This window comes from Streptomyces malaysiensis subsp. malaysiensis (assembly GCF_040653035.1).
Classification (GTDB): Bacteria; Actinomycetota; Actinomycetes; order Streptomycetales; family Streptomycetaceae; genus Streptomyces; species Streptomyces malaysiensis.
Genome location: NZ_JBEZNG010000049.1, coordinates 1 through 49,966 on the forward strand (window position 1 = coordinate 1; position 49,966 = coordinate 49,966).

Annotated in this window: 50 protein-coding genes, 1 rRNA gene, 1 pseudogene and 2 riboswitches; of the genes and pseudogenes, 22 read left to right on the forward strand and 30 right to left on the reverse strand. The window is 70.9% G+C overall.

Annotation, left to right across the window (positions count from 1 at the left end; genetic code table 11):
• Positions 1-699 precede the first annotated feature (699 nt).
• The 11 genes from AB0E24_RS44270 to AB0E24_RS44320 all read left to right on the forward strand — a co-directional run bounded on the left by AB0E24_RS44270 (position 700) and on the right by AB0E24_RS44320 (position 12,233).
• On the forward strand, positions 700-1,731 hold the full coding sequence (locus AB0E24_RS44270) for a 2,5-dihydroxypyridine 5,6-dioxygenase NicX family protein (protein ID WP_069873780.1): 1,032 nt from the start codon (positions 700-702) through the stop codon (positions 1,729-1,731).
• A gap of 31 nt (positions 1,732-1,762) precedes the next feature.
• On the forward strand, positions 1,763-3,034 hold the full coding sequence (locus AB0E24_RS44275; protein WP_069873778.1) for an FAD-dependent oxidoreductase: 1,272 nt from the start codon (positions 1,763-1,765) through the stop codon (positions 3,032-3,034).
• Positions 3,035-3,170: 136 nt separating this feature from the next.
• The gene (locus AB0E24_RS44280) at positions 3,171-4,574 is read left to right on the forward strand and encodes an MFS transporter (RefSeq protein ID WP_079256497.1); all 1,404 of its coding nucleotides are present in this window, start codon (positions 3,171-3,173) and stop codon (positions 4,572-4,574) included.
• Positions 4,575-4,631: 57 nt separating this feature from the next.
• Positions 4,632-5,480 (forward strand): FAD binding domain-containing protein, encoded by an 849-nt coding sequence (locus tag AB0E24_RS44285; RefSeq protein ID WP_099012693.1) that lies wholly within the window; start codon positions 4,632-4,634, stop codon positions 5,478-5,480.
• Positions 5,477-7,849: a xanthine dehydrogenase family protein molybdopterin-binding subunit gene (locus AB0E24_RS44290; RefSeq protein ID WP_359385571.1), complete on the forward strand. Its 2,373-nt coding sequence runs from the start codon at positions 5,477-5,479 to the stop codon at positions 7,847-7,849. The genes AB0E24_RS44285 and AB0E24_RS44290 overlap by 4 nt, the downstream gene beginning before the upstream one ends.
• Positions 7,846-8,385 (forward strand): (2Fe-2S)-binding protein, encoded by a 540-nt coding sequence (locus tag AB0E24_RS44295; protein WP_359385573.1) that lies wholly within the window; start codon positions 7,846-7,848, stop codon positions 8,383-8,385. The genes AB0E24_RS44290 and AB0E24_RS44295 overlap by 4 nt, the downstream gene beginning before the upstream one ends.
• The gene (locus AB0E24_RS44300) at positions 8,376-9,017 is read left to right on the forward strand and encodes an SRPBCC family protein (RefSeq protein WP_069873766.1); all 642 of its coding nucleotides are present in this window, start codon (positions 8,376-8,378) and stop codon (positions 9,015-9,017) included. Before AB0E24_RS44295 ends, AB0E24_RS44300 begins: the two co-directional genes overlap by 10 nt.
• Positions 9,014-9,721 carry an isochorismatase family protein gene (locus AB0E24_RS44305; protein WP_069873764.1) on the forward strand — a complete coding sequence of 236 codons (708 nt, stop codon included), beginning with the start codon at positions 9,014-9,016 and terminating at the stop codon, positions 9,719-9,721. Before AB0E24_RS44300 ends, AB0E24_RS44305 begins: the two co-directional genes overlap by 4 nt.
• Positions 9,718-10,608 carry an alpha/beta fold hydrolase gene (locus tag AB0E24_RS44310; protein WP_069873761.1) on the forward strand — a complete coding sequence of 297 codons (891 nt, stop codon included), beginning with the start codon at positions 9,718-9,720 and terminating at the stop codon, positions 10,606-10,608. The genes AB0E24_RS44305 and AB0E24_RS44310 overlap by 4 nt, the downstream gene beginning before the upstream one ends.
• Positions 10,609-10,691: 83 nt before the next feature.
• The gene (locus AB0E24_RS44315) at positions 10,692-11,489 is read left to right on the forward strand and encodes a maleate cis-trans isomerase family protein (protein ID WP_069873759.1); all 798 of its coding nucleotides are present in this window, start codon (positions 10,692-10,694) and stop codon (positions 11,487-11,489) included.
• Between the two features lie 264 nt (positions 11,490-11,753).
• Positions 11,754-12,233, forward strand: a complete 480-nt coding sequence (locus tag AB0E24_RS44320) for a MarR family winged helix-turn-helix transcriptional regulator (RefSeq protein WP_069873754.1) — start codon at positions 11,754-11,756, stop codon at positions 12,231-12,233.
• 70 nt (positions 12,234-12,303) lie between these two features.
• On the opposite strand, the gene AB0E24_RS44325 is transcribed toward AB0E24_RS44320, so the two are convergent.
• Positions 12,304-12,744: a VOC family protein gene (locus AB0E24_RS44325; RefSeq protein WP_359385577.1), complete on the reverse strand. Its 441-nt coding sequence runs from the start codon at positions 12,742-12,744 to the stop codon at positions 12,304-12,306.
• A gap of 149 nt (positions 12,745-12,893) precedes the next feature.
• Positions 12,894-13,157 carry a helix-turn-helix domain-containing protein gene (locus AB0E24_RS44330; RefSeq protein ID WP_335755886.1) on the reverse strand — a complete coding sequence of 88 codons (264 nt, stop codon included), beginning with the start codon at positions 13,155-13,157 and terminating at the stop codon, positions 12,894-12,896.
• Here AB0E24_RS44330 and AB0E24_RS44335 point away from each other — a divergent pair.
• A pseudogene (locus AB0E24_RS44335) lies at positions 13,041-13,475 on the forward strand (SDR family oxidoreductase); the annotation flags it as partial. The gene AB0E24_RS44330 and the pseudogene AB0E24_RS44335 overlap by 117 nt on opposite strands.
• 71 nt (positions 13,476-13,546) lie before the next feature.
• Here AB0E24_RS44335 and AB0E24_RS44340 read toward each other — a convergent pair.
• Positions 13,547-14,011 (reverse strand): hypothetical protein, encoded by a 465-nt coding sequence (locus AB0E24_RS44340; RefSeq protein ID WP_069873752.1) that lies wholly within the window; start codon positions 14,009-14,011, stop codon positions 13,547-13,549.
• 26 nt (positions 14,012-14,037) lie between these two features.
• A complete protein-coding gene (locus tag AB0E24_RS44345; RefSeq protein WP_459117451.1) occupies positions 14,038-15,087 on the reverse strand; it encodes a helix-turn-helix transcriptional regulator in 1,050 nt (349 codons plus the stop codon).
• 94 nt (positions 15,088-15,181) lie between these two features.
• On the opposite strand from AB0E24_RS44345, the gene AB0E24_RS44350 reads away from it, so the two are divergent.
• Complete coding sequence (locus tag AB0E24_RS44350; protein ID WP_359385580.1) at positions 15,182-15,586, forward strand: DUF3224 domain-containing protein; 405 nt, start codon at positions 15,182-15,184, stop codon at positions 15,584-15,586.
• A gap of 18 nt (positions 15,587-15,604) precedes the next feature.
• Here the strand turns inward: AB0E24_RS44350 and ung are convergent, their stop codons facing one another.
• From ung to AB0E24_RS44380, 6 genes are all read right to left on the reverse strand, one after another.
• Entirely contained in the window at positions 15,605-16,285 is a 681-nt protein-coding gene (gene ung, locus AB0E24_RS44355; protein WP_069873746.1) for a uracil-DNA glycosylase, read from the reverse strand.
• Positions 16,286-16,433: 148 nt separating this feature from the next.
• Positions 16,434-17,195 (reverse strand): SDR family oxidoreductase, encoded by a 762-nt coding sequence (locus AB0E24_RS44360; protein WP_069873744.1) that lies wholly within the window; start codon positions 17,193-17,195, stop codon positions 16,434-16,436.
• A 19-nt stretch (positions 17,196-17,214) separates the two neighbouring features.
• Positions 17,215-17,976, reverse strand: coding sequence for a 3-oxoacyl-ACP reductase FabG (fabG, locus tag AB0E24_RS44365; RefSeq protein WP_069873742.1), 762 nt, complete (start codon positions 17,974-17,976; stop codon positions 17,215-17,217).
• 179 nt (positions 17,977-18,155) lie between these two features.
• Positions 18,156-18,551, reverse strand: coding sequence for a DUF3037 domain-containing protein (locus AB0E24_RS44370; RefSeq protein ID WP_069873740.1), 396 nt, complete (start codon positions 18,549-18,551; stop codon positions 18,156-18,158).
• Positions 18,548-19,372: a HipA family kinase gene (locus AB0E24_RS44375; RefSeq protein WP_069873737.1), complete on the reverse strand. Its 825-nt coding sequence runs from the start codon at positions 19,370-19,372 to the stop codon at positions 18,548-18,550. Before AB0E24_RS44375 ends, AB0E24_RS44370 begins: the two co-directional genes overlap by 4 nt.
• A 176-nt stretch (positions 19,373-19,548) precedes the next feature.
• Positions 19,549-21,168 (reverse strand): ATP-binding cassette domain-containing protein, encoded by a 1,620-nt coding sequence (locus AB0E24_RS44380; RefSeq protein ID WP_069873734.1) that lies wholly within the window; start codon positions 21,166-21,168, stop codon positions 19,549-19,551.
• Positions 21,169-21,313: 145 nt separating this feature from the next.
• On the opposite strand from AB0E24_RS44380, the gene AB0E24_RS44385 reads away from it, so the two are divergent.
• Complete coding sequence (locus AB0E24_RS44385) at positions 21,314-21,814, forward strand: Rieske (2Fe-2S) protein (protein WP_069873732.1); 501 nt, start codon at positions 21,314-21,316, stop codon at positions 21,812-21,814.
• Here the strand turns inward: AB0E24_RS44385 and AB0E24_RS44390 are convergent.
• Positions 21,780-22,484 (reverse strand): isochorismatase family protein, encoded by a 705-nt coding sequence (locus AB0E24_RS44390; RefSeq protein WP_359385585.1) that lies wholly within the window; start codon positions 22,482-22,484, stop codon positions 21,780-21,782. The genes AB0E24_RS44385 and AB0E24_RS44390 overlap by 35 nt on opposite strands.
• 57 nt (positions 22,485-22,541) lie before the next feature.
• On the opposite strand from AB0E24_RS44390, the gene AB0E24_RS44395 reads away from it, so the two are divergent.
• Positions 22,542-23,009, forward strand: coding sequence for a pyridoxamine 5'-phosphate oxidase family protein (locus tag AB0E24_RS44395; protein ID WP_069873728.1), 468 nt, complete (start codon positions 22,542-22,544; stop codon positions 23,007-23,009).
• A gap of 47 nt (positions 23,010-23,056) precedes the next feature.
• Here the strand turns inward: AB0E24_RS44395 and AB0E24_RS44400 are convergent, their stop codons facing one another.
• Complete coding sequence (locus AB0E24_RS44400; protein WP_079256511.1) at positions 23,057-23,965, reverse strand: LysR family transcriptional regulator; 909 nt, start codon at positions 23,963-23,965, stop codon at positions 23,057-23,059.
• Positions 23,966-24,038: 73 nt separating this feature from the next.
• Between AB0E24_RS44400 and AB0E24_RS44405 the strand changes: the two genes are divergently transcribed.
• The gene (locus AB0E24_RS44405; protein ID WP_232564316.1) at positions 24,039-25,058 is read left to right on the forward strand and encodes a DMT family transporter; all 1,020 of its coding nucleotides are present in this window, start codon (positions 24,039-24,041) and stop codon (positions 25,056-25,058) included.
• Here AB0E24_RS44405 and AB0E24_RS44410 read toward each other — a convergent pair.
• Positions 25,055-26,383, reverse strand: coding sequence for an aminotransferase class I/II-fold pyridoxal phosphate-dependent enzyme (locus tag AB0E24_RS44410; protein WP_359385588.1), 1,329 nt, complete (start codon positions 26,381-26,383; stop codon positions 25,055-25,057). The two genes, AB0E24_RS44405 and AB0E24_RS44410, sit on opposite strands and share 4 nt — an antisense overlap.
• A 36-nt stretch (positions 26,384-26,419) precedes the next feature.
• Between AB0E24_RS44410 and AB0E24_RS44415 the strand changes: the two genes are divergently transcribed.
• Positions 26,420-27,121, forward strand: a complete 702-nt coding sequence (locus tag AB0E24_RS44415) for a pyridoxamine 5'-phosphate oxidase family protein (protein ID WP_359385590.1) — start codon at positions 26,420-26,422, stop codon at positions 27,119-27,121.
• Between the two features lie 94 nt (positions 27,122-27,215).
• Here the strand turns inward: AB0E24_RS44415 and AB0E24_RS44420 are convergent, their stop codons facing one another.
• A complete protein-coding gene (locus AB0E24_RS44420) occupies positions 27,216-28,205 on the reverse strand; it encodes an EamA family transporter (protein ID WP_093706753.1) in 990 nt (329 codons plus the stop codon).
• A 31-nt stretch (positions 28,206-28,236) separates the two neighbouring features.
• Positions 28,237-28,758 (reverse strand): Clp protease N-terminal domain-containing protein, encoded by a 522-nt coding sequence (locus AB0E24_RS44425; RefSeq protein ID WP_079153757.1) that lies wholly within the window; start codon positions 28,756-28,758, stop codon positions 28,237-28,239.
• Positions 28,759-28,984: 226 nt separating this feature from the next.
• Between AB0E24_RS44425 and AB0E24_RS44430 the strand changes: the two genes are divergently transcribed.
• Positions 28,985-29,413, forward strand: a complete 429-nt coding sequence (locus tag AB0E24_RS44430; RefSeq protein ID WP_359385593.1) for a type II toxin-antitoxin system Rv0910 family toxin — start codon at positions 28,985-28,987, stop codon at positions 29,411-29,413.
• A gap of 54 nt (positions 29,414-29,467) precedes the next feature.
• Here the strand turns inward: AB0E24_RS44430 and AB0E24_RS44435 are convergent, their stop codons facing one another.
• Positions 29,468-30,151, reverse strand: a complete 684-nt coding sequence (locus AB0E24_RS44435; RefSeq protein ID WP_173963347.1) for a PadR family transcriptional regulator — start codon at positions 30,149-30,151, stop codon at positions 29,468-29,470.
• A gap of 164 nt (positions 30,152-30,315) precedes the next feature.
• On the opposite strand from AB0E24_RS44435, the gene AB0E24_RS44440 reads away from it, so the two are divergent.
• On the forward strand, positions 30,316-31,140 hold the full coding sequence (locus AB0E24_RS44440) for a PhzF family protein (protein WP_359385595.1): 825 nt from the start codon (positions 30,316-30,318) through the stop codon (positions 31,138-31,140).
• Positions 31,141-31,235: 95 nt separating this feature from the next.
• Here the strand turns inward: AB0E24_RS44440 and AB0E24_RS44445 are convergent, their stop codons facing one another.
• Together AB0E24_RS44445 and AB0E24_RS44450 are read right to left on the reverse strand one after the other, a co-directional pair.
• The gene (locus AB0E24_RS44445; RefSeq protein ID WP_217489759.1) at positions 31,236-31,976 is read right to left on the reverse strand and encodes a CPBP family intramembrane glutamic endopeptidase; all 741 of its coding nucleotides are present in this window, start codon (positions 31,974-31,976) and stop codon (positions 31,236-31,238) included.
• Positions 31,977-32,139: 163 nt separating this feature from the next.
• Positions 32,140-33,642 (reverse strand): glutamate-cysteine ligase family protein, encoded by a 1,503-nt coding sequence (locus AB0E24_RS44450; RefSeq protein ID WP_069873708.1) that lies wholly within the window; start codon positions 33,640-33,642, stop codon positions 32,140-32,142.
• A gap of 448 nt (positions 33,643-34,090) precedes the next feature.
• On the opposite strand from AB0E24_RS44450, the gene AB0E24_RS44455 reads away from it, so the two are divergent.
• On the forward strand, positions 34,091-34,678 hold the full coding sequence (locus AB0E24_RS44455) for a hypothetical protein (RefSeq protein WP_069873706.1): 588 nt from the start codon (positions 34,091-34,093) through the stop codon (positions 34,676-34,678).
• Positions 34,679-34,943: 265 nt separating this feature from the next.
• The gene (locus tag AB0E24_RS44460) at positions 34,944-35,150 is read left to right on the forward strand and encodes a DUF5999 family protein (protein WP_069873704.1); all 207 of its coding nucleotides are present in this window, start codon (positions 34,944-34,946) and stop codon (positions 35,148-35,150) included.
• Positions 35,151-35,274: 124 nt separating this feature from the next.
• Here AB0E24_RS44460 and gcvP read toward each other — a convergent pair whose 3' ends face one another.
• Positions 35,275-38,190, reverse strand: a complete 2,916-nt coding sequence (gene gcvP, locus AB0E24_RS44465) for an aminomethyl-transferring glycine dehydrogenase (protein ID WP_283887721.1) — start codon at positions 38,188-38,190, stop codon at positions 35,275-35,277.
• 65 nt (positions 38,191-38,255) lie between these two features.
• Positions 38,256-38,380: riboswitch (glycine riboswitch) on the reverse strand.
• 1 nt (position 38,381) lies between these two features.
• A riboswitch (glycine riboswitch) is annotated at positions 38,382-38,479 on the reverse strand.
• A 135-nt stretch (positions 38,480-38,614) separates the two neighbouring features.
• Between gcvP and AB0E24_RS44470 the strand changes: the two genes are divergently transcribed.
• Positions 38,615-38,932, forward strand: coding sequence for a PRC-barrel domain-containing protein (locus tag AB0E24_RS44470; RefSeq protein ID WP_069873699.1), 318 nt, complete (start codon positions 38,615-38,617; stop codon positions 38,930-38,932).
• On the opposite strand, the gene AB0E24_RS44475 is transcribed toward AB0E24_RS44470, so the two are convergent.
• The 11 genes from AB0E24_RS44475 to rrf form a co-directional block, all read right to left on the reverse strand.
• Positions 38,908-40,470 carry a DNA polymerase IV gene (locus AB0E24_RS44475; protein ID WP_359385599.1) on the reverse strand — a complete coding sequence of 521 codons (1,563 nt, stop codon included), beginning with the start codon at positions 40,468-40,470 and terminating at the stop codon, positions 38,908-38,910. The two genes, AB0E24_RS44470 and AB0E24_RS44475, sit on opposite strands and share 25 nt — an antisense overlap.
• A 148-nt stretch (positions 40,471-40,618) precedes the next feature.
• Complete coding sequence (locus tag AB0E24_RS44480) at positions 40,619-41,245, reverse strand: MerR family transcriptional regulator (protein ID WP_102933723.1); 627 nt, start codon at positions 41,243-41,245, stop codon at positions 40,619-40,621.
• Positions 41,246-41,412: 167 nt separating this feature from the next.
• A complete protein-coding gene (locus AB0E24_RS44485) occupies positions 41,413-41,886 on the reverse strand; it encodes a bifunctional nuclease family protein (RefSeq protein WP_014058684.1) in 474 nt (157 codons plus the stop codon).
• Between the two features lie 52 nt (positions 41,887-41,938).
• Positions 41,939-42,691 (reverse strand): transcriptional regulator FtsR, encoded by a 753-nt coding sequence (ftsR, locus tag AB0E24_RS44490; protein ID WP_359385602.1) that lies wholly within the window; start codon positions 42,689-42,691, stop codon positions 41,939-41,941.
• An 18-nt stretch (positions 42,692-42,709) separates the two neighbouring features.
• Positions 42,710-43,540 carry an FHA domain-containing protein gene (locus tag AB0E24_RS44495; protein WP_359385604.1) on the reverse strand — a complete coding sequence of 277 codons (831 nt, stop codon included), beginning with the start codon at positions 43,538-43,540 and terminating at the stop codon, positions 42,710-42,712.
• 130 nt (positions 43,541-43,670) lie between these two features.
• Positions 43,671-44,570 (reverse strand): DUF881 domain-containing protein, encoded by a 900-nt coding sequence (locus AB0E24_RS44500; RefSeq protein ID WP_232565075.1) that lies wholly within the window; start codon positions 44,568-44,570, stop codon positions 43,671-43,673.
• 572 nt (positions 44,571-45,142) lie between these two features.
• Positions 45,143-45,475 (reverse strand): small basic family protein, encoded by a 333-nt coding sequence (locus AB0E24_RS44505; protein WP_069873690.1) that lies wholly within the window; start codon positions 45,473-45,475, stop codon positions 45,143-45,145.
• Complete coding sequence (locus AB0E24_RS44510) at positions 45,472-46,392, reverse strand: DUF881 domain-containing protein (RefSeq protein ID WP_069873688.1); 921 nt, start codon at positions 46,390-46,392, stop codon at positions 45,472-45,474. The genes AB0E24_RS44505 and AB0E24_RS44510 overlap by 4 nt, the downstream gene beginning before the upstream one ends.
• Positions 46,393-46,508: 116 nt before the next feature.
• Entirely contained in the window at positions 46,509-49,004 is a 2,496-nt protein-coding gene (locus tag AB0E24_RS44515) for a mannose-1-phosphate guanyltransferase (RefSeq protein ID WP_069873686.1), read from the reverse strand.
• 113 nt (positions 49,005-49,117) lie between these two features.
• On the reverse strand, positions 49,118-49,726 hold the full coding sequence (clsA, locus tag AB0E24_RS44520) for a cardiolipin synthase ClsA (RefSeq protein ID WP_069873684.1): 609 nt from the start codon (positions 49,724-49,726) through the stop codon (positions 49,118-49,120).
• 149 nt (positions 49,727-49,875) lie between these two features.
• Positions 49,876-49,966: ribosomal RNA gene (gene rrf, locus AB0E24_RS44525) — 5S ribosomal RNA — on the reverse strand; the annotation flags it as partial.

Below are 49,966 nucleotides of genomic sequence, written 5' to 3' on the forward strand. Positions count from 1 at the left end.
GAGCCCTCGTAGCGGAGCTACTAGGGCTTTTCGGCAACGCGGCGAGGTGCGGTGCCAGGCCGCGCGACCCGGGCGGGCATAGTGCAAGGACCCCTGAGTGGCGCCGTGTCGGACGAGGCCGCGGGGCAGGCGCCCCGCGGCCTTTACGTATGCCCGCGAGGACACCGTGCGGACGCGGTAACGCGGCGCCGTATCGGCGCCCATGAGGGCAGGGCCGCGCGCACCGCGACAGACGGTGCGCCGCGGGAAGCGGGGATGACCATCGGAGCCCTCCTTGGAGACGGCGCGCCGCCGAGAACCAGCCATCGCGAGGCAGTTCAGGGCACGCGGTCCGGACGCGGACAGAAACAATCCGAGCACGTACGAACTCTCGGCGCAAGACCTCACGCCCGCCGCGATCATCTTTCGTTCATCTGCGTAAAGTCGGGAAAGACGGCCGACACCTGGGGAAAATGCGAGGTCAGCAAGGGTGTCCCAGCCGTGGGGACCACTCCGGCGGGCGGGCTGATCACAAAAAAGTTCAGCCGTACCCCTTGCCAGAACCAGATCGTACGCGTTCGGATTAATTGCATCGGCGGCGCCCGTGAGACCCACGTCTCCGCATGAAGACACCTGGCCGCATGGCTGGATCTATACCTCTATGGCTGCCCGGACCGTGCGATCGCCGTCTGCCACCTTCCCCCTCCCCAGGAGCGAGACATGCTCGACCTCACCTCCGTTGATCTGCTCGACGCGTTCACCCAGGAGCTGAAGCTGTGCAAGCTCAAGCCCGATGAGCACGTCGTCGTCCTGTCCGAGCCCACCAGCCGCGGCGACTACGTGGCGGCCGCCTTCGGCGCGGCCAAAGCCTGCGGCGCGCATGTCATCGCCGCCACGGTCCCCGGCGGCAATCCGTCGCCCTCGGACAGCACCCGCACCGGTGCCGGACCCGGTCTGAGCGCGGTGCTCGGCGACACCGCCGCGCAGGATCTGCTCAAGGCCGCCGACCTCGTCGTGGACCTCACACGAGAGGGCTTCATCCACGCCCCGCTCCAGCAGGAGATCATGCGGACCGGCACCCGCATCCTCTTCGTGTGCGACGCCCCCGACGTACTCATCCGCAATCTCCCCAAGCCGGAGGACAAGGCGGAGGTGCTCAAGGGCGTGAACCTGCTGAGGAGCGCGTCCGTCATGCGCGTGACCTCGGAATCAGGCACCGACCTCACCGTCGAACTACCGGGCTCCAAGCCGGAGTTCCAGGTGGGCTTCGCCGACGACCCGGGCCGCTGGGACCACTGGCCGAGCACCATGGTCCTGTGCTGGCCGCGGTTCTCCGAGGGCCGGATCGTGCTCTCCGAGGGCGACATCCTGCTGCCGTTCAAGGAGTACGTACGTCAGCCGGTCACTCTGGAGATCGCGGGCGGGAACATCGAGAAGGTGTCCGGTGGCGCCGAGGCCCACCTGCTGAACACCTTCTTCGACGACGCGGACGACGAATGGGGACGCAGCCTGTCGCATATGGGCTGGGGCCTGATGCGCACCGCCGACTGGTTCGCCACCGCCCTGTACGGCAAGGAAGAGCTGATGGGCATGGACGCGCGGGCGTTCGCCGGGAACTTCCTGTGGTCCACCGGACCCCACCCCGTACTCGAGCGCGAATCGTACGCACACGTCGACATCGCCATGCGCGGCTGCACCGTCTCCGTCGACGACCAGGAGGTCGTCACCGCGGGCCGGCTCGTCGACTTCTGATCCCGCCGCCGCACCCGCATCTGGAGAGAACATGGCATCCACCCAATCCCTCGACGTCGTCATCGTCGGCGGCGGGCTCGGCGGAATGACCGCCGCGCTGTCGCTGCGGCAGCGCGGCCATCACGTGACCGTGCTGGAGCAGGCACCGCGGTTCGGCGAGATCGGCGCGGGCATCCAGACGGCCCCCAACGCGAGCCGAGTCCTGCTCGGGCTGGGTCTGCGCAGGCAACTGGAGGCCATCCACACCGAGCCCCAGGACCAGGTGCGGCGCCGGTGGAAGGACGGCAGCATCATCGGACTGACCCAGCTCGGCGACTACTGCAAGCGGCAGTACAACGCGCCGTACTGGCACTACCACCGGGCCGATCTGCACGGTGTCCTCACCGATGCCTGCGTCGACCCGACCGGCCCCGGCCCGGTGGTCGAACTGCACACCTCGAGCCGGGTCGGCGAACTGGACCGCGGCAACCCCCGCCGCCCCGCGGCCGTGACCGAGGACGGCCGGCGCTTCGAAGCCGATGTGCTGATCGGCGCCGACGGCATCCGGTCCCGGGTCCGCGACCTCATGGGCCTCCCGGACACCCTGCTGTTCTCCGGCGAGATGGCCTTCCGGGCCCTCATCCCCGGCGACCTCATCGCCGCCGACCCGGCCACGCGCTTCTTGATGGACCGCTTCCAGAGCACCATCTGGTACGGCCCCGACCGGCATCTGGTCCACTACATGATCCGCGGCGGCGAGTACCTCAACGTCGTCGGCTGCGTCCCGTGCACCGACGACGTCGCCGAGAAATGGACCGGCTCGGCCACCGCGGAAGACCTGGTGAACGCCTACGAGGGCTGGGACGACCGGGCGGCGGCGATGCTGTCCAAGGCCAAGGAGGACGTGCTCTCCTTCGCCCTCTACCACCGCCGGCGCGACCCGGTCTGGATGGACGGCCGGGTGGCCCTCCTGGGCGACGCCTGCCACGCCATGCTGCCCTACCAGGCCCAGGGGGCCTCCCAGGCCATGGAGGACGCCGCCGTACTGGCCGAAGAACTGGGCCGTATCAACGCCGACGGCGTCGAGGGCGCGCTGCGTCGCTACGTGGACCGGCGGGCCAAGCACGCCGGCATGGTCCAGGACGCCTCGCTTCAGAACAAGACCTTCTACCACTACCCCGACGGCCCGCAGCAGGAGGCCAGGGACGCCCTGCTGCGGCGCGGCTTCGACGGCGAATCCGACGTCTCCTACCACTGGTTGTGGAGCGGCAGCCCGCTCGACGACCCGGACCTGGGCGCCTTCGACTACCGCTTCGCCCGCTGACCAGGCCCTCCCCTCTCCATCCCCCTCCCCAACCCCTCCCCCACTCGTCACTCGCCCCCTCCGGGGCCACTTCCGGCTCATCCACCTCGGTGTCGCCCCGCGCGGGCACATCCCTCGAACACCCCGTGGAGCGACAGTGAAAACAGGCGACCAGATCGTCCAGGACCTCCCATGGAGATGGGGGGTCCAGGGCAGGATCTTCATCATCGGCGGCCTCGGCTACCTCTTCGATGCCTATGACATCGCCCTCAACGGCTTCCTGATGCCGCTGTTGGGCGACCACTTCCACCTCTCCCTCTCCGAGCGGGGCCTGGTGGCCACCGCCAATCTGGTGGGCATGGCCGTGGGCGCGGTGACCTGGGGCGCGATAGCCGACCGCATCGGACGCAAGAAGTCCTTCAGCGTCACCTTGCTGATCTTCGCGGTGTTCTCGGTGGCCGGTGCCCTGGCCCCGAACTACGCGATCTTCCTTGCCCTGCGCTTCATCGCGGGTGTCGGACTGGGCGGTTGTGTTCCCGTCGACTACGCCCTGGTGGCGGAGTTCTCCCCGACGAAGTACCGCGGCCGTGTGCTGACCGCGCTGGACGCCTGGTGGCCGATCGGCGTGACCCTGTGCGGTCTGGTCTCGACGGCCATGCTGTCCATCGAAGGCAACTGGCGGTGGATGCTCAGCGTGATGAGCATCCCGGCGCTGCTGCTGTTCTGGGTGCGCAGGGGTGTGCCCGAGTCGCCCGTCTACCTCAGCAAGAAGGGCAGGGAGGCCGAGGCACGGGCCGTCATCGACGATCTGGTCGCCCGCACCGGTGCGCCCGTCGAGCCGTACGCCATTCCCGCCCCGGTGCCCGAGGCCGGGGGGAACGGCCCCCGCGCCGCGCTCGAACAGCTGCGTGCGGTCTGGAAGTTCAGCCCGCGCATCACCTCCGCCGCCTGGCTGCTCTTCGCCACCGTCATGCTGGTGTACTACGCGGCGCTGAGCTGGCTGCCGTCCATTCTCAAGGAGGAGGGCCTCGGCGACACGGCCGCCTTCATGAGCACCACGCTGATGAGCGCGGTCGGCATCGTCGGCGTCCTGACCTCCACGGCGCTGGTGGACGCGGTCGGCCGGAAGTGGCTCATAGGGGTCTCGGCCCCGATCGCCTCGCTCGCACTGGTGGTGTTCGCGCTGGTGATGCGGATGCCGACGGGTTCCATCGTGGCCATCGGCGTCTTCGGCTTCCTGATGCAGCTGACCATCCCCGCCATGTACGCCTATGTCTCCGAGCTGTACCCGACCACGCTGCGGGCCAGCGGTTTCGGCTGGGCGTCCTCGTTCAGCCGGGCACTGACCGGTTTCGCCCCGATGCTGTTCGGCTCGGTGATGTGGCCGCTGCTGGGACTGCCGCTGACGTTCGGGGTACTGGCCGTGGCCGTCCTGGCGGCCGTCATCTGGACGGCGTTCGCGGCGCCCGAGACCAAGGGACGCGACCTCGACGAGGACGACCCGGCCGCGGTGCCCGCCCATGTGTCCCCGGAACCGGCCGTCGGTCAGACGGTGCGCTGAAGGGTCAGCCCGACCCGACCGGGCCGCCGGGTCGGCCTTCGAAACGACAGGAGAAACATGAAGCCCGCTCCCTTCCGGTACCACCGAGCGCGCGACGTCGAGGGCGCCACGGCACTCCTGGCCGAACTGGCCGACGAGGCCAAGGTCATCGCCGGCGGTCAGAGTCTGGTCGCGATGATGAACTTCCGGCTGGCCCGGCCGGGGCACCTGGTCGACATCGCCGGTCTGCGCGAACTCGACCATCTCGGAGTCGAGTCCGACGGCGGGCTGCACATCGGCGCGCTCACCACCCATCACACGGTGGAGACCGCGCCCGCGGACCGGCTCGGGGCGGGTTTCGGGGTCATCCGCGATGCCATGCGGTGGATCGGCCATCTGCCGATCCGGACCCGCGGCACCGTGGGCGGCAGTATCGCGCACGCCGACTCGACCGCCGAGTGGTGCCTGCTTGCCGTGCTGCTCGACGCCGAGTTCGTGGCCCACAGCCCGCGCGGGCGGCGGCGCGTCCCGGCCGGTGAGTTCTTCTTCGGCTACTACACCACCGCCCTGGACCCCGACGAGATCCTCGTGGAGATCGTCTTCCCCCGCCCCGCGCCGCACGCGGCGCTCACCGAGTTCGCCGAGCGTCGCGGAGACTTCGCCATCGTCTCCGCGGCGGTCGATCTGGCGACCGACGGCCGGGACGTCCTCGGCGGCCGGGTGGCTCTGGGCGGTGTGGCCGCGATGCCGGTACGCGTGCCCGAGGCGGAGGCCGTGCTCGCGGCCGGCGGCTCGTTCCGGGACTGCGCGGAGGCGGCGGCCTCCGCCGTGGATCCACCGAGCGATGCCAACGGCAGCGGCGACTACCGCAAGCACCTCATCCGCAATCTGATCGAGCGAGCCTGTGAGGAGGCGATGTCACGATGACGTCCGCCAGGGCCGACCGGCTGGTCGGCAGGTCGGTGGCGCGCCGCGAGGATCCCCGGCTGCTGTCCGGGCGCGGCCGTTTCGTCGACGACATCGAGCTGCCCGGCATGCTGCACGCGCAGTTCGTCCGCTCCACGGTCGCTCATGGGACGATCACCGAGATCGATCTGACGCGGGTGCGTCAGGTCCCGGGTGTCGTCGCCGCGTTCACCGCGGCCGACCTCGAGCTGGGTGATATCACCGCCCGACTCGGCCGCCCGCTCTCGGAGTTCGTGCCGACCGCCATGCCGGTCCTCGCCCGCGACCGGGTCCGCTACGTCGGCGAACCCGTCGCCGTGGTGATCGCCCGCGACCCCTACCTCGCCGAGGACGGCCTGGAGGCCGCCAGGGTGACGTACGCGCCCCTCCCGCCCATCACCTGCGAGGAACAGGCCCTCGCCCCCGACGCTCCGCGGGTGCACGCGGAGGCCGCCGAGAACACCCTGGTCGATGTCAGTTTGTTCGCCACCGAGGGCATCGACGAGATCTTCGACCAGGCACCCTGCGTGGTCCACGTCGATGTGCGAACCGGCCGGCAGAACGCCCTGCCGCTGGAGACACGGGGCGCGGTGGCGCAGTGGGACGCCCGGGAGGAACAGCTCGTCCTGCACACCTGCACCCAGACCCCGCATCAGGTGCGGACCGTGGCCGCGCGCTGTCTGCGGCTGGACGAGCGGGCGGTGCGGGTGATCGTCCCGGACATGGGCGGCGGCTTCGGTCTCAAGTGTGTGGTCGGCCGCGAGGAGATCGCCGCCGCGGCGGCCGCGCTGCGGCTCGGGCGGCCCGTCAAGTGGATCGAGGACCGCAAGGACGCCCTGTCCGCCTCGTTCCTCGCCCGGGAACAGCACTACACCGCACGCGCCGCCTTCGACGCCGACGGCCGGATCCTCGGCCTCGACACGGATGTGGTGTGCGACATGGGCGCCTACTCCTGCTATCCGTTCACCGCCGGTATCGAGCCGCTGATGGCCTCCGCCGAGATGCCCGGCGTCTACAAGGTCCCCGCCTACCGGGTGCGCGGCCGGGCCATCGCCACCAACAAGGCGCCCACCGCGCCCTACCGGGGCGTGAGCCGCCCGCAGTACGTCATGGCCATGGAGCGGCTCATGGAACGCGCCGCCCGTGAACTGCGCCTGGACCCGGTGGAGATCCGGCGCCGTAACGTCATCACCGACTTCCCGTACACCGGCGTCAACAACATCACCTACGACCCCGGCTCATATCTGGAATCGCTCGACCTGTGCGAGCGGGCGCTGCGCGAGGCGGGCTGGTACGACCGGCAGGCCGCGGCCAGGGCCGAGGGGCGGCACATCGGGATCGGCTTCAGCTGCTTCAGCGAGCGCACCGGCTACGGCTCCGCCGCCTTCGCCCAGCGCAAGATGGAGGTCGTGCCCGGGTTCGACCTCGCCGAGGTCCGCATGGACACCAGCGGCGCGGTCACCGTCACCACCGGCACCATCAGCCACGGGCAGAGCCATGAGACGACCATGGCGCAGATCGTCGCCGATACCCTCGGCCTCGACTTCACCAAGGTCAAACTCCACCAGGGCGACACCGACCGCATCACCTACGGCTGGGGCACCTTCGCCAGCCGCTCGATCGCGATCGGCGGCAGCGCCGTACGTCTGGCGGCGGGCAGACTCGGCGACAAACTCCGCGCCATCGCCGCCGCCGAGTGGGGCATCCCCCCGGAGGAGACCGAACTGGACCGGGGCCGGGTCCGCCGACGCGACGACCCGGATACCGCACTCAGCTACGAGCACCTGGCCGACACCGCCTACCTCAAGTCGCATCTGCTGCCCAAGGACATCGACCCGGGCCTGACCGCCACCGCCGTCTTCGACGTCCACAACGACGGCACCTTCTCCAATGCCACCCACGGAGTGGTGGTGGAACTGCACGAGGGCACCGGGCAGGTGGAGATCCTCGCCTACTTCTGCGTCGAGGACTGCGGTGTCGCCGTCAATCCGCAGGTGGTGGAGGGGCAGTGCCGGGGCGGCATCGCACAGGGCATCTCGGGGGCGCTCTTCGAGCAGATCACCTACGACGCCCAGGGCGAGCCGTCGGCCACCAGCTTCATGGACTACAAGGTGCCCACCGCACATGAGATCCCGGAGGTGGTGATCCACCATCTGGAGACCCCCTGCGCCTTCACCGAGACAGGCGCGAAGGGCGCCGGTGAGGGCGGCACCATCGGCGCCCCCGCCGCCGTGCTCAACGCCGTCAACGACGCACTGCGGCCCACCGGCGTCGAACTGGACAACACCCCCATCACACCGGAGACGGTCCACCGTGCCCTGACCCCCCGCACCCCGGAGCAGACACCATGAACGACACCAGCGGCCTGGGCGACGACGTCCAGCTCATCACGCTCGACGTCAACGGCACGTCATACGAGGTGATCACGGCGCCGCGCCGCACCCTGGTGGATGTGCTCCGCCACGATCTGCGGCTGACCGGCACCCATATCGGCTGCGAGCACGGGATCTGCGGAGCCTGCACCGTGCTCGTCGACGGGCTCCCGGTCCGGGCCTGTCTGATGTTCGCCGCCCAGGCGGAGGGGGCGCGGATCACCACCGTCGAATCCCTCGCCGACTCCGGCACCGGCGAACTCAGCGATCTCCAGCGGGCCTTCACCGAACACCACGGCTTGCAGTGCGGCTTCTGCACCCCCGGCTTTCTGATGTTGGCCCAGGGCTTCCTCGCGGAGCGGCCCGAGGCGACCAAGGAGGACATCCGGGAGGTCGTCGCCGCGAACCTGTGCCGGTGCACCGGCTACCAGACCATCGTCGAGGCGATCGACGCCTGCGCGACCGCCCGGCGCTCCCAGCGGGCCATGGGCGCCGAGGAGGAATCATGCAACTGATCAATACCGTTACCGTCCAAGCCGAGCCCGACGCGGTGTTCGCGCTGCTCGGCGACGTCCAAAGGGTGGCGTCCTGTATGCCCGGCGCCGCTCTTGAAGGCCGTGACGGCGATGCCTGGCGTGGCGCGGTCAAGATCAAGGTGGGCCCGATCTCGGCCGCCTACGCCGGTACCGTGCGCTTCCTGGAGGTCGACGAGGAAAAGCGGAGGCTGCGTGTCCACGCCAGTGGCGCCGATACGCACGGCAGCGGCGACGCCGAGGCCGAGGTTTCCCTGGAGGTCGTCCCGGCCCAGGACGGCGCCCAGCTGAACCTCTCCACCGACCTGGTGATCCGGGGCAAGATCGCCCAGTTCGGCAAGGGAGCCATCGGGGCGGTGTCCGACAAGATCCTCCAGCAGTTCGCCCAGAACCTCGGCAACCTGCTCCTTCAGCAGAACGGCGCGGAAGCGTCCCCCGTCTCCGGCGCGGCGCCCGCCGCGTCCACTCCCGCGGCCGTCGCCCCCGCCGAGGCGCCCGGTGAACTCAACGGGATGGTGCTGATCGCGGGCCCGCTGCTGAAGAAGTACGGCCCGATCGCGGCCGCGTTCCTGCTCGGGTTCGCTCCGGGCTGGCTGCTGGGGAGGCGCCGATGAGCGGCGGACTGTACGGAGTCGATACCAACCGCACCTACCGGCGGGCCGGCTTCGGTGCCGCGGTGCGGCGCGGCAGCCGTCCGGCGATCGTCGTGGTGGACCTGACCCGGGGTTTCACCGAGGACTCGTACCCCTCGGGCGCCGACCTCACCGAGGTCGTGGCCGCCACCACGCGCCTGATCGAGGCGGCCCGGCCCGCGGAGGTGCCGGTGATCTTCACCGCGATCGCCTACACCGAGGCCGAGGCGTCCGGTGACGCGATCGCCTGGCTGCGCAAGGCTCCCGGCATGCGCACCTTGGTCGAGGGCAGTGAGGCCGTGGCCGTCGACCCGCGGCTGCCCATGCGGCCGGGACACGATCACCTGGTGGTGAAGAAGGGCGCCTCGGCCTTCTTCGGCACCAGCCTCGCCGCCACCCTGACCGGTCTGGGCCGCGACACCGTCGTGGTGTGCGGCGCCACCACGAGCGGCTGTGTACGGGCCACCGTGGTCGACGCCGTCCAGTCGGGCTTCCCGGTGCTGGTGCCCCGTGCCTGCGTGGGCGACCGGGCCGAGGGGCCCGCGGACGCGGCGCTCTTCGACATCCAGGCCAAGTACGGCGACGTCGTCACCCTCGATGACGCCGTCGGCTACATCGGCTCCGTTCCCGCCCCGGCGGCTCCTCGAGCGGCCCGGCGTTCCCACCGACGAGGAGACAGCACATGACACGGCGTTCGGTCCTTCAGAGCGCACTCGCCGATCTGGCCGAGGTCCCGGCCACGAGCCGGTGGGCGCGCTCCGGAGAGGTACGGCTGCACGCCCTCGACTACGGCGGCGATCTTCCGGCACTGGTCGTCCTGCCCGGTATCACCAGTCCCGCGGTCACCATGGACTTCGTGGCCCGCGAACTGACCGACCTGGTCAGGCCGGTGGTGCTGGACGTGCGCGGCCGGGGCCTTTCGGACGAGGGCGACGGATACGGGCTGGAGGAGTACGCCGAGGACACCGAAGCCCTCATCACCCACCTCGGCCTGGACCGTCCGCTGCTCCTCGGCCACTCCATGGGCGCGCGGATCGCGGCGGCCGTCGCGGTGCGCGCCAAGGTGCCCCTGCGCGGCACCGTGCTGGCCGATCCGCCGATGAGCGGCCCGGGGCGCGGCCCCTACCCCACCACCCGGGAGGTGTTCCTGCGGCAACTCGCCGAAGCCCGGCGCGGAACGGACGCCGACGAGGTGGCCGCCTCCTGGCCCACCTGGCCGCGGCGTGAACAAGAACTGCGGGCCCGCTGGCTGTCCAGCTGTGCCGAGGAGGCCATCGTGGCCACGCACCACGGCTTCGAGCACGAGGACTTCTTCGACTGGTGGCCCCGGGTGCCCGGACCGGCCCACATGCTCTACGGGGCGGGCAGTCCCGTCGTGACGTCGGAAGGGGTGCGGGAGGCCGCACAGAGCAATCCACCGGCGCCGCTGCACAAGATCCCCGGCGCCGGCCACATGATCTTCTGGGACGCCCCGGCAATCGCCACCGAGACGCTCCGCGGCGCGCTGAAGACCATCCTCTCCCCGCCCGGCACCAGCCCTGAACAGCACGTCCACGGGGGTGGCGGTTCCTGATGAGGCATCTGGTTTTTCCAGGCCACCCGCGATTCCCGGCCGCCTGACCGGTGCCCGCCGCCCCGATTCGGAGGACCAACCCCATGACCGACCATCACATCGGACTGATCGTGCCCAGCTCCAACCTGACCATGGAGACCGAGCTTCCCCGGATGCTCAACGCACGGGAGTCCATCGCGCCCGACGACCGCTTCGTCTTCCACACCAGCCGGATGCGGATGAAGCACGTCACCCCGGACGAGCTGCGCAAAATGAACGCGCAGACCGAGCGGGCCGCCCTCGAACTGGCCGACGCGCGGCCCGATGTCGTCGCCACCGCGTGCCTCGTCGCCATCATGGCGCAGGGGCCGGGTCACCACTGTGTGGCCGAGGCCGACATCGCCTCCGCGCTGCGGGCCGAGGGCGCCGGGGCCCCCGTGGTCTCCAGCGCCGGCGCCCTGCTCAGCGGTGTCGAGGCACTCGGCGCCCGTCGGGTCGCGATCATCACGCCGTATATGAAGGAACTCACCGCCAAGGTGGTCGACTACATCGAGGACGCGGGGATCGAGGTGGTCGACGCGCTCAGCCTCGAGGTTCCGGACAACCTGGCGGTGGCCCGCCTGGACCCCGCCGATCTGCGCGAGCACTGGCGCCGCCTGAACCTGGGCAGGGCCGACGCGCTGGTGCTGTCGGCCTGTGTGCAGATGCCGTCGCTGGCGTCGATCCAGCCCGTCGAGGACGAGGCGGGGCTGCCGGTGCTGTCGGCGGCCACCTCCACCGCCTTCCGCATCCTGACGGAGCTCGGGCTGCCGCCCGTCGTGCCCGGCGCCGGGAGTCTGCTCGGCGGCCAGGTCTCCAGCCCCGCCGGGAGCGGCGCCGGAACGATGGCCGGTCGGAGCTGACAGGAGGCGTCCGTGCGCGATGTGCTGGAGCCGCTGGGCTCCCGGTGGGCCGAGGGCACGGCGTCCGCCCCGGCCACCGTGGCGGCCGCCCACCATTCGGCGCCACACCGGCCGGGCGCGTCCATCGATGGCCTTGGACCGGCGCACCGGGCGGGACCGATCCACCTCGGTACCGGCCGGTGAGCCCGTGGCCGGGGCCGAAGGGTGCACCGGCGCCCGCCCCACTGTCCCTCGGCGTCAACCGTGCGTGCTTAAGTAGGTTCCATGACTGATCCCACCCCGCCCGCCGAGACCGGTCCAAAGGCTCCCACCGCCTTGACGGCCGCGCCCGGCTATCAGGTCCGCCGTCTCTACCAGGCGTATCTCGCCGTGTGGGCACGGGAGGTGGACCCGGTCCTCACCGGCCCGCAGTTCGCGGTGCTCCAGGCGGTGGAAGCCCATCCCGGCCAGGACCAGCGGTCCATGGCCGCCGCGGTCGCCCTGGACACCTCCACCATGGCGGATGTGGCGCGCCGGCTGGAGAACCGTGGTCTGCTCGCCCGGCGAACCGCGGCCGCCGACGGCCGCCGCAAACTGCTCTACCTGACCGACGCGGGCCAAGAGGCCCTTACGGAGGCGAACGACCGGGCGCGCAGGCTCGACAAGATCCTGCTGGAGTCCTTCGACGAGGCGGAACGCGAACGGTTCGTCGTCAAGCTGAAGGCGCTCGCCGACCGCTGGGAGGGGCTGGTGGAGGCGGCATAGCGGGCCACCGGGCGGTGACGGCCACCGCCCCTGGACGCTCAGCCCACCCCCTTCGTTCGGTTCCTGCCGCTCAGCGCAGTTGCTCGGCCAGTCCGACGATGATGCCCTCCGGGCCGCGGAGGTAGCAGAGCAGATAGCTGTCCTCGAACCGGGCGATCTCGCCGACGAGTTCGGCGCCGTGAGGGTGCAGGCGGGCCACGGTGTCCTCGATGTCGTCGACGGCGAACATGACGCGGTGCGTGCCCAGAATGTTGTGCGGCCGGTTGCGCGGCCCGGCGCCGATCGCCGCGGGGCTGCGGTATTTCGCCAGCTCGAGTCGGCTGTGACCGTCCGGGGTCCGGACCATCGCGATGTCACAGCGGACGCCGTCGAGTCCGGTGCACTGGTCGGCGAAGGGGCCCTCGACCTCCGCCCTGCCCTCCAGCTCCATACCGAGTTCCACGAAGAACGCGATGGCGGCGTCCATGTCCTCGACGACGATGCCGACGTTGTCCATCCGCTGAATCGCCATGCTGGTTTCTCCTTCGTCCTCGTGCGGCCGGTGGGGGCCGCTGATGTCTGTCCCTGGGACGGAGCCGGTGACACGTTCTCGACATCCGCGGGCGCTCCGGTGACCTCGGTCTTCGGTCTTCGGTCTTCGGTCCGGAGAAGGGCTCGGTGTCACTCCGCAGGGTTCGACGCCTGACGAAACTGTCTGGGTGAGAAGCCGGTCACACGACGAAACGCGGTGCTGAACGCGCTCTCAGATTTGTACCCGATCGCGAATGCGAGCTCGGAAATCGATCGTGTTCCGCGGCTCAGGGCATCCAGGTCTTCGGAGTCAACGTCCGGGGCACGCTGTTCACCGTGCAGAAGGCGCTTCCGCTGCTCAACGACGGTGCCTCGGTCATTCTGACCGCCTCCACCGCCGCGGACAACGGCCAGGAGGCATTCGGCACGTACGCGGCCTCCAAGGCCGCCATCCGGTCATTCGCGCGGACGTGGTCCAACGAACTCAAGGGCCGTGGCATCCGGGTCAACGCGGTCTCGCCGGGCGGGGTCGAGACTCCCGGGCTCACTGACATCTTCGGTGGCGAAGAAGCGCTGGCCGCCGTCAAGGACCACGTCGCCGCGACCGTGGCGAAGGGGCGTATAGGCCGCCCCGAGGAGGTCGCCGCGACCGTGGCGTTCCTCGCCTCCGAACAGAGCAGCTACATCGTCGGCGCCAACATCTACGTCGACGGCGGACAGAACCAGATCTGAACAGCACGCCACCGACCACCCGGGGGCGCCAGGCGCGCGGACCGGCACCCCCGAACGCCTGCCCCGGACCCTCAGTCCCCGGCGCTCCCCTCCAGGACCAGCGTCAGCCGCCGGATGGCCGCCCGTACCCCGTCGCCGTACGGATCCTCGCCGAGCGCACCGGCGGCCGCCCGCGCCAGCGCCAGCTGGTCCCGGGCCGCCTCCTCCTGGCCCAGCTTCAGATAGCCCGAGGCCACGTTGAGGTGGAGGGAGGGGAAGAACGCCCGTGGCGCCAGGGCACCGGTGAGCCCGTCCGCCGCGGCGAGCGCCCGCAGGTTCCAGATCAGCTCGTCCAGGGGGTCGTCCTGGGTGTCGGCCAGATAGTGGGCGAGGGCGCAGCGGTGGAAGGGGGCGCCGTCCCGTTCGATCTCCCGCCACAGCGCGGCGAGGCGATTGCGCGCCTCCTCCCGGTCACCGCCCCGGTGCAGCATGACCGCCTGCCCGATCCGGGTCAGTACGGCATCGCCCTCCGGCGCCTCGCGCTGCGCTTCCGTCATCGCGGCCTCCCGTCCTTCGAGAGAAGCTACGGGGTGTCCCGCGGCTCATGCACCGTCCGCCACGCCCCGCCCGGCGTGTCGTGGCCCGGCGGGGCCCCGGGAGTGCCGTTCGGCGCGCCGTAGCGGCGGGCCAGCTCGGCGACGGCGCGGGCGACGGCGGAGCGCAGCTCGGGCGGCCCCAGCACCTCGGCGTCGGTGCCCAGCCGCAGCATGTCGTGGACCGCGACCGGCAGCGACTCCACGGGGAGTACGACACGCCGCCGCCCCCGGTCGTCGGGCGGGCCCGCCGCGGCCACCGCCTCCTCGCCCACCGCGCCGAACTGCATCGGGAGCAGCTTCACCCCGCGCTCGGAGAGCAGGAGCTCGGCCTCGCCCTGGAAGCGCGCGGACTCCAGCCGGCGGGACGACTCCTCCCAGTGGGCGGCGAGGTCGAACCCGGCGGGCCGTTCGAAGACCTCCGCCAGCAGCTCGGCGTCGAGGATCCGCGATACCCGGTAGCTGCGCACGCTGTCCTCGACCCTGGCCACCAGGTACCAGATGCCGCCCTTGAGGACGAGGCCCAGCGGGCACAGCTCCCGCCGCACCTCACCGCGCCAGCGGCGGTAGTGCACCCGCAGCACCCGCCGCTCCCATACGGCCTCGGCGGCGGCCGCCAGATGGGGCACCGGCTCGGCGTCCCGGAACCAGCCCGGCGCGTCGAGGTGGAAGCGCTCCTGGATGCGGCGGGAGCGCTCGCCCAGCTCGGCCGGGAGCGCGGCCCGCAGCTTGAGCTGGGCCGTGGTGAGGTCGGCGGCGAGGCCCAGCTCGGCGGCCGGGCCGGGCATCCCGGCGAGGAAGAGCGAGTCGGCCTCGTCGCCGGTGAGCCCGGTCAGCCGGGTGCGGTAGCCGTCGAGCAGCCGAAAGCCCCCGGCGGGGCCTCGGTCGGCGTACACCGGCACCCCGGACGCGCTGAGCGCCTCCACATCGCGGTAGACGGTGCGCACCGAGACTTCGAGCTCGGCGGCGAGCTCGGGCGCGGTCATCCGGCCCCGGTTCTGGAGCAGCAGGAGCAGCGAGAGAAGGCGGTCGGCGCGCATGCGGTCCATTGTGGGCGCCGTACCTGACAGAAGGTGTCAGGTACGGCGGCCAGAGTGGCTCCCGCAGCCGATCCGGCCCCTGAAAGGACCCACCATGACCACGCACACCACCGGCCACTTCACCTACGCCGACTGGCAGGAGACGGCCCTCGACGAGGCCGAAGGCGGCGCGAAGCTGGCCCGGGCCGTGGTGACGAACGCCTTCTCGGGCGGCATCGAGGCATCGCGGACCAGCTGTCAGTACGCGATCACCTATCGGTCCGACAAGACCGGCGTCTGCTGCGGCTACGAGCTGCTGACCGGCACCCTCGACGGGCGCGCGGGCAGCTTCGTGGTGGTGCAGCACGGCAGCTGGGGCGAGGACGCCGCCGTCCACTGCACCTTCGAGGTGGTACCCGGATCCGGCACCGGCGAGCTGACCGGACTCACCGGATCGGGCACCTTCACCGCCGGCCAGGGGATCACCGAGATCCCCTACAGCTTCGACTACGCGCTCTAGGCCGGCTCCAGGCCCTCATCAGGCGCCGAGGTCCGGGATCCGCCAGTCGATCGGGGTGTGCCCCTGGGCCTTGACCGCCTCGTCGATCTGGGTGAAGGGGCGCGAGCCGAAGAACTTCTTCGCCGACAGCGGGGACGGGTGCGCCCCCTTCACCACCGCATGCCGCGAGGCGTCGATCAGCGGCAGCTTCTTCTGGGCGTAGTTCCCCCAGAGCACGAAGACGGCCGGGTCGGGGCGCGAGGCCACCGCGCGGATCACCGCGTCGGTGAACTTCTCCCAGCCCTTGCTCTTGTGGGAGTTGGCCTCGCCGCCCCGGACCGTCAGCACCGCGTTGAGCAGCAGCACGCCCTGCTCGGCCCATGGCATCAGATAGCCGTTGTCGGGCACCGGGTGGCCGAGCTCCTCGCCCATCTCCTTGAAGATGTTCCGCAGCGAGGGCGGGGTCTTGACGCCGGGCCGCACCGAGAAGCACAGACCGTGGCCCTGACCCTCGCCGTGGTACGGGTCCTGCCCGAGGACGAGCACCTTCACCTGGTCGAACGGCGTGGCCTCCAGGGCGGCGAACACCTCCTCGCGCGGCGGGTACACCGGCCCCTTGGCCCGCTCCTCCTCGACGAACTCGGTGAGCTCCTTGAAATAGGGCTTCTCCAGCTCCTCGCCGAGGACCCCGCGCCAGGACTCGGGCAGCACATAGGGCACGTCTTCAACCTCCGGTCGGTGTTTCCGTCTTACGGACACAGAACCTACCGGCGGCCACCGACAACGCCCCACACGGACCGGGCACCGGCGCGCGGCACCCACGGCTCGGGGCCGTGGGCCCAGGGCGCGGGGCCGGACCGGGCGCCGGTCAGCCGAGTCCGGCGCGCAGGAGGATGCCGCCGTCCACGACGAGCGTCTGACCGGTGACCCACGCCGCCTGCTCGGAGGTGAGGAAGGCGGCCGCGCCCCCTATGTCCTCCGGCACGCCGAGCCGCTCGAGCGGATAGGCCGCGGCGGCCTCCTCCTCCCGCCCCTCGTACAGGGCGGTGGCGAACTTGGTCTTCACCACCGCGGGCGCGATGGCGTTGACCCGTACCCCCGGGGCGAACTCCTGGGCGAGCTGCACCGTGAGGTTGATCATGGCGGCCTTGCTGACGCCGTAGGCCGCGATGAACGGCGACGGCCCCATCCCGGCGAGCGAGGAGATGTTGACGATCGAGCCGCCGTTCTCCCGCTGCCACGCCTTCCAGGTCCGCTGGGCGAAGCCCAGTGCCGAGACCACATTGGTCTCGAAGACCTTACGGATGACATCGAGGTCGAGGTCGGCGATGGGCGAGTAGACCGGGTTGGTGCCGGCGTTGTTCACCAGGTGGTCGACCCGGCCGAACGCCTCCATCGTCCGCTCGACGGCGGCCGCCTGGTGCGCCTGGTCATGGGCCTTCCCGGCGACATGGATCGCACGGTCGGCCCCGAGCCGCTCCACGGCCTCCTTGAGCGCGTCCTCGTTGCGCCCGGTGATGCACACCTTGTCGCCGCGGGCCACCATCGCCTCGGCGATGGCGTAGCCGATCCCCCGGCTCGCCCCGGTGATGAGCGCGACCTTGCCGCTGTCCTGTATCTGCTCGGTCATGCTGGTCTGTGACTCCTGATCAGTTGAGCGGGCCGCCGGCCACGTACAGGACCTGGCCGGAGACGAAACCGGCCGCCTCGCCGGTGAAGAAGGCGATCGCGTTGGCGATGTCGCCGGGCTCGCCGACCCGCTGCACCGGGATCTGGCTCGCGGCCGCCTTCTGGAAGTCCTCGAAGCCCATGCCGACGCGCTCGGCGGTCGCGGCGGTCATGTCGGTGGCGATGAAACCGGGCGCCACGGCGTTGGCGGTGACGCCGAACTTGCCGAGTTCGATGGCGAGGGTCTTGGTGAAGCCCTGCATTCCGGCCTTGGCCGCGGCGTAGTTGACCTGGCCGCGGTTGCCCAGCGCCGAACTGCTGGAGAGGTTGACGATCCGGCCGAACCCGGCGTCCACCATGTGCTTCTGGCAGGCGCGCGACATCAGGAACGCGCCCCGCAGATGCACGTTCAGCACGGTGTCCCAGTCGGACTCGCTCATCTTGAAGAGCAGATTGTCGCGGAGCACACCCGCGTTGTTGACCAGGATGGTCGGCGCGCCGAGCTCCTCGGCGACCCGCGCGACGGCGGCCTCGACCTGCTCGGCGTCCGACACATCGCAGCCCACGGCGATGGCCTTGCCGCCCGCCTCGATGATCTTCTCCACGGTGCCCGCGCAGGACCCCTCGTCGAGGTCGAGCACGGCGACGACGCGACCCTCCTCGGCCAGGCGCACGGCGGTCGCCGCGCCGATGCCGCGGGCCGCGCCCGTCACGATGGCAACGCGCTGCTCGGTGGTGGACATGCGGGTTCTCCCTCGCATCGATGGCGGCTCACCGTCCCGGTCCCGGGAGTGAGCAACCGCTTAGTCTCTCCTGCGCACGTGACGCTATGAGGCCCGCCACCGCCTGTCAACGACCGCTCTTATGCACTCGCTCACCCCGGGTCGCTTTCACCCGCCTTTCGGCTCACCCGCCCGGGGTCTCACCGCACCAGCAGATCGAGCAGCCGCTCGACCTCCGCCTCCGCGTCCGCCGTCAGACCGGTGTGCACCGGCCCCGGCTGGACGACCGTGGAGCGCGGGGCGACGAGCCAGCGGAAGCGCCGCCCCGCGTCCTCCTCCGCCGCCTGACCGGCCCGCTCTCCCCCGCAGCAGACGCACTCCACCGCGTGCAGCGCGGCCCGTACCGCCGCCACGTCGGCCGAGGGGTCCAGGGCGCGCAGCCGGTCCTCGTCCAGATGGACCCGGGCCGCCACGAAGGAGGTGGCGCGGCAGTAGACGAGAACGCCCGCGTTGATCAGCTCACCGCGCTCGACCCGGGGAACCACCCGCAGCACGGCGTATTCGAAGACATCCCGGCCGTTGTGGAACCCGCTCACTTCGACGCCTTTCCATCGACCCACACCCGCAGCCACCGAGGGGCCTTCGACGGGCCCTCATCGGTGCGCTCGCCGAGCGTGATCCTCGTCCCGACCGTGGCCGCTCGCTCCAGCAGCACCTCGACATAGGCGCGGCGCACCGCGTCGGGGCCGTCGAAGCCCGGCTCGTCGGCCAGCCATTCGCCGGGGACGTCCGCCACCACCTCGGTGAGCAGTTCCTCGGTGATCAGCGGCGCCAGGGCCGCGCTCGCGGCGGCGACGTCCGGTGCGAACGGCGCGAGGACGTGGTCGGTGGCGTCGTACGGCTTGGCGGCGGCCTTGTCCAGCCCGCGCCAGCCGTGGTGCCAGATCATCGTGGCGCCGTGGTCGATGAGCCACAGCCGCCCGTGCCAGACCAGCATGTTGGGGTTGCGCCAGGAGCGGTCCACATTGCCGATGAGCGCGTCGAACCACACGATCCGGCCGGCCTCCTCCGGGCCCACCTCGAAGGCGAGCGGGTCGAAGCCGAGCGAGCCGGGGAGGTAGTCCATGCCGAGGTTGAGCCCGCCACTGGCCTTGAGCAGCTGCTGCACCTCCTGGTCCGGTTCGCTCAGGCCGATCACCGGGTCCAGCTGGATCCGGACCAGGTCCGGGACCCGCAGCCCCAGACGGCGGCCCAGCTGACCGCAGACGACCTCGGCGACGAGGGTCTTGCGGCCCTGTCCGGCGCCGGTGAACTTCATGACGTAGGTGCCCAGATCGTCGGCCTCGACGATGCCCGGCAGCGATCCGCCCTCACGCAAGGGCGTGACATAGCGGATCGCGGTGACTTCAGACAGCATTTGCCCAGGTTATCGGTGCCGACCGGCCCGGTGGACCGCATCCGGTCGGTGGCATCGGCACCGTATCGACGCGCGGTCGGTACGGTGCCGGTGTGTCTCCTACGGCGGCCGGAGCATGTCCGGCTCGGCGGCGAGGGGAGCGGTGCCGGGCAGCCGGGGCATTCCCTGCGGAGCGCTCAGCGGACCCGGTCCACGCGGCGCTCGTCCCAGACCGGCTCCGCCGTCTCGCGGACGACACCGTCCGAGCCGAAGACCAGAAAGCGGTCGAAGGACCGCGCGAACCAGCGGTCGTGGGTGACCGCCAGCACCGTGCCCTCGTAAGCCGCGAGCCCGTCCTGTAGCGCCTCGGCCGACTCCAGGTCCAGGTTGTCCGTGGGCTCGTCCAGCAGCAGCGCCGTCGTCCCGGCCAGTTCGAGCAGCAGGATCTGGAACCGGGCCTGCTGACCGCCCGAGAGCCGGTCGAAGGTCTGGTCGCCCTGGCGGTCCAGCTCATAGCGGCGCAGGGCGCTCATCGCGCGCCCCCGGTCCCGGGCGTGCTCGGTCCACAGGATGTCGACCAGCGTACGCCCGAAGAGCTCAGGATGGGCGTGGGTCTGGGCGAAGTGGCCGGGCACGACCCGCGCGCCCAGCTTCCACTCCCCCTGGTGGGCCACGCTCCGGCCGGCCAGCAGCCGCAGGAAGTGGGACTTGCCCGAGCCGTTGGAGCCCAGCACGGCCACCCGCTCGCCGTAGAAGACCTCGAGGTCGAAGGGGCGCATCAGCCCCTCGAGACCCAGCGCCCGGCAGGTGAGCGCCCGCACCCCGGTGCGGCCGCCCGCGAGCCGCATGGTGATGTCCTGTTTGCGCGGGGGCTCCGGGGGCGGCCCGGCCTCCTCGAACTTCCGCAGCCGGGTTTTGGCGGCCTGGTAGCGGGAGGCCATCTCATCGCTGCGGGCCGCGTACCGCTGCATGTCCAGCACCAGCCGTTTGAGCTGGGCGTGTTTCTCGTCCCAGCGCCGCCGGAGCTCCTCGAAGCGCTCGAACCGCTCCTCGCGGGCCTCGTGGTAGGTGGCGAAGCCGCCGCCGTGCACCCATACGTCGCTGCCCGCCGGGCTCGGCTCGACGCTGACGATCCGGTCGGCCGCACGGGCCAGCAGCTCCCGGTCGTGGCTGATGAACAGCACGGTCTTACGGGTCTCGCGCAGCCGCTCCTCCAGCCACTGCTTGCCCGGTACGTCCAGGTAGTTGTCGGGCTCGTCGAGCAGCAGCACCTCGTCGGGCCCGCGCAGCAGCGCCTCCAGCACCAGCCGCTTCTGCTCGCCGCCGCTGAGGGTGCGCACCTGGCGCCACTGCGCCCGTTCGTAGGGCACTCCGAGCGCCGCCGTGGTGCACATGTCCCACACCGTCTCGGCCTCGTAGCCACGCGCCTCGGCCCAGTCGCTCAGGCTCTGGGCGTAGGCCATCTGGGCGGCCTCGTCATCCCGCTCCATGATCGCCAGTTCGGCCTCGTCGACCGCGCGGGCGGCGTCGCGAACCCGGGGCTGGGCCACCGACACCAGCAGGTCGCGCACCGTACGCTCATCGCGCACCGAGCCGATGAACTGCGGCATCACCCCCAGCGAGCCACTGACGGTGACCGTGCCGCCGTGCGGCTCCACCTCACCGGAGACCAGCCGCAGCAGCGTGGTCTTGCCCGCCCCGTTGGGCCCGACCAGGGCGGCCACCGTGCCCTCCGCGACGCGGAACGACACATCGCCGAGCAGCAGCCGGCCGTCGGGCAGGAAGTAGGCGAGGTGCGCGGCCTCCAGATGTCCCATGGCCAGGCATTCTCATGCCACGGCGGGGTGGTCGGCAAAGAGATTTTTCCGGCCCCGGCCCGAGGACGCCCGCAGGCGGCTGAACGCGGCGGCCCCGCGCTCCGTATGGAAGGGTGAAACGTCCCCCTGAGCAGGAGGCACCACCATGACGCAGTCGGCGATCACCGGGCAGGGCACCACCCGTCGTGCCGTCGTCACCGCCGCCGGAGCGGCCGGGCTGGCCGCCACGCTTGCCGCATGCGGCAAGGACGACAACGGCGGCGGTTCGGACAGCGACAACGCGGGCAGCGCCCAGGACGCCGGGGGCTCGCAGCCGTCGCAGAGCGCGGAGGGCGGCGGCCAGTCGGCCGGCGGGGACGGTATGGAACTGGCCAAGACCTCCCAGATCCCCGAGGGCGGCGGCATGGTCTTCAAGGACCACAAGGTCGTGGTGACCCAGCCCACGGCGGGGGAGTTCAAGGCGTTCTCCTCGATCTGCACCCACCAGGGCTGCTCGGTCGGCGATGTGACCGGCGGCACCATCAACTGTCCGTGCCACCAGAGCAAGTTCGACATCACCGACGGCAGTGTGAAGGGCGGACCGGCGCAGAAGCCGCTGCCCGGCGCGCAGATCAAGGTGCAGGGAAGCTCGATCTGGATGGCGTGACGGCCGTCCTCCGCCAGCACTCGGCCACTTCCTCGGCCGTGGTGACGGCGGCCACGAGGGAGAGGGTGTGACGGACCATCGCCGGGGTGTACGAGGCGGGCACCCCGGCGATCGCGTCTTCCGGCACCACGGCGGTGTAGCCGAGGTTGACGGCGTCGAAGACGGCGCCGGGGATCGCCACATTGGCCGACACGCCGGTGATGACCAGCGTGCGGCAGCCCAGATTGCGCAGCAGCGCGTCCACATCGGTCCCGGCGATCGGCGAGAGGCCGTGCAGCCGCCGTACGACCAGGTCCTCGGCCGCCACCGGAACCGGTTCGGCGATCCGCACCGCCGCGCTTCCGGTGAGCTGCCGGACCGGCAGCCGCTCGACGGCCCGGAACAGCGGTGCGTTGCGGTTCGCGCCACGTCCGTCGGCGCGCCGTTCGGCCACCGCGTGCAGCACCTGGACGCCCGTGTCGTGGGCGGCCGCCACCAGCTGGGCGACACGCCCGAGGGCACCGGACTCATGGGCCACGGCGGCCAGTTCGGGCAGCGCGCTGTCGGGCCCCACCACACCGCGCTGGCATTCGACGGTGAGCAGGGCGCAGCCTTCCGGCCGGAGCAGTTCCAGGAGGTCTTCCCGGGGAGGCGGGGTCACGGCGCGGGAGCGTAGCGTCCCTTGCGTCATCAAGGAAGAGCAATCATCCTGTGCCGCGTATCCAGTTACCGGGAGGTACAGGGCCGGATGACCGTCACCCAGCGGCGCGGGCGCCGCATCATGATGAGCCAGGACGAGTTGAACGCCTTCCTCGCCGAGCAGCGCACCTGCCGGGTGGCCACCGTGGCCGCGGACGGGCGGCCGCATATCAGCCCGCTGTGGTTCTGCTGGGACGGCACCGCCCTGTGGCTGTACTCCCTGACCCGCAGCCGCCGCTGGGCCGAGCTGCGCCGCGATCCGCGGATCGCGGTGGTGGTCGACGACGGGCACGACTACGGCGAGCTGCGCGGGGTGGAGCTCTCCGGCGAGGCGGTCCTCATCGGCGAGGAGCCGCGTACCGGCGTGTCGTGCCCCGAACTCGACTCGCCGGAGCGGATGTTCGCGGCGAAGTACTTCGGTCTGGACGCCATGCCGCACGACGGCCGTCACGCCTGGCTGCGGCTGACCCCCGAGGCCATCCGCTCCTGGGACTTCCGCAAGCTGCCCCAGGGCTGAGGCGCCCGGGACCGGAGCCGGGACCGGGCTCGCGGTTCGGCCGCGCGTCAGTCGACGATCTTCTCGCCGACCGACCGCAGCACCTCGACCGCCGCCCGGATCGAGGGCCTGCGGTCGGCGTCCGCGCGCCAGATCGCGTAGATGTGCCGCCGCATCGTGGGCTGGCTGACGGGCACCATCCGCACCCCCTCGGGCACCGGGCCGCGGCCCAGCCGGGGCACCACGGCGATGCCCAGCCCGGCGGCGATCAGCGAGAGCTGGGTGTGGTGCTCATGCGCGGTGTGCCGGATCCTCGGCTCGATGCCCTTGCCGCGCAGGGTCACCATCAGCCAGTCGTAGCAGAACCCGCCCTTGGGCCAGGAGATCCACTCGTCGTCCACGAAGTCCTCCGGCTCGACCGCGTGCCGGTCGGCGAGGGGGTGGTCGGCGGGCATCGCCACATCCACCGGGTCGTCCAGCAGGGCGGCCTTCACCAGCCCGCCGGGCATCGGCAGCGGTTTGTTGTACCAGTCCAGGACCACGGCCAGATCGATGTCGCCGCGCACCACCGAGGGCACCGACTCATCGGGCTCCATCTCCTGGAGCCGCACATTCAGCTGCGGATGCTCGGTGCGCAACCGGCTCAGCGCGTCCGGGAAGAGACCGCGGACGGCGGTCGGGAACGCGCCCAGCAGCAGCTCGCCGACGGCGTGGCCGCGCTGCGCCTCCAGATCCGCCTGGGCCAGCTCCACCTGGGAGAGGATGCGCGCCGCGTGGTCGGCGAGTAGCCGCCCGGCGTCGGTGAGGCGGATCCCGCGCCCGTTCTTGGCGAGCAGCTGCTGACCGGTCTCCCGCTCCAGTTTGGCGAGTTGCTGGGAGACGGCGGAGGTGGTGACATGCAGCCCCTCGGCGGCCCCGCTCACGGAGCCGTGACGGGCCACGGCGTGCAGTGTCCGTAGGCGATCGAGGTTCAACATGTAAGGGATACTACGTTATATCGCGAACGAATTCTCGCTTGTCCTAAGAGGTTGCAACCGACATCGTAAGGGCATGACCCCAGCGACCGCCTCGGCACCCCCTTCCGCCGCCACCACGGCCGAGCCCTCCTCCGCCCCCGTTCGCCGACCGCTCCTCGACTGGCGCGTCCGCTTCGGCGCACTGTCCCTGGTCTGGGGTTTCAGCTTTCTCTTCATCAAGGTGGGCAATGAGGCGTTCGCACCCCTGTACGTCACCCTCGGGCGGATGCTGTTCGGCACCGCCGTACTGCTGGTGACGCTGGCGGTGAAGCGGGAGCGGCTGCCGCGCGGGGCGCGGGTCTGGGGTCATCTGGCGGTGGCCGCGTTCTTCCTGAACGCGCTGCCGTTCTCGCTGTTCGCCTACGCCGAGCTGACCATCCCCTCCACCCTGGCCGGTATCTGCAACGCCGCGTCGCCGCTGTGGGGGATGCTGCTCGCGGTGGTCGTGGTCTCCGACGACCGGCCGACCCGTCAGCGTGTCGCGGGTCTCGGGCTCGGCTTCATCGGCGTGTTGATCGTGCTGGGCGCCTGGCAGGGCTTCTCCGGCCAGGACCCGCTGGGCACCGCGCTGGCGCTGATCGCCTCGGCCAGCTACGCCGTCGGCTGGCAGTACGTCCGGCGCACGCTGAGCGACACGGGCCACTCCCATCTGTCGATGTCCGGCGGCCAACTGCTGCTCGGTACGGTCCAACTCGCCCTTGTGGCACCGGTGTTCGCGACGACGCCCACCTCCTTCCCGGCGCTGCCCCTGCTCTCCGTGCTCGCCCTGGGTGCCCTGGGCACCGGCGTGGCGTTCCTGGTGCAGTACGGCCTCGTCGACGAGGTCGGCCCGACGACGGCGATGATGGTCACGTACTTCGTCCCGGTGATCGCCACCACCGCCGGCGTGGCGATCCTCGGGGAACACCTCACCTGGAACACACCGGTGGGCGCCGTGATCGTCCTCATCGGCGCGGCGCTGACCCAGCGGCGCGCCGGCACGTCCCGGGCACCGTCCGGCGGACGTTCGCGGGCCGTGTCGCGGATCGTGAGGATTCACCGGACAGGGTCCTAGTCCAGCCGTCCCGAGACCGTCGCCCCGGTCGCCGCCGCCACCGCGTCGGCGACCGGGGCGATCTCGTCGGCGGCCAGCGGCGAGACCGTCAGCCGCACCCCCGGCGACGAGGCCACCCGGAAGCGCGCCCCGGGGGCGACGGCCCAGCCCGCGGCCAGCAGCCGGGCGACCGCGCCGGTCTCGTCCGGGACCGGCACCCACACATTCATCCCGCTCCGCCCGTACGCGGCGATCCCCCGCTCCCGCAGCGCCCGCACCAGCGCGGCGCGCCGCGTGTCGTACGACGCCGCCACCGCCGCCGCGTCGACCGCGCCCGTCCGCCACAGCCAGGCCACCGCGTCCTGGAGCAGATGACTGACCCAGCCCGGCCCCAGCCGCTGACGGCCGCGCACCCGGTTCAGGGTGACGGGGTCGCCGGTGAGCACGGCGAGCCGCAGATCGGGGCCGTACGCCTTGGCGGTGGAGCGGACCAGCGCCCAGTGGTCCGTGCCGCCGGCCAGGGGGCGCAGCGGGACGTCCACGATGCCGTGCCCATGGTCGTCCTCGATCAGCAGCACGGCGGGGTGCGCGGCGAGCACGGTCCGCAGCTCACGGGCGCGGGCCGCGCTCACCACCGCGCCCGTCGGGTTCTGCGCCCGGTCGGTGACCACCAGCGCCCGCGCGCCCTGGGTCAGCGCCTGCTCCACCCGCTCGGGCAGCGGTCCGTCGTCGTCGACCCCGACCGGGAGGGCGCGCAGCCCGAGCGCCGGGATCAGATCGAGCAGGCTGCCCCAGCCGGGGTCCTCGACGGCGACCGCGTCACCGGGGCGCAGATGCGCGGCCAGCACCCGCTCGATCGCGTCGAGCGAACCGGAGGTGACGGCGACCGGCCCGGCGGGCACCCCGTCCGCGTCGAGGGCAGCCCGGGCCAGCTCGGCCAGCTCGGGGACGACGTCCGGCGCGCCGTACAGCGTGGGGCGCTCCGCCGCGCGGGCCGCGGCCGCCGCGAGCGGCGCGCCGAGCGAGGGCAGCAGGGCGGGGTCGGGGTTGCCGCTCGTCAGATCGCGCGCGCCGGTGGCGTCGACACCGATCCACTCACGGGGCGTACTGGAGGGGCGGGAGCGCACCCGGCTCCCCCGGCGCCCCGCCGTCTCGATCACGCCCCGTTCGCGCAGCACGCGATAGGCGGCCGCGACCGTATTGGGATTCACACCCAGCCGCCCGGCCAACTCCCGCAAAGGCGGCAGCAGTTGACCCGGCGACAGCTCACCGGCGCCGATGGCGCGCTCCACACTGGCCGCGATCTCGGCTGCGCGACGACCCACGATCGGATATTCTCCTAGCACAAACACTATTTTGCACTAGTGCAATGGAGAACGCAAATGCCCGCACCGGACGCCACCACAGCGACCCACACGCCCGACAGCGCCTACGCGCCGACCGACCGCACCGTGCCCACCCGCTCCCGTGAGCGCGCCTCGTACGACCGGGAGGTGGTGCACGCGATCCTCGATGACGGCTACGTCTGCCATCTGGGCTTCATACGCGACGGCGCGCCCGTCGTCCTGCCGACCCTCTACGCCCGGGTCGGGGAGCGGCTGTACCTCCACGGCTCGACGGGGGCGCGCCCGCTGCGCATGGCAGGCGCGCCGGGCGCCGAGGAGCCGGGGCTGCCGGTATGTCTCACCGTCACCCATGTCGACGGGCTGGTCCTGGCCCGCTCGGCGTTCCACCACTCCATCAACTACCGCTCGGTGGTGGTGCACGGCACCGCCCGTCCGGTGACCGATCGGGCCGAGCGCACCGCGGCCCTGGACGCCCTGGTGGACCATGTGGTGCCGGGCCGCGCCGCCGACTCCCGACCCGCGAACACCAAGGAGCTGGCCGCCACCGCCGTGCTCCGTCTCGACCTCGAGGAGGTCTCCGCGAAGCTGCGCACCGGGGGGCCCAGTGACGACGCCGAGGATCTGGGACTCCCCCACTGGAGCGGCGTGGTGCCCGTGACCCGTGTGTACGGCGCGCCGGTGCCCGCCGACGACCTCGCGCCCGACACGCCGATGCCCGACTACCTCACCCGGCTCTGACCGGCCGCCCCGCCACCCATCGGGCCGCCACGCCCACCGGGTTCATCGCGCCCTCCGCGCCATTGTGTGCGGGGCGGCGGAAAAGGCGGTGCGGTCATCCTCCCGCCGAGAACTCCCGCTCCTCCTCCACCGGCGCCGAGGCGGCCACCGGCTCGGCGGTGACCGCCTTCGGGGTGGAGGTCTGGGCGATCAGTGCGCCGCTCAGCACCACCGCACCGCCGACGACCTGCGCCACGCCCAGGTGCTCATCGAGCAGAACCCATGCCAGAACGGTCGCGATGACCGCCTCCAGACAGGCGACCACCCCGGCCACCTGCGGTGAGAGCCGACGCACCGACAGCACCCCGGTGAGATACGCGATCACCGTCGCCACCAGCACGATCCAGGCGAGCAGCGCCAGGGCGGGGACGCGGGCGCCCGCCAGATCGGCCCGGCCGGTGAGGACCGTCCAGTCCATGCCCCAGGGGCGGCCGATCACGGTCAGCACCACGGCCCCGATCAGCAGTCCGTAGGCGATGACGCCGAACGGATCCGCCGGGTCCTGGCCGTCGCTGCCGTGGTCGGCGAGGACGAAATAGCCCACCTGGCAGAAGGCCGCGCCCAAGGCGAGCAGCAGTCCGAGGAGGTTGAAGCCCAGCCCGGACCAGACCTCCACCACACATGCGAGCCCTCCGACGGCCAGGACGACCCCGATCACCGCGGCACGGCTCACGGGACGGCGCTGGACGAACCGCACCCACCCCAGCACCAGCGCGGGCGCGAAATATTCGACGAGCATCGCGACGCCGACCGGGATCCGGGAGAGCGCCGCGAAGTAGCACGCCTGCACTCCCGCGACGCCCAGCAGGCCGAACCCCACCAGCAGTCCGGGGCGCCGGGTCAGCAGCCCGCGATGGCGCCAAGCCAGGGGCAGCAGGACCAGAGCCGCTCCCGTCACCCGCAGCCAGGTGACCTCGAGCGGTGCGAGCCCCGCCTCGATCAGCGGTTTGGCGGCGACGCCCGATCCGCCGAAGGCGAACGCCGACACCAGGGCGAGCCCCAGGCCGACGTTCCTTCGCTGTGAGTGGCCTTCCGATATGCGCACCAGGCCATCATGGCAGCTCGCGTCAGTACCGTCATCCCGATGACTGCTGGCAGGTCTCCCCAGCCAGCGCGGTGACCAGCGGTTCGACGGCGACACCGGCGCGCCGCAGCACCTCCATGGCACGACACTCCCGGTCGTGGACGAGCGCGGCCAGGAGATCGAGGCCGACGGCGCGGGACGCGCCACGGGAGGCGGCGCGCCGGACCGCCGCATCGAGGGCGGCCGCCGCGGCGGGCGACCAGCCGGCCGGCCCGCTCCCGGCCGCCGCCCCCGAGTCCTCGACGGTGCCGCTCCACCGGAGCCCGTAGCCGATGGCGCGCTGCACCAGATACCCCAGCAGCCGGATCACCTGGGGCGGGCCGCCGGGAAACGCGTCCCGCACCTCCGGGTCGGACTCCAGGAGGCCGTGCAGCAGATGGGCGGTGTCGATCTGCGCGTCACCATCGCGCACGGCGCGCCGGCGGGCCCCCTCGATCACGACGGCCACCACGTCACTGACTCCGTCCTCGCATCGGGCGTCGTCCGGGCCGGCGGAAAGGGTACGACTTCGCACACTCTCACCCCATCAGTCCCTTGCGGCCGGAGCATCCTCGCCGGGAAGCATGTGCGCATCCCACCGTGGTTGTGCGCGGATGACCGGATCTCCTCCCCGGGGAGGAGGGAAACGCGGACCGGAGATAACTGACGACCCGTCAGTATTGAATGTTCCGGGCCCCGGGGCTACGTTGCCCGCCACCACCGCACCACGCCCCGCAGCAACGCGCCGAAGGGACTCCCCCATGGCCGAGGTCAGCGCGCAGACACGCATCGAGGCACCGGCCGAGAAGGTCTGGACCCGGCTGACGGACTTCTCCTCGTACGGCGACTGGAACGCCACCCACACCAGCTTCCCGCAGGGCGGCCCGGCCACTTTGGAAGTGGCGGCGACCTATCAGGAGAACATGAAGCTGATGGGCTTTCCGGCCGAGGTGACCTGGACCGTCGAGGAGTGCGAACCCGCCCGGCTGCTGGCCACCCGGGGCAAGGGCCCGATGGGCGTGAACCTCGCCATGCGCTATTCGCTCACACCGGACGGCGATGCCACCACGGTGCGGATCGACGGGGATTTCATGGGGGCGGCGGTCTCCCTGATGGCCGGGAAGCTCAAGGACTCGGCGACCACCGCGCTCAATGAATCGCTGCGCAAGCTGGGCGCGCTGGTCGTCTAGGCCCCGCGCCCCGGTCCGCCGCCCCCGTACGGGCGTGCCCCCGTCCGCTCGGGCTCAGCTCTCGCCGCCCCGCTCGGCGTCGCCCTTGCCCTCTTCCCGCTCGCTCTCCTCCTGCTCGCCGTCCTCCTGTTCGGCGAGGATGAGGTACAGCCGCTTGCGCGACTCATTGATGACGGAGACGGCCTTCCGCCGCTGGTCCGCGCTGCCGGTGCGCCAGACCTGGGCGAACGCCTCCATCAGCCCGAAGCCCGCCTGGCGGACCTCCTGCATGGCCTCCCAGTCGATACCGCGCCCGGCCTCCTCCCACGGGGCCGCGGGCCCCGCCTCGGCCTCGGCGCGACCGGCGTCGGTGAGCGCGAACAGCTTCTTGCCGCCCTCGCTCTCGCTGCCGATCAGCCCCTCGTCCTCGAGCAGCTGAAGCGTCGGATACACCGAGCCGGGGCTGGGCCGCCAGGCTCCACCGCTGCGCTCGGTGATCTCCTGGATCATCTCGTAGCCGTGCATCGGGCGGTCCTTCAGCAGGGCCAGGATCGAGGCGCGCACATCGCCGCGCCGCGCCCGCCCGCGCATCCGGCCACCGGGTCCGCCGCGGCCACGGCCGCCGAACGGGGGGCCGCCGAAGGGCGGACCGTCGAAACCGGGGCCGAACGGGCCGAAGGCCGCACGCCGCCCCTCGCCTTCACCCCGGCCGCGGTGGCCGGGTCCGCAGTGCTCTCGTCCATGTCCATGTGAACGCATCGTGATGCTCCTTTCTATCGTCGATCCATCACGACACTTCAACGATATATCGGAACCGATCGAATGCCAACCCCCGCACCCGCCCATCACCCGGAGGGGCGGGGGAGCCACGCCCGGGCGATTGGCCATGGCTCCACCGCCGCCCGCCGCCTACGGTCGGCGGTATGCGGATACGAATCGTCGACGCGTTCACCGAGCGCCCCTTCGCCGGCAACCCGGCCGGGGTCGTCCTCCTCGACACCGACGCCTTCCCGGACGACGGCTGGCTCCAGCAGGTCGCCGCCGAGGTCAATCTCGCCGAGACCGCCTTCGCCCACCCGCTCCCCGAGGCCGCGGCGGCCGACTGGGCGCTGCGCTGGTTCACCCCGGCCGCCGAGGCGCCCATGTGCGGCCATGCCACGCTCGCCACCACCCATGTCCTGAAGACCACGGGAACGGCGACCGGCACGGTCCGCTTCGCCACCCTCAGCGGGGTGCTGTCGGCCACGGCCGACGACGACGGCACGATCACACTGGACTTCCCCACGGCCTCGCTGACCGAGCTGGAGGTGCCCGGGAACACGGCCGAGGTCGCCGCGGCGCTCGGCGCCGGGATCGTGTCCGCCCATCACGCCGGTCCGTACATCGACGATCTCCTGATCGAGCTGGCCGACGAGAAGACCGTGCGCTCCCTGGCCCCCGACCTCGCCGCGCTCAAGCGGATCAGCCACCGGGGCATCATCGTGACCGCGGCCGCCGAGGACCCCTCACGCGGCTACGACTTCGTCTCACGGCTGTTCGCCCCGGCCGTCGGCATCGACGAGGACCCGGTCACCGGCAGCGCCCACACCGCGCTCGCGCCCTACTGGTCGGCCCGGTTCGGCCGGGACGAGCTGACCGGGCTCCAGGTGTCCGCGCGCACCGGCCTGGTCCGCACCGCGCTGCGCGGCGACCGTACGCTGCTGACGGGCGGCGCCGTCACGGTCATCGACGGCGAACTGCTGGCCTGAGACCCGGGGCGCTACCGGCCTGAAACCCGCGGCGAACCGCAGGCTCCGCGGCGAACCGCCGACCCGAGACCCGCCGAAGACGATGGCTCAGCGCATCAGGCCGTGGGCAGCCAGCCCACCCGCCCCGCCAGCAGGGCGTATCCGACGAAGGCCACGATGTCGATCAGCGCATGGGCGGCGACCAGCGGCCCGACCCGCCCCCAGCGGCGGTAGAGCAGCACGAAGATCACGCCCATCGCCATATTGCCGAAGAAGCCGCCGATCCCCTGGTAGAGGTGGTACGAGCCGCGCAGCACCGAGCCGGCCAGCAGCGCGGCCATCGGGGTCCAGCCCAGCTGTCCGAGCCTGCGCAGCAGATAGCCGACCACGACCACCTCCTCCAGCACCGCGTTCTGCACGGCGGAGGCGATCAGTACGGGGATCTTCCACCACACATCGGGCAGCGACTCGGGCACCACCGTCAGATTGCCCCCGGCCGCCCGCGCCCCCAGGTACAGCAGCAGCCCGGTCCCGCCGATCGCGGCCGCGACCACGGCGCCCCACACCACATCGAACCGCGGCCGGTCGCGGTCGAAGCCGATCACCCGGAGCCCTGCGCCCTCGCGCAGCAGCAGATGGGCCACGAGCGCGACCGGCACCAGCGCGGTCGCGATGCCGAACAGCTGCCAGGCGAGGTCCAGCCAGGGCCGCCCCGGCGCCGCCGAGGAGTTGAGCGTGGCCGCCTGGTCCTTCAGTCCGCCCGGTTTGGTCACCGAGCCGATGAAGCTGATCAGCGCGGAAAGCGCGCTCGCGCCGAGGGACAGCGCCAGCACGAGCAGCGTCTCGTTGCGCAGCATCCGCCGCGAGAGCCCGTCCTCGACCACGGGCGGCTCCGCGCCCCGCGCCTGTGACCGCACTCCTGTCCCCACTTCCGCTTGTCCGCCTCATCGGCGCACCCGCTCATCGGTGCGCCCGCCCCGTTCACCGGACAATACGGTGTCATGGTCGGCGGTGCGGACATCACCCGGAGAGATCGGTGGGCCAGGTGTGTACCGGCGCGTCGGTCCGCATCAGGGCGCAGTAGCGGCGGGTCATGGCGGCGAGGGCGGCGTCCCGGTCCAGCCCGCCGCCCAGCGCCCGGTGGTAGGTGGCCGCCTGCCAGGACGCGCCGTTGACCCCCAGCTTGCAGCGCTCCTCGATCACGCCGAGGTAGCGGTCGCGGTCGGCGGGCTCCACGCCCCAGGAGTCGAGGCCGGACGCGGCGAGCGGCAGCAACTCCTCACGGACCAGCCGGACGGCGGAGGTGCGGTTCAGGGAGGCCGACCGGCCGGATTTGGGCCATTGGAGGACCGCGTCGATGCCGTGCCGGCAGGCCGCGTCGAAGTTGGCCGCGGCGGCCGCGAACGGCAGCCGGGTCCACACCGGGCGGGGCTCCTCGGCCAGCGCCCTGACCAGTCCGTAGTAGAAGGCGGCGTTGGCGATGACATCGGTGACGGTGGGCCCCGCCGGGAGCACGCGGTTCTCCACGCGCAGATGCGGCACGCCGTCCACGACGTCGTAGACGGGCCGGTTCCAGCGGTAGATGGTGCCGTTGTGCAGCGCCAGTTCCTGGAGCGCGGGCACCCCGCCCTCGTCCAGCACCCGCAGCGGGTCCTCGTCGTCGCCGGAGGAGAGCAGGGGCGGGAAGAAGCGCAGATTCTCCTCGAACAACTCGTATGCGGAATCGATCCAGCGCTCGCCGAACCAGGTGCGCGGGCGCGCCCCCTGGGCGGCGATTTCCGGTGGGCGCACATCGGTGGCCTGGAGGAACAGCGGCGGCCTGGATTCGCGCCACGCCTCATGGCCGAAGACGAAGGGGGAGTTGGCGCCCACCGCGATCTGTACGGCGGCCACCGCCTGCGCCGCGTTCCACGCGTCCGCGAAGCGCCCCGGGGTGACCTGGAGATGGAGCTGGACGGAGGTGCAGGCCGCCTCGGGGGCGATGCAGGAACTGGCGTAGGTGAATCGTTCCCGGCCCTCGATGTCGATGAGGAAATCCTCGCCGCGGGCGGCCAGCATCTGCTCATTGAGAAGTTTGTAACGGTCGTCATAGGAAAGGTTCGTGGATCCCAGATCGTCCGCTGCGAGGGTCGGAAGAATTCCGATCATCACGATCTCGGAGGACACTTCCCGCGCCTTGCGATCGGCATATGACAAACCGGTTCGGAGCTCTTCCGAGAGCTGATCGAGAACGCGTCCGTGCAAACGGTGGGGCACGATGTTTACTTCAAGATTGCACTGCCCGAGTTCGGTCTGGAAATCATGGCTCCCGATGCGCTCCAGAACCTCCGCGTTCATCATCCTCGGCAGTCCGTCGGCCCCGGCGAGATTCAGCTCGATCTCAAGCCCCATCAGATTCTTCGGGCGGTCGAATCGCTTGTCGGCCAGAAGCCGGCCGAGCCCGTCGAGGCACTGCCGCAACCGGGCGCGCTGCCGTCGCCGGCCGGACGGGTCGAACTCACCGGCTATGAGCTTCTCCCCCATCGAAGCGTCCCTCCTCCAGTGGATCATCGGCGTCAGGCCGTCTGCACACCACGCTCGATGATGCCCACCAATGTGATCGATAACGCCCCGCGTTCCGCACCCAGCCGGTAGGCTCTCTGGAACCGCGCATTGCGCCGGGGAGAATGAACCAGCGAGTTCCAGCCTACCGCGCGGGCCGCAAAATGCCAGGTCATATCCGTTCATCTGGCACTGAATCGGGGAAAATCCCCGCGCCCCCGGGGTCTGGATAACCTCTTGTCGGGGTTATCGGCAGCGGCTAGACGAAACACAACGGGAACACTTGTCGTATAAACTCGGCTAACGAGGCAGAGAGATAACGCCCGAACGGTCTGTTCCGGCTCCCCTCTGACCCGTGTTCCACCGCTAGCGCCGCCCAAACCCGGCCCGCTATCGCTTCACCGTGTCTTCAAGCGAGAGGCGATCCACCATGCCGCTGCATGTGCCCCAGGCCCCCGCGCCCGCCCTGCGCAGCGTCCTCACGGCCCTTGACTCCCCCACCGCCGTCCGCGAGGCCCGCACCCCGGCACTCTCCACGCTCACCGGCCCCTTCGAACCCGAACTCCCGCTCCCCGTCCATGTCCTGGACGACATCACCGCCCCCGACGGCCCGCCGAGCACCCGGCTCACCGGCTGGCGCTTCCTGATCCGGGACGGCGACCGTACGGTGGCCGCCGCCGAGGCGATGCTCACCGCCGACGGCTGGGCCTTCTCGCACTTCTCCGAGGGCCCCTACGTCAGCTCGGCCGAACTCGCCCTGAGCCAGGCCGAGTCGCTGCCCTCGGCGTACCAGCCGCGGCTGCTGTCCATCCCCGAGCTCTACATGGTCACGCTCTGGCTGCACGGCGACCTGATGGCGGACGGCGCCGAAGGCGGCCTGGGCGCGGGGGACCTGTTGGTGCCGCTCGCCCCGGCACCACCCGGTATCGCGGCCCACCGGGCGCATCAGGCAACCGATCTGCTGCCCGTTCTGACGCACCGGCTGACCCGGGCACCTTTGCTTGGCTCACCTGCCTGACCTGGGCCTTCATCAGGCCGCGAGCGCCCTGTGACCGCCGGGTCACGGGGCGCTCCGCGCGGCATCCTCGTAACAGTCCGGCGGCGATGAACCGTCCGGACGGGTGATGCGTCATTATCTAGCGAGACCGGTACCGCGAAATCCCTGCGGATCCCAGGCCGTAGGGCAACACTGGAGAAATCGACCGACTCAACCACGGGGGGCGGCCATGAACGCCGCAGCGAGCCGCAGGACCTTCACCACTCCGCAGCGAAAGAACCCTGTCATGTGCCAGCATCAACCGCCTTGCCCATCAGCCGACTCCGCCGACCGGGATGCCGCCCATCTGGTGGCGCACCACCCCGAGCAGGGCTGGAGCCTGCTGTGCAACGGCGTCCTGCTCTTCGAGGACACCGGTGAGCTGCTGCCGGACGGGCGTGTCATCGCACCGTGCCGACCGCTGGGTTCCGAGCACATCGTCACCGCGGCCTGACACCGCGAGCACATCGTCACCGCCGTCCGACACCGCCAGCGACGGCATGTACACCGCAGGGGCCGGCCCGGCGCATCCGCCGCACCGGCCCCATTGACGCGTCAACGGGCGGAACGCCTCAGGCTCAGCCCTCGTAGGACTCCAGCGGCGGGCAGGAGCAGACGAGGTTGCGGTCCCCGTAGGCTCCGTCGATCCGCCGCACCGGCGGCCAGTACTTGTCGGCCGCCGAGACCCCGGCCGGGAAGACCGCTTCCTCCCGGGAGTACGAGTGGTCCCACTCCCCGGTCAGCGACGCCGCCGTATGCGGGGCGTTCCGGAGCGGATTGTCCTCCTTGGCCCACTCGCCCGAGCCGACCTTCTCGATCTCGGCCCGGATGGCGATCATCGCCTGGCAGAACCGGTCCAGCTCCGCCAGGTCCTCGCTCTCGGTCGGCTCGATCATCAACGTCCCGGCGACCGGGAACGACATCGTCGGCGCGTGGAAGCCGTAGTCGATCAGGCGCTTGGCCACATCGTCGACGCTCACCCCGGTGGCCTTCGTCAGCGGCCGCAGATCCACGATGCACTCATGGGCCACCAGCCCGCCGGGGCCGGTGTAGAGCACGGGGTAGTGCGGTTCGAGACGCTTGGCGATGTAATTGGCGCCGAGCACCGCGACCTGGGTCGCGCGGCGCAGCCCCTCGGCGCCCATCAGCCGGATGTACGCCCAGGAGATCGGCAGGATCCCCGCGGAGCCCCAGGGGGCGGCCGAGACCGGCCCGACGCCGGTGGCCGGGCCCGCGGCGGGCTGGAGCGGATGGTTGGGGAGGAAGGGCGCCAGATGCTCGCGCACCGCGACCGGGCCGACGCCGGGGCCGCCACCGCCGTGCGGGATGCAGAAGGTCTTGTGCAGGTTCAGATGCGAGACATCGCCGCCGAACCGGCCGGGTTCGGCGAGCCCGACCAGCGCGTTGAGATTGGCGCCGTCCACGTAGACCTGGCCGCCCGCGTCGTGCACGGCCGCGCAGATCTCGGTGATGTGCTCCTCGAACACACCGTGGGTGGAGGGGTAGGTGACCATCAGCACGGCCAGTTCCGCACCATGCTTCTCGATCTTGGCGCGCAGATCGCCGGTGTCGATCTCGCCGTCCTCACCGGTCTTGACCACGACGACCTTCATCCCGGCCATCACGGCGCTGGCGGCGTTGGTGCCGTGCGCGGAGGACGGGATCAGGCAGACGGTGCGTCGGGTGTCCCCGTTGGCCCGGTGGTAGGCGCGCACCGCCAGCAGACCGGCGAGTTCGCCCTGGGAGCCGGCGTTCGGCTGGAGCGAGACCTTGTCATAGCCGGTGACCTCGGCCAGCCGCTCCTCCAGCTCACGGATCAGGGTCAGATAGCCCTGGGCCTGCTCGGCCGGTGCGAAGGGGTGCAGCGCGCCGAACTCCGGCCAGGTGACCGGCTCCATCTCGGTGGTCGCGTTGAGCTTCATGGTGCAGGAGCCGAGCGGGATCATGCCCCGGTCCAGGGCGTAGTCCCGGTCCGCCAGGCGGCGCAGATAGCGCAGCATCGCGGTCTCGGAGCGGTGCTGGTGGAAGACCGGGTGGGCCAGATAGCCGTCGTGGCGCAGCAGGTCCGCGGGCAGCGCGTCCGGCGCCGAGGCGTCCAGCTCGTCGATGCCGGGGATCCCGGCCGCGTCGCCGTTCCCGCCGTCCACCCCGAAGGCGGACCATACGGCGGCCAGCTGCGCACGGCCGGTGGTCTCGTCGCAGGCGATGCCCACATGGTCGGCGTCGGTGTGCCGAAGGTTGACCCCGGCCTCGCGGGCCGCGGCCACGACCTCGGCGGCCCGGCCCGGCACCCGCGCGGTGAGGGTGTCGAAGAACGCGCCGTGCACCACCTCGACACCGCCGGCCCGCAGCCCCTCGGCGAGCACGGAGGCGTAGCGGTGGGTGCGGCGGGCGATCCCCGCGAGCCCGTCCGGGCCGTGGTAGACGGCGTACATCCCGGCCATCACGGCCAGCAGCACCTGAGCGGTGCAGATGTTGCTGGTGGCCTTCTCCCGGCGGATGTGCTGCTCACGGGTCTGCAACGCCAGCCGGTACGCCTTGTCGCCGTCGGCGTCCACGGAGACCCCGACCAGCCGGCCGGGCAGGTTGCGCGCGTAGGCGTCGCGCACCGACATGAAACCGGCGTGCGGTCCGCCGAAGCCCATCGGGACGCCGAACCGCTGGCTGCTGCCCACCGCGATGTCCGCGCCCAGCTCACCGGGCGAGGCGAGCAGGGTGAGCGCGAGCAGATCGGCGGCGACGGTGACGACGGCGCCGAGCTCATGGGCGCGCTCGATGACCGGGCGCGGATCGCGCACCGCGCCGGAGGCGCCCGGGTACTGCACCAGCACACCGAAGATCCCGCGCTCGGCGATCTCCTCCGGAATGCCCTCGGCCAAGTCGGCGACGACGACCTCGACACCGGTCGGCTCGGCGCGGGTCCTGATGACCGCGACGGTCTGCGGCAGACAGTCGGCGTCGACCAGGAAGACACCCTCCTTGACCTTGCCGACACGCCGCGACAGTGCCATCGCCTCGGCGGCCGCGGTGGCCTCGTCCAGCAGCGAGGAACCGGCCGTGGGCAGCCCGGTCAGATCGGCGACGACGGTTTGGAAGTTGAGCAGCGCCTCGAGCCGGCCCTGGGAGATCTCCGGCTGGTAGGGCGTGTAGGCGGTGTACCAGGCGGGGTTCTCCAGCACATTGCGCAGGATCACCGGCGGGGTGTGGGTGCCGTAGTAGCCGAGGCCGATCATCGACGGCAGCACCTGGTTGCGGTCGGCGAGTCCGCGCAGCTCGGCGAGGACCTCCGGTTCGCTGCGGGCCGGAGGCAGGGCGTTCAGCGCCTCGGTGCTCTTGATGACGTCCGGTACGGCGGCCTCGGTGAGCTCGTCCAGCGAGCCGAAGCCGACCTGGGCAAGCATCTTGGCCTGAGCCTCGCCGTCCGGGCCGATATGGCGCTGCTCGAACGGAGTACCGCGTTCCAAGTCGGAGAGTGCGATGCGATGGGCGGTCATCTGCGGGGGCCTCCTGGTCTGTAACGACCGACGAGGGGCACCACGGCGCGGGTGCCCGGACGGCCTCCCCCTCTGTCATCTCAACCTGAGAGCTTCACCGGCCCACATACCGCCTGACCGGTTTTCACCGTCGGTGAGGAGGGGTCCCGGAGCTCTGCTCGCCCGTGGCCCACCCTGCTTTCCAGAGTGACCTCACCCGCACGGTACGTGTGCCTGAGAGATTCCGGGGAGGGTTTGCTCCTTCGGCGCCTCCGACAGCGTCGGCGGAGGACTCTCCCGCACGGGGTTCACAGTCACAGTCAGCGTATCAGCGGTTCTGCCGCGGGGGACGGCCGCCGGTGTTCGAGTGGCCGAGCGCGGCGATGTGGCTTTTTGTAGGTATCAATGGCCACTTGCCACCTGCTTGCCACCTGTGGGAGAGACCGTGCAGACCGATATCGACCCGCGGACCCTGATCGGCCGCAAGGCATTCGACCGCGAGGGCGCCAAGATCGGCACCGTGGACGAGGTCTATCTCGACGACGCGACCGGCGAGCCCGAATGGGCGGCGGTACGCACCGGGCTGTTCAGCCGGGACGTCTTCGTACCGCTCGAACCGAGCGAGGTGGTCGGCGACACCCTGCGGGTGCCGTACGAACGGGCGCTGATCAAGGACGCCCCGGACTTCGGCGTCGGGCGCCACCTCTCCCCCGAGCAGGAACTCCAGCTCTACCACCACTACGGCCTGGACGTCACCGGCTGACCCGGCCCCTGACCGGGCCCACCACCGGCACCCGCCGACCCGTCCGGGCCTTCGGCCTCCCGCGGGCCTTGGCCCATGCCCTCCGCGGGATCCGCGGTCCCGTCCGGGCTCGGGTCCGCGGCCTCCCCCTGGGGCGCCGGGCCCGGCCCCGCGTCCGGCCGCAGCAACGGCAGCGGTTCGGACGGTTCAAGCGCCGGGTCGTCCACGGCGAACGTCCGTACCCGCCCCGGCCGCGACCACGGCTCCTCGAAGCGCACGGTCACCCGGCCCACCCCACTGCCCTGCACCCAGCCCGCCCCGTACTCGGTATGCCGCACATCGGTGCCCGGCAGCCAGTGCCGTGGCTTCCCAGCGCCCTCAGACGCCTCTTCCGCGCGCTCTCCCACGGCCTCCGGTCTCTCGGGGCCCGGCGGGTGCCCCGCGCCCTCCAGGGCCTCGTGAGCGGCTTGGGCTGCCTGGGCTGCCTGGGCTGCCTGGGCGAAGAGATCCTCCTGGGTGTAGTCCGCCAGACCGCTGACGCCGACGCCCAGCAGCCGCACACCCGCCGTGGTGTCCACGCTGTCGATCAGCCGCGCCGCGGCCTCCCGCACCACCCCCGGATCGTCGGTCGGCCCGCGCAGGGTCTCCGAACGGGTGAGCGTGGAGAAGTCGTACCGCCGCACCTTGATCACGACCGTCCGCCCCGAGCGGCCCGCCTCGCGCAGCCGCCGCACACAGCGGTCGGCGAGCCGCGCGATCTCCAGCTGCACCCGGGTGCGATCGGTGACGTCGACGTCGAAGGTGTCCTCGGCCGAGATGGACTTGGCGTCCCGCTCGGCGACGACGGGCCGCTCGTCCCGGCCCTCGGCCATCAGGAACAGCGAGGTGCCGTGGGCCCGGCCCAGCAGCCGCACCAGCTCGGCCTCGCCCGCCTCCCGGGTCTCGGCCACGGTGTGGATCCCGGCCCGGCGCAGCGTCTCCGCCGTGGCGGGACCCACGCCCGGGAGCGTACGGACCGACATGGGGCCGAGCAGATCGCGCTCCGTCCCGGGCTCGATGATCACCAGACCGTCCGGCTTGGCCTGCTCCGAGCCGATCTTGGCGAGCATCTTGGACCCGGCGAGCCCCACGGATCCGGTCAGCCCGGTGACCGCCCTGATGTCGGTCCGCAGCCGCTCCCCCACGGCGCGCGCCGCCTCCACGGTGGCCTCGGTGCCGCCCGCCTCCAGATCGACGAACGCCTCGTCCAGGCTCAGCGGCTCCACCAGGGGCGACAGCGTGTGCAGCAGGCGCATGACCGAGTCGCTCACCTTGCGGTAGAGGGAGAAGCGCGGGATGAGGAACGCCGCGTTCGGACACAGGCGGCGGGCCTGGGCCATCGCCATGGCCGAGTGCACCCCGAACACCCGGGCCTCGTAGGAGGCCGTGGCGACCACGCCACGCGGCCCCAGGCCCCCCACGATCACCGGCTTACCGCGCAGGCTGGGCTTGGCCGCCTGCTCCGCCGAGGCGTAGAAGGCGTCCATGTCCAGATGGAGAATCGTCGGCGCACCCCTCACATCTCCGATGCTGCCGCACACCACCGACAATGGGCGGCCCGAGGGCCGGGGACGGGGCCCGGAGGCGCCGATCGGCGCCTCTTAGGGGTGCTGGGCGAGAACGCGAGGGGCGCGGCGAGGGGACGAAGCGGAAGGCCGAACGGACTGCTCAACCGGCCCGGTTGCGGCGCGCCGCGAGCTCATCGGCGGGGTTGGGCCGGATCAGCGTCTCACCGGTGTCCACCCGCTCGCCGTGCAGCTGGGAGAGCGCGCTCTCCACATCCCGCCAGACGACGCCCACGGCGATCCCGAAGACGCCCTGGCCGCCCTGGAGGAGGTCCACGACCTCATCGGGCGAGGTGCACTCGTAGACGGTCGCGCCGTCGCTCATGAGCGTCATCTGGGCCAGGTCGTCGAGCTCCCTGGAGCGCAGATGCGCCACCGCCGCCCGGATGTTCTGGAGCGACACGCCTGTGTCCAGCAGCCGCTTCACGATCTTGAGGACGACCACGTCCCGGAAGCTGTAGAGCCGCTGGCTGCCCGAGCCGTAGGCCGGCCGGACGCTGGGTTCCACCAGCCCGGTGCGGGCCCAGTAGTCCAGCTGGCGGTAGGTGATGCCCGCAGCCGCGCATGCGGTGGGTCCGCGGTATCCGACCCGCTCCGTCCCCCCCGCGGCGGGCTCATGCGGCGGTGCGGCCTGTGCCGCGACCCGAGCCTTCACTGCCGGATCGGCCGATGCGCTCCCCTGGAGCGTGTACGGACCGCCGGCCGCCGTGCCGTCGCCGGTGCTTCTCACGCCGACCTCCGTCCTCGACCTGCCATCTTGAAGGTAGGCAGTCACCCGGGGTGCGTCAACGATCGCCACACTCGGCACGCCGAGTGATAATCACCCTAAGGGTGGTTTCCCGTGTCCCTCGTCCGGGAAAGGCTACTCGAATGCGCGAGCGAGGACCGGCATACCGTCTACTGGCTGCTGGTTCCGAAGTCCTCGGGCGAGATCTGGTCGAGGAACTCGCGGAACTTCTCCACCTCGTCCTCCTGCTCGTCCGGGATCGCGATACCGGCGTCGTCCAGCACGCCGTCGCTGCCGTAGATCGGCGTTCCGGTGCGCAGCGCGAGCGCTATGGCGTCGGACGGCCGGGCACTGACCTCCACGCCGCTGGCGAAGACCAGCTCCGCGTAGAAGACCCCCTCGCGCAGATCCGTGATCCGGACCTCCGTGAGCTGCTGGCCGACCGCTTCGAGTACGTCTTTGAAAAGGTCATGGGTCAGCGGGCGCGCCGGAGCCATGCCCTGCTGAGCGAAGGCGATCGCGGTCGCCTCACCTGGTCCGATCCAGATGGGGAGGTAGCGGTCGCCTCCCACTTCACGCAGGAGCACGATCGGTTGGTTGGAGGGCATTTCCACCCGGACACCCACGACGTCGAGCTCGTTCACACAGCAACCCTAGGACGTGCCCGGCCGGTTTGGATAGTCGGGGCCCGGCCGGTCACCGCTCCTGGGCCCTCAGAGCCGACCGCACCAGGGCCGCGTGCAGCTGTACGGAGAGCGTGGCGAGCTCCCGCGCACTGGCCTCCGCATGCGCTCTGGTCTGCGGGTTTCTATGCAACCGCAACGGTGCGACCACCTGCTCGACCATTCCGGCCTCGCGCTCGGCGGAAGCCTTCATGATTCGCAGATGACGTGGTTCCAGGCCGAAACGACCGAGTTCGGCGATGAGCCGGGCGACGGTCACCGACTCGATGTCGTAGCCGCCGTCCGCGCTCGGCGCCAGCAGCCCGTACGACTCCCATTCGGCCAGCTCCACCTCGCTGACCTCGGCCGTTGCCAGCAGCTCCGCACGGCCGACCCGGGCGGCCGTGGGGCCGTCCTGAGCCGCCTCGGCGCCGCCGTCGAGCGACCCCGGCTGCCGGGCTCCCTGCGAAGCGGCAGGAAGCTGCAACTGTTCCCCGCGCTCCAGGGCGTCCAGATGCTCCCGGATGACCTTGAGCGGCAGGTAGTGGTCACGCTGCATCCGGAGGATATGGCCGAGCCGCTCCACATCCCGCTGGCTGAATTTGCGATAGCCGGACGGTGTGCGCCGCGGCTCCACCAGCCCCTCCGACTCCAAGAAGCGGATCTTGGAGATGGTGACCTCGGGGAACTCGTCCCGCAACAGATTCAGCACGGTGCCGATGCTCATCGACCGGCCGTCCGCGGGGGCGGTGCCGGTATCGGCACCGCCCGACGGTGTCTGAAGCATGGACCTCCCCTGGACGGGTCAGATGCCGACGCCCCGCTGGCTCGGGTAGAAGACCAGCCGGTACTTACCGATCTGCACCTCGTCGCCGCTGGCCAGGACGACCGACGCGTCGATCTGCTCCCGGTTGACGTACGTCCCGTTGAGGCTGCCGACGTCCGCGACGGTGAAGCTGCCGTCCTGGCCGCGCTGGAACTCCACATGGCGGCGGGAGACCGTCACATCGTCCAGGAAGATGTCGCTCTGCGGGTGGCGGCCCGCCGTGGTGACATCACTGTCCAGCAGGAAGCGGCTGCCCGAGTTCGGCCCGCGGCGGACCACCAGCAGCGCCGATCCCAGCGGCAGCGCCTCGACGGCGGCCTGCGCCTCCGGGCTGAGCGACGGCAGCGGCGTCTGCCCGGTCACCTCGGAGTCGTACGCCTCGAGACCCGAGATCGAAATGGTGGAGGTGGTCTCCGAGGCACGCTCGGAGGGCGCGGCACCGCCGCGCAGCGGGGCACCGCAGTTGGAGCAGAACCGGCTGGCCTCCGCGTTCCGGTGGCCACACCGCTGACAGACCGGCAAGCCGAACCCTCCACCACTCCGAGCGGCCGATGGCTCCTCGGAACCTATGGGCCCGGCCGCGGAGGGGTCAACAGACGCACCCTGTCCGCCGACCTGGTCCCGGAACAGCGGACGCTCCCCGGTGCCCCCTCCGCTCTCCTCCGCGCCTCGTGAGGCGCGGTGGCGAGCGGTGCTGCTGCCGCCATCCTGGCGGGCACTCTTGCCGAACAACTTCCCGAACAACTTCACGGGCGATTCCCCTTGACTGAAACAGACCCGCCCGTGGGGCAGGACAAACCCTCGATGCACACACCAGACGGCCCGGACATCCTCACAACGTCCGTGACCACCAGACAGTTTCCATCACGCGCGGATCTTCCGGTGCGTCGACCCCCCGCGTCCACATGGTCTCCCCGAGAGACCCCCATTTCGAACCGCCTCACCGTGATGACGACCGAGCGTAGTCAGGCCGCTTCGCCGATCGCAAGGCATCCACAACGATCTTCTTCTCCCGCCGCACGGACACAGTGGCCTGCTCCTTCTCCAGGCTCTGCACCACGCCGCCCGGGATGTTCAGCGCCGGCTCCAGATCTTCCGGCTTGCCGATCACCTTCACAACATACGGTCGCGTCACTTTCCGTCCATCGATCCGGATCGCGCCGCCGCTGTCCGAGAAGTAGGTGCCGGCGACCACGCGCACCGTGCCGATCTGGATCGCCTCGGCGCCCGCCGCGCGCAGCTCCTGGACCGTGTCGAGCAGCATGTCCGACTCCACGGAGCCCCGGGAGTCGTCGATGGTGATGGTGATGCCGGGGCCCTGCGCTGCCACCGTACCGGCGAGCACGCCCAGCTGCTGCTCCTTCTGGAGCGTCTGCTTGCGGGCCTCCTCGGCCTGGTCCGAGCTGTTCTCCAGCTCGGTGCGCTGGTTCTCCAGGCGGCGCTTCTCGTCCTGGAGCCGCTGGGTGCGGGAGTCCAGCTCGTCGAGGATCCGGACCAGGTCCTCCTGCCGGGCGCCGCGCAGCACGCTGTTCTCGTTGGTCGAGCGCACCTGGATGGCCAGGCCCAGGCCGAGACCGAAGAGCAGCAGGGCGACGATCAGCTGCGCACGGGTCAGCCGCGGCGGCCATACGCCCTTCACCAGCCGCTGGCGGCCGCTCAGGGGCTCCTCCGGCCCCTGACCGGCTCCGGGGCCGGGAGCGGGCCCCACAGGCTCTCCGGGGCCGCTCCGGGACCCGTCGGCGGGTCCGGTGGCCCCGCCGCCCGCGGTGGGCGCCCCCGGCCTGACGGGACGGCCCTGGGCCTGGGGCGGCAGGGCCTCGGGCAGCACAGCCTTGGGCAGGGGCTTCCTGAGGGCGAGGTCCTTGAGACCGCCCGGCCCGGGCGCGGCGGGCCTGCCCGGCTGCTTCGGCGCGTCACGGCGCTTCGGTGCGTCACGGCGCTCCGGCGTGTCGCGACGCTCGGGCGTGTCACGGCGGGGAGGCGTGTCGCGGCGCTCGGGCCTCCGGGCGGGCGGCGCGGCGCCCGGCCGCGGCGGCCCGGCGGCAGCGGCCTGCCGTGGCGGTTCGGAGGCAGCGCCCTGGCGTGGCGGTCCGGCCGCCGACGGCCGCTGGGGCTCCGCCCGCTCGCGCGGCTCTCCGGAGCGCGCGGGCCTCTCGGGCGCCTCCGGCCGTCGCGGCGGCTCGGGCGACCGCGACGGCCGCTCAGCGGCCTTCTCGGTCTTCGCGGGCTGCTCGGGCTGGGGCTGCTCAGCCTTCGGCGGCTGCTCGGGCCTCACGGGCCGCTCGGCCTTGGCGTCCCGCTCGGCGAGTCTCGGCGTTTCGGCCACCTGTCGCGGCGTTTCGGCCTGCTCACGATTTTCGGCCGGCTGTGGCTTCTCGGGCTTCTCAGGGGTGTCGTCGGTCGTCATCGGCCTCACGCCCGGAACACATGGCGGCGGATCGCGGCCGCGTTGGAGAAGATCCGGATACCGAGCACGACCACGACTCCCGTCGACAGCTGGGCACCGACGCCCAGCTTGTCACCGAGGAAGACGATCAGTGCGGCCACCACCACATTGGACAGGAACGATACGACGAAGACCTTGTCGTCGAAGATCCCGTCCAGCATCGCCCGGAAGCCTCCGAAGACCGCGTCGAGTGCCGCCACGACGGCGATCGGCAGATAGGGCTCGACCATCGTCGGCACCACGGGTCGGACCACAAGTCCCACCACGACTCCCACGATGAGCCCCAATACGGCGATCACGATGTGCCCTTCCCTGTGTCGGCGTCACCCTTGCCGGGCCCACCGGCTATCGGTTCCGCGGTACGTACGATCAGGCTCGGCGCGGCCGGAAGCCGGAGCGAGTCCTGGGCGGAGATGCTCGTGCGGATGTCATAGTTCTGCTGAAGCACATGCAGGTACTGACCGTCCGCGCTGTTCTGGAAAGCGGTGCTCAGCCGCTGCCCGTCCCCCACCGCGAGCACCGTATACGGCGGCGCCAGCGGCTTGTTGTCGACCAGTATGGCGTCTCCCGCGGCCCTGATCGCCGAGAGCGCCGTCAGCCGCTGTCCGTTGATCGAGACGGCCTCCGCCCCCGACTCCCACAGACCGTTGACGACCCGCTGCATATCGTGGTCGCGCACCCGGCCGGTATCGGAGAAGTCGGCGCTCTCCCGTGGTCCCCCGCCACTGCCGGTCGCGTCCTTGGCGTCGTCGACCACCAGTTTCACCCCGGGGCCCGTCACCTCGTTGGCCCCCGCGAGCAGCGCCACCAGATCGGCCTTGGCCCCGCCGTCCTTCTCCAGCGCCTGCCGCTGCTTCTCCCCGACCTCGCCGCGGAGCTTGTCCACGTTCCTGGCGAGCTTGTCCGCGTTCGAGTTTCCCGTCTCGATGCGGTCGATCAGTTCTCCCCGCTCCTTGGCCAGCGTCGGCGCCGATATCCGCGCCTCGGCGGCGCCCACGGTGATGACGACCGCGACCAGGACGAGACCGAGAGCCAGCCCCAATTTGGCCCGCACGGTGCGCGGTAGACGCGAGCGACCGGTCTCCCCGCGCCGCGCCGCGGCCTCGGCGTAACCGTCGTCGAGGCTGTGGTCCATCACATTGGTCAGCAGCGACATGGACGCGTCGAGGCGTGGGCGCGACGATGCTGTGCTCCGAACGGGGGGCTGCTGCGACATGCCGCACATCGTCGCACGTGGGGGCCGCCGCCACCGAATGGCCCCTCCGGCGTGCCGGATCCGGGACCTCGGGGCGGCGGCCCGACGCGCTCAGACGTGGGCGAACGGCCCCGGTGTCAGCGCCCCGCGCTGTCCACGACGGTCGACCACTCGTCCAGCAGGGCCTGCGCGGACGCCTCGTCCGGACCCTCCGCCCACAGATGGGTGACTGCCTCGGCCGGGTCTGGCAGCACCATGACCCACCGCCCGTCGGCCTCCACGACCCGCACCCCGTCCGTGGTGTCCACGGAACGGTCGCTCGCCGCCTCCACGACATGCCGCATGACCAGGCCCTTGACCGCCCAGGGGGTGGCCAGATCACGCCGTTGGACATGCGCCCGCGGAATCCTCGCATCGATCTGACTCAGGGTCAGCTGAGTGCGCGCCACCAGCCCGATCAGCCGGACGAACGCGGCCGTACCGTCGAAGACGCTGGTGGACTCGGGGATGATGAAGCCACCGCGGCCATCGCCCCCGAAGATGGTGGACTCCGACCGGGCCACCCGGGTCAGATCGTCCGCCGCGGTGGTCGTCCACTCCACCTGTGTGCCGTGATACGCCGCCACCTGCTCGGCGATACGGGTCGTGGTCACCGGAAGCGCCACCCGCCCGCTGCGCCGCTCCGCGGCGACCAGGTCCAGCATCACCAGCAGCGTCCGGTCGTCCTCCACGATCCGCCCCCGCTCGTCGACGAGCGAGAACCGCTCACCGACCGGGTCGAACCGCACTCCGAACGCCGCCCGCGCCGAGGCGACGATCTCGCCGAGCCGGGCCAGCCCCGACCGGCGGCCGTCGGCCGTCTCCGTCGGACGCGACTCGTCCAGACCGGGGTTGATGGTCAGCGCGTCCACTCCGAGCCGGCCCAGCAGGCTCGGGAGCACCAGCCCGGCGCTTCCATTGGCGGCGTCCACGACGACCTTGAGACCGGATTCGGCGATGCCGCTGATGTCCACGGCGCGCAGCAGCGAGCCCGTGTACGAGTCGAAGACGCTCGACGGGAAGCTGAGGTCACCGATCTCGCCCGGGAAGGCCCTGCGGTACTCCTGGCGGGCGTAGACCCGGTCCAGCTTGCGCTGACCGCCCGCCGAGAGATCGGCGCCCCGCTCGTCGAAGAACATGATGTCGACCGAGTCGGGCACCCCGGGAGAGGTCCGGATCATAAAGCCGCCGGCGCTGCCGCGCGCGGTCTGCTGCCGGGCCACCGGCAGCGGTACGTTCTCCAGGTCCCGTACGTCGATGGCGCTGGTCTGGAGTGCGGAGATCATCGCCCGTTTGAGCGCCCGCGCGCCCCTGGAATGGTCACGCGCCGTGGTGACCGTGGAGCCCTTCTTGAGGGTCGTCGCATACGCCCCGGCGAGCCGCACCGCGAGCTCCGGGGTGATCTCCACATTGAGGATGCCGGAGACGCCCCGTGCGCCGAACAGATGGGCCTGCCCCCGGGACTCCCAGATCACCGAGGTGTTGACGAACGCGCCCGCCTCGATGGTCTTGAACGGATAGACCCGGACATTGCCCTGGACAATCGATTCCTCACCGATCAGGCACTCATCGCCGATGACGGCCCCGTCCTCGATACGGGCCGCGCGCATGATGTCGGTGTTCTTGCCGATGACACAGCCGCGCAGATTGCTCTGCTGGCCGACGTACACATTGTCATGCACCACGGCCTTGTGCAGAAAGGCGCCGCTCTTCACCACGACATTGGAGCCGACGACGGTGTGCTCGCGGATCTCGGCACCGTCCTCCACCTTGGCGTAGTCGCCGATGTAGAGCGGACCGCGGAGCACGGCCTCCGGATGCACATCCGCCCCTTCGGCGACCCATACGCCGGGGGAGATCTCGAATCCGTCGAGCTCGACGTCGACCTTGCCCTCGAGAACGTCGGCCTGGGCCTTCACATAGCTCTCATGGGTGCCGACGTCCTCCCAGTAGCCCTCGGCGATATAGCCGAAGATGGGCTTGCCCTCCTTCATCAGCTGAGGGAAGACATCTCCGGACCAGTCGACCGGCACATCGGGCTCGACATAGTCGAAGACCTCCGGCTCCATGACGTAGATGCCGGTGTTGACCGTATCGGAGAAGACCTGGCCCCAGGTGGGCTTCTCCAGGAAGCGCTCGACCTTGCCCGCCTCGTCGACGATGGTGATACCGAATTCGAGGGGATTGGGAACGCGCGTCAGACAGACGGTGACAAGGGCACCCTTTTCCTTATGGAAATTGATCAGATCCGTGAGGTCGAAATCCGTCAGGGCATCGCCGGAGATCACCAGGAAGGTGTCGTCCTTGAGCGCTTCCTCCGCGTTCTTGACGCTACCGGCGGTGCCGAGTGGCTTCTCCTCATTCGCGTACGTGAGCTCCATGTCGAGCTCCTCGCCGTCACCGAAGTAGTTCTTGACCAGGGACGCGAGGAACTGGACTGTCACCACGGTCTCGCTGAGACCATGCCGCTTGAGCAGCCGGAGCACATGCTCCATGATCGGCCGATTGGCCACGGGCAGTAGCGGTTTGGGCATGGTCGAGGTCATCGGGCGCAGACGAGTCCCCTCGCCCCCTGCCATCACGACGGCCTTCATGTCGGAAGCGTCCTCCTTGAAGAGACGACGGTCATGCCGACCGTGCACGCCCGATGGCCCTTACACCTACCGCGCTACGGGCCCCGGCCTCTATGGACGCCGCTACGGCGAGCTCAGTCGGCCGCGGTGTCCGCCCTGACAAGTCGGCGGACCTGAACCACGTAGAGGACTCCTGCCCACCAATAGAGTGTTGTACCCCATCCGGCGAACGCCCATCCGAAAATGGCGGCGGTCGTGTGAAGCCAGCCACTTCCCTCACTCAGAAGGAGCAACGGGAAAGCATACATCAGGTTGAAGGTAGCCGCCTTGCCGAGGAAGTTCACCTGCGGCGGCGGATAGCCATGGCGCCGTAGGACGCCCACCATCACAAGCAGGACCAGCTCTCGCACGAGAAGGACCGCGGTCAGCCAGAGGGGCAGGATCTCGCGCCAGGTGAGACCTACAAGTGTAGACAGTATGTAGAGACGGTCGGCCGCCGGATCGAGAAACCGGCCAAGGCTGCTGATCTGGTTCCAGCGACGAGCCAGCTTCCCGTCGAGATAGTCGCTGACGCCACTGAGTGCCAGGACCAGCAGTGCCCAGCCGTCACTCTTGGGCCCGCCGAACTCGGGCCGGAGGATCAGCCACAGGAAAAGCGGCACGCCGACGAGGCGCGCAGCGCTGAGGATGTTCGGGATGGTGAGCACACGGTCCGTCTGAACTCGTGTCTCCTGTACCTCCACCCGGGAGCCTCCCGTGAGAAACAGGCCGATGATGCTCCATGACTCTACCGGTAGGCCCGGACAGCTCCGGCACCGGGGCGTACCAGACATGGGCATGAAAAAGACCCTGACAGGAAGTGAACTTCCCATCAGGGTCTTTTTGAAGAATTGTTCGGCGGCGTCCTACTCTCCCACAGGGTCCCCCCTGCAGTACCATCGGCGCTGAAAGGCTTAGCTTCCGGGTTCGGAATGTAACCGGGC

Excerpts from the sequence above, each read along its gene's own strand:
- AB0E24_RS44270 (WP_069873780.1), top strand. The coding sequence starts at position 700 with ATGCTCGACCTCACCTCCGTTGATCTGCTCGACGCGTTCACCCAGGAG.
- AB0E24_RS44275 (WP_069873778.1), top strand. The coding sequence starts at position 1,763 with ATGGCATCCACCCAATCCCTCGACGTCGTCATCGTCGGCGGCGGGCTC.
- AB0E24_RS44285 (WP_099012693.1), top strand. The coding sequence starts at position 4,632 with ATGAAGCCCGCTCCCTTCCGGTACCACCGAGCGCGCGACGTCGAGGGC.
- AB0E24_RS44290 (WP_359385571.1), top strand. The coding sequence starts at position 5,477 with ATGACGTCCGCCAGGGCCGACCGGCTGGTCGGCAGGTCGGTGGCGCGC.
- AB0E24_RS44295 (WP_359385573.1), top strand. The coding sequence starts at position 7,846 with ATGAACGACACCAGCGGCCTGGGCGACGACGTCCAGCTCATCACGCTC.
- AB0E24_RS44300 (WP_069873766.1), top strand. The coding sequence starts at position 8,376 with ATGCAACTGATCAATACCGTTACCGTCCAAGCCGAGCCCGACGCGGTG.
- AB0E24_RS44305 (WP_069873764.1), top strand. The coding sequence starts at position 9,014 with ATGAGCGGCGGACTGTACGGAGTCGATACCAACCGCACCTACCGGCGG.
- AB0E24_RS44310 (WP_069873761.1), top strand. The coding sequence starts at position 9,718 with ATGACACGGCGTTCGGTCCTTCAGAGCGCACTCGCCGATCTGGCCGAG.
- AB0E24_RS44315 (WP_069873759.1), top strand. The coding sequence starts at position 10,692 with ATGACCGACCATCACATCGGACTGATCGTGCCCAGCTCCAACCTGACC.
- AB0E24_RS44320 (WP_069873754.1), top strand. The coding sequence starts at position 11,754 with ATGACTGATCCCACCCCGCCCGCCGAGACCGGTCCAAAGGCTCCCACC.
- AB0E24_RS44325 (WP_359385577.1), bottom strand. The coding sequence starts at position 12,744 with ATGGCGATTCAGCGGATGGACAACGTCGGCATCGTCGTCGAGGACATG.
- AB0E24_RS44340 (WP_069873752.1), bottom strand. The coding sequence starts at position 14,011 with ATGACGGAAGCGCAGCGCGAGGCGCCGGAGGGCGATGCCGTACTGACC.
- AB0E24_RS44345 (WP_459117451.1), bottom strand. The coding sequence starts at position 15,087 with ATGCGCGCCGACCGCCTTCTCTCGCTGCTCCTGCTGCTCCAGAACCGG.
- AB0E24_RS44350 (WP_359385580.1), top strand. The coding sequence starts at position 15,182 with ATGACCACGCACACCACCGGCCACTTCACCTACGCCGACTGGCAGGAG.
- AB0E24_RS44360 (WP_069873744.1), bottom strand. The coding sequence starts at position 17,195 with ATGACCGAGCAGATACAGGACAGCGGCAAGGTCGCGCTCATCACCGGG.
- fabG (WP_069873742.1), bottom strand. The coding sequence starts at position 17,976 with ATGTCCACCACCGAGCAGCGCGTTGCCATCGTGACGGGCGCGGCCCGC.
- AB0E24_RS44375 (WP_069873737.1), bottom strand. The coding sequence starts at position 19,372 with ATGCTGTCTGAAGTCACCGCGATCCGCTATGTCACGCCCTTGCGTGAG.
- AB0E24_RS44380 (WP_069873734.1), bottom strand. The coding sequence starts at position 21,168 with ATGGGACATCTGGAGGCCGCGCACCTCGCCTACTTCCTGCCCGACGGC.
- AB0E24_RS44385 (WP_069873732.1), top strand. The coding sequence starts at position 21,314 with ATGACGCAGTCGGCGATCACCGGGCAGGGCACCACCCGTCGTGCCGTC.
- AB0E24_RS44390 (WP_359385585.1), bottom strand. The coding sequence starts at position 22,484 with ATGACGCAAGGGACGCTACGCTCCCGCGCCGTGACCCCGCCTCCCCGG.
- AB0E24_RS44395 (WP_069873728.1), top strand. The coding sequence starts at position 22,542 with ATGACCGTCACCCAGCGGCGCGGGCGCCGCATCATGATGAGCCAGGAC.
- AB0E24_RS44400 (WP_079256511.1), bottom strand. The coding sequence starts at position 23,965 with ATGTTGAACCTCGATCGCCTACGGACACTGCACGCCGTGGCCCGTCAC.
- AB0E24_RS44405 (WP_232564316.1), top strand. The coding sequence starts at position 24,039 with ATGACCCCAGCGACCGCCTCGGCACCCCCTTCCGCCGCCACCACGGCC.
- AB0E24_RS44415 (WP_359385590.1), top strand. The coding sequence starts at position 26,420 with ATGCCCGCACCGGACGCCACCACAGCGACCCACACGCCCGACAGCGCC.
- AB0E24_RS44430 (WP_359385593.1), top strand. The coding sequence starts at position 28,985 with ATGGCCGAGGTCAGCGCGCAGACACGCATCGAGGCACCGGCCGAGAAG.
- AB0E24_RS44435 (WP_173963347.1), bottom strand. The coding sequence starts at position 30,151 with ATGCGTTCACATGGACATGGACGAGAGCACTGCGGACCCGGCCACCGC.
- AB0E24_RS44440 (WP_359385595.1), top strand. The coding sequence starts at position 30,316 with ATGCGGATACGAATCGTCGACGCGTTCACCGAGCGCCCCTTCGCCGGC.
- AB0E24_RS44445 (WP_217489759.1), bottom strand. The coding sequence starts at position 31,976 with ATGCTGCGCAACGAGACGCTGCTCGTGCTGGCGCTGTCCCTCGGCGCG.
- AB0E24_RS44450 (WP_069873708.1), bottom strand. The coding sequence starts at position 33,642 with ATGGGGGAGAAGCTCATAGCCGGTGAGTTCGACCCGTCCGGCCGGCGA.
- AB0E24_RS44455 (WP_069873706.1), top strand. The coding sequence starts at position 34,091 with ATGCCGCTGCATGTGCCCCAGGCCCCCGCGCCCGCCCTGCGCAGCGTC.
- AB0E24_RS44460 (WP_069873704.1), top strand. The coding sequence starts at position 34,944 with ATGTGCCAGCATCAACCGCCTTGCCCATCAGCCGACTCCGCCGACCGG.
- gcvP (WP_283887721.1), bottom strand. The coding sequence starts at position 38,190 with ATGACCGCCCATCGCATCGCACTCTCCGACTTGGAACGCGGTACTCCG.
- ftsR (WP_359385602.1), bottom strand. The coding sequence starts at position 42,691 with ATGCTTCAGACACCGTCGGGCGGTGCCGATACCGGCACCGCCCCCGCG.
- AB0E24_RS44510 (WP_069873688.1), bottom strand. The coding sequence starts at position 46,392 with ATGTCGCAGCAGCCCCCCGTTCGGAGCACAGCATCGTCGCGCCCACGC.
- AB0E24_RS44515 (WP_069873686.1), bottom strand. The coding sequence starts at position 49,004 with ATGAAGGCCGTCGTGATGGCAGGGGGCGAGGGGACTCGTCTGCGCCCG.